Below are 57,671 nucleotides of genomic sequence, written 5' to 3' on the forward strand. Positions count from 1 at the left end.
GCCTGGAACGCGTGTAGGCGGGGAACCGTCTCCAGGGTTCGAATCCCTGTCTGTCCGCCATTTCCCGCTATAATAAACACCAACCCGTGAATTTCAGCGTGGATATCTGTAACCCTGCCGCCTTAATCATAGTGCAAGACGTGGCCTTTGAAGCTCAAGGTAAGTGGCTTTGACTATTTAATCTATAAACCTGCGAACTCAAATTCACCTATTGTGTTAAAGTTCACTTTAACTTTTATAGCTGTGTCTGTTGTTTTTCTACAGGATAAGAAAATGCCCGACAGACCATCTTTGACACCTTCTCCAAAGACTTTCGAACCGCGCGCATCACGGCGCGAATGGATTGGACTGGCAGTGCTTACACTTCCCACATTATTGCTTGCCATGGATATGACGGTTCTTCATCTGGCTGTGCCTTCGCTCAGCGCGGCTTTGGAGCCAACCAGCGCACAATTGCTTTGGATCGTGGATATCTATGGCTTCATGATTGCCGGTTTCCTGATCATAATGGGTAATATCGGCGACTGGATCGGAAGACGAAAACTGCTGCTACTGGGAGCGGCTGCGTTTGGAGCAGCCTCGGTCTTTGCCGCTTTCGCCCCCAATGCCGAACTTCTGATCCTTGCCCGTTCCCTCTTGGGTATCAGCGGTGCCTGTCTCATGCCTTCAACGCTGTCACTAATCCGCAATATGTTCAAAGTTGCAGCGGATCGAACCAAGGCGATCACAATATGGATGATGAGTTTCATGGTGGGGACAGTGATCGGACCGGTTGTCGGCGGCCTTCTATTGGAATGGTTTTGGTGGGGTGCTGTGTTTCTTCTGGCTGTACCGATTATGGTGCTCATTTTGATTCTCGGACCAAAATTGCTGCCGGAGCATCGCAACGAAAACAAGACAGGGATTGATCTTCTTTCCGCAGTTATGGCGCTTGCCGCAATTCTGCTGCTTGTCTTTGCACTCAAGGAGGCAGCGAGATACGGATTTGACGGGCGCGCCATCTTCGCCGGAATTGCAGGGCTCGGCATCGGCACGGTTTTTGTCATACGGCAAACCCGTCTTGAAAATCCGCTGCTTGATCTTGCGCTGTTCCAATATGCCGGATTTTCCGCAGCGCTGGTTTCTTTAACTGTTTCAATCTTCACGATTGGCGGGTCGATGTTCCTGATATACCAATATCTGCAGGGTGTAGTGGGCCTTTCACCGCTGCAAGCCGGCCTCTGGTTATTGCCTTCAACATTGGCAGGCCCTATCGTGTCTTTTGCCGTTCCCGCACTTGCAGCACGTATCGCGCCTAACCGGCTAATTGGCGCTGGACTTGCCCTTGGAACGGTCAGCCTGGCCTCACTTGCCCTGATAGGGCCGCTTAACGGGCTGGCAGTCGTGGTTGTGGGGATGACGCTACTCAGTATCGGCTTGGCTCCTGTCACCATTCTGGGAACCGACCTCATCGTCAGCGCGGCACCTGCCGAACAAGCCGGAGCAGCGTCAGCTGTTTCTGAAACCGGCACCGAGTTGGGTATGGCTTTGGGGGTCGCTGTTTTCGGTAGTTTAGCAACGGCTTTATACAGGTCAGGTTTTCAAGATAGAATTGGCGATGACTTTCCAACGGGGCTTGATACGCGCGCGTCTGAGACACTAGGTGCGGCTATCGCCATAGCGAAATCTGCAGACGCCCAACTGGCGCAACAGATGATTAAAGTAGCAACGCAATCATTTACCAACGCGCTCCAGATATCCGTTTTGACAGCAGCTACTCTTCTCGGATTAATCTGTATCGTTGCACTGCGATCCCTTCCCCGTCATACAGGTGGAAGCGAGACGTCCTAACCGTGATTTTTAAATGTTCTTATGGAAAAGAAGCCCACAAATTCTGAAATGACACAGAACCAGGTTTTACACGCGCTGCAACGCTATGCCCGCCTACACACGCGTGTTGACCATGAGGCGGATGATTTATTGCAGGACGTCCTGTTGATCGCGGTAAATAAGAAACGCGATATAACAGATCCGGGATTTGTAGCTTGGGCTAAAGGCGCGATCCGCAACCATGCACGTTTTCTGGCAAGAACAGCCGGACGGCGGCGGAAGCGTGAGGCAAGTTGGGAGCCTCCATGCTCAGACTCACAATCATTTCCACGTTTCTCAATCGCGTTCGTGTCAGCGTTGCCTCCGTCACAACGCATTGTTGCTCACCTTGTAAACCTTGGATTAAATCGTACAGAAATCGTCCATCTTCTCGGTTTGAATGACGCCGCCTTCCGCCAACGTATGGCTGGACTGTGCAAGGCCTCCAAGCATCGTAACCAAGATATTGAATTTCCGATAACCCCGATAAAGCAGCACGGCGGCCTCGCACGCCGTTCGTTAAAGCAATCGCTACAATTCGATGCGCCGCGCGGCTTCGCCATAAGAGATCCGGACGGAATACCTCTTTTCTTTTCCCGCCATGATCACAATTCGCGTAGCCGCGGCAACTAAGCCAGAGTCACCAAGGAGGGTATTATGACTTTAAAAATTGATAGCGTAACCATAATCTTCAACGTTGCCGACATAGAGCGCACACGCGCCTTCTATGGCCAGCATCTTGGCATACAGTTTGAGCACCACAGTGAGGAGGACGACAGCACTTATCTGAGCACCAAAATCAGCAAAGAAGTTGATTTAATGGTATTTCCCGGAACACCCAAGCCCGGCAATACACCTAACATCGTTTTCGGCTTGAGCGAGGGCGGTATCGACACACTAATTGAGCAATTGGCGGCCGATAATATCGAAATTGTAACGCCGGTATCGGAAGCTCCCGGCGGCTGGTTTGCTGATTTTCGCGATCCCGACGGTCAAACTATCTCGCTTTATCAATCCGGCAACATGCCAAGGACGCAAGCATAACAGTGTTTTCGCTGCACATCTTCGGGTGAATTAACATTCATCCAAGCGCTGACGGACGATCTGAGTGTCCGCAGCGCTTCAGTTCTGCATTTATTAAAGTTGGATTTAGAATTTAGTTTTGACTAATATCATTTTCGCATGGAAACGACACTTTCAATTCAACAGACCGCACGGCGCAGCGGATTAGCTGCATCTGCACTGCGCTACTATGAGCAACAGGGTCTGATAACGTCGGAGCGTAAAAATTCGGGCCATAGGCGGTTTCCCCGCCATGTGCTGCGTCGCCTGGCCTTCATCGTTTTCGCACAGCGGCTTGGCATGCGCCTTGAAGAGATCAAGCAAGAACTTGACAAGCTGCCGACAGATCATGTTCCGACCGGCGAAGACTGGGAGAAGCTTTCTGAAAAATGGGTCGAGCGGGTTGAAGCGCAGATCGCCCAGTTGGAACAGCTCAGAACAGGACTTACCGGGTGTATTGGCTGCGGATGTCTGTCCCTGAAAGATTGCAAGGTCATCAATGCCGGAGACCGGTTTGCCAAAGAAGGCGCAGGCCCGCGTGGATGGATATTAGATGCAGATGCTGACAGCTAAGCCTTTTAGAGGGCGATTCTTTCCGATTTCTCATAGCGCACAAAAGGGTCAATTTGCGTTGCTTTATCAGCCGCAGCGATGATGCCCGGCACTACCGAGACCGGTATGCCTTCGGCGCAAAGACGTGTTATTTTTTCTTCAAATTGACCAAAGCGCTGAGGATTGCCGCTCTGTAACCAGACAACATTTTTGCCGGCCAAGGCAAGAGCGGCCAATTTATCTTCGCTGTCAGTTTTCCAGTTAGCGCCATGAATTTTGCTGTTATCAATCAGTATTCGTTCTGCTTCCCGGCGGGCCAACTCTAAAACATCGCTGGAAACATCATCATCAAACATAATTATATCAGCGGCCTGCAACGCACGCACCGCTTTCAATGTGAGCAATTCCGCATCGTCAGCACGAACATTCACAAAAGTGATTTTTCCTTTTAGTGATGCATCGAAATTCGCAATTGTATCAGCTTCAGCAATAAGCCCTTCAATATCACCGTTTCGCGGGGAACGTTCAAAAGCGCGGTCCACAAAAGCTTCCCAGAATGTCCGCCGTTGCAGTCCCATCTCCAAACGGTCATTGACCACACTGCGAATTTCAAGAGCAAGTGTTGCCCATGCGGAAACTGATTGCGCTATAACTGCTTCAATCCTGCGCCGGATCGCCTGCCCCAAAATCGGTGCCGCGCCATCTGTCGAGATCGATATAACAACCGGTGACCGGTTAACGATGGAGCCGAACTGAAAATCGCAATAATCGGGTTTATCAATAATATTGACGGCAACGCCCGCCGCGTGAGCCGCACAATAAAACCGTTGCGCCTCCGCGTCTGTTTCTGCATCGCAAATTGCAATTTGCGAATGTGCAAAGCTAGCGTCTTCCCAATTTTTCTTATACCAAATAAAATGTCCGGAGACGCCAGGCTCTGCAATTAGTGCCGCAAAAGCCGGTTCAAGCTCTTGTGCGTAAATGTGAACATCTGCCCCCGCAGCAGCAAGAAGTTCCGCTTTCCATGCAGCAGCATCCGATCCGCCTGCCAGAACAACTTTCTTGCCGTGCAATTTATAAAATACCGGCAATGTGGCCAGTGCCTGCACTCTTGCACGGCGTTGTTTTTTGCCCGCATTATTCTGCGGCAACGATCTGATATTCATCAATAATCACCTTGAGTTCCGCTTTGCAAGACCCGCAATTCGTGCCCGCACAAGTCGCATTTCCAACTGCATTTACCGTATGACAACCGGCACTAACCGCATCTCTGATCTGGTTGATTCCAACCCCCATACAGGAGCATATGATGGTCCCTTTATCCGGCACACCGGAAGCAGGGCGTCCTGCGACCACACGCCAGCGTGAAACCAAATCGGAAAAATCATCACCAAGTTGACTGCTCGCCCAATTGCGCGAGACGGCAACCGGAGAGCGCGACAAATAAACAACCCCAAGCAAAGCAGCTTTGTTAAAGGCGGCGATACGGGTCAAACCCAGTGCGTTGTCAGTATAAGAAAGCGTCTGCACTTGCTGCGGCAATTGCAGCATTTTATATGCAAGTTGAGCCATATCAACGATTGGATCAGTACTGGCAAATTCTGCACACCACCCATTTTCAGCTTTTGCCAATGCCCAGTAGGATAATTCGCTCAATTTAGGTTTTGCAGCGGAGACGACAAAACCGAACTGTTTTGCCGGATATTTAGCTATATCAACATGCGTGTTTTTAAGAGCAGGTTGGCCGGAAATCGGGTCCGTTGCCGGAGCAACCAATTTATCGACACGCGCATTAGCTGCTATCTGATCCGTGAAATGCATCGGTACAAATATATGCCCCTGCTTCACGCGGTCGGTAATCAAAGCCCGGACAATTATTTCACTGCGGCCATTTTTGATGCAGACCAAGTCAGCGTCACGTATATTCTTTTTCAAAGCATCGCTTGGATGAATCTCCACAAACGGCTCTGCAATGTGGGCTGAAAGGCGAGGACTTTTCGCGGTTCGGGTCATCGTATGCCAATGATCACGTATCCGGCCGGTATTGAGCGTGAATGGGTAGTGTGCTTTTACGGCACTCTCGGATGGCTCGCTTGCAGCAACGAAGTTGGCTTTACCGTCAACCGTAAAAAAACCACCATTGGCAAAGAAACGTTGATCTTGAGTGGTCTGCATTTTCCTCATCGGCGCGGGCCACTGGAAAGGTTTGAGTGCCGAATAATCTTGATCTGAAATTTCGGCATATGCGCCAATATCAAGATCGCGTTTGCCATTGTTTTCGAACGCTGTCAGCGCCGTATATTCACGAAAGATCGCAGCAGTACTGTCATAATCAAATGCTTTACCAAACCCCATGCGCTTTGCGACTTCCGCCATTTGCCACCAGTCAGCTTTGGCATTTCCAGGAGAAGGCAGGAACTTTTTTTGATGAGAAATACGGCGCTCGGAGTTTGTCACTGTTCCGTCTTTTTCACCCCATCCCAATGAGGGTAATTTCACATGCGCATGACGTACCGTATCTGTTTTACCCATGATGTCGGAAACAACGACAAATGGGCAGGCTTTCAGAGCGTTTTCAATTGCACCGGCATCAGGCATGGAAACAACAGGATTTGTCGCCATGATCCAGATGGCTTTGATACGCCCGTCTGCAACCGCATCAAACATTTCAACTGCTTTAAGGCCGGGCTTATCCGCGATAACAGGCGCATTCCAGAACCGCTGCACCAGTTCCCGATGCGCAGGCTCCTCCAACGCCATATGCGATGCAAGCATATTGGCCAGCCCGCCAACCTCACGGCCTCCCATTGCGTTGGGTTGACCTGTGATTGAGAACGGCCCCATCCCTGGCCGACCAATACGGCCCGTCGCCAAATGGCAATTGATGATCGCGTTGACTTTGTCGGTACCGCTAAGAGACTGGTTTACTCCTTGACTGTAAACAGTCACGACTTTTTCATTACCGGTCCACAATGCATAAAATGCACTCAGCTCTGCAGCCGGTAGTCCGGTTCGCTCTACCAATTTCTCGAATGATAATGATTGTGCGGCTTCCAGCGCTTCCGGCAGTCCGTTCGTATGGCGTGCGACATAATCGGCATCTATCGCGCCTTGCTGTGAGATGTAGGAAAGAAGACCATTGAAAAGTGCCACATCGCTATCGGGTGCGACAGCAAGATGAATATCGGCAATGTCGGCTGTCATTGTCCGGCGGGGATCAACAAGCACGACTTTCATATTTGGGCGTATTGCTTTTGCCGCAACAATGCGTTGGTAAATCACGGGGTGGCACCATGCGAGGTTAGACCCCACCAATACGATAACATCTGCCAGTTCCAGATCTTCATAAATACCAGGAACGGTATCAGAACCGAATGCCCGGCGATGGCCGGCAACAGAGGATGCCATGCAAAGGCGTGAATTTGTGTCGATATTGGCAGAGCCGAAAAAGCCTTTCATCAATTTGTTGGCGACGTAATAATCTTCGGTCAGCATTTGACCGGAAACATAAAATGCCACGCTGTCGGGGCCGTAATCAGCGATTGTCTGTTTGAATTTTTGCGCAACCAAATCAAGCGCATCATCCCAAGATGCAGCTTTACCGTTGATTTCAGGTGAGAGTAGCCTTCCTTCCAGATCCAGCGTTTCGCCAAGCGCCGCACCTTTTGAACATAGTTTGCCGAAATTCGAAGGGTGATCTTCATCGCCTTTTATATCCACACGCCCGTTCGGCATCGGCGTTGCAACAACGCCGCAGCCAACACCGCAATAAGGACATGTGGTTTTCGTGGAGCATCCCATTTATCTGCTCACTTCGAGCAAGATTTTATCGCCCTCAAGCTTGACAGGGAACGATAGTGTCTGCCCTTCATCGGCCCCTTGTGCTATGCCTGTCTCAAGGCTGATCACCCAATTATGCAGCGGGCAGGTAACGCAGCCATCATGAACTATGCCCTGGCTCAGTGGGCCATTTTTATGCGGGCAATTATCCTCTAAAGCAAACACGCGACCATCGGCAGTTCGGAAAACAGCAATCGTCATGTCGCCATTTTTAATGCACCGTGCGCCGCGTATTGGAATATCCGACAATAGGCCGACAGTTACCCATGTTTGTGTTAACGCGTTCATTCGGCAGCCTCCAGTGACAAGGTCGCCATTGGCTTGAACTCATGCTTATCCTTGCCGGAAACTCTTTCGCTCCAAGGGTCGACTTGGGCAAACTTTTGACTGAAAACAAAGCGCTCGTAATACGCTTTTCGCTTTTCTTCATCGTCCATGATCTGACGCCGGATTTCATCAAAACCGACACGCTTTGCCCATTTGTAAATGCGTTCCAGATACCATCCCTGCTCACGGTACATCTGCGCCAACGCGACGACATGCTCTATGACCGCCTCTTCCGTTTTCACATTGCCAAGGATTTCAGTGCCTTTGATATCAAGACCGGCAGCACCGGCAAAATGAATTTCATAACCGCTGTCGACACAGATAACGCCGATATCCTTGCACGTTGCTTCAGCACAATTTCGCGGACAACCTGAAACCGCGAGCTTTAGCTTTGCAGGTGTCCAGGAGCCCCACATGAATTTTTCGAGCTTGATACCAAGGCCCGTTGAATCCTGCGTTCCAAAACGGCACCAATCCGATCCAACGCAGGTTTTAACCGTACGCAGCCCCTTGGCATATGCCTGACCCGATACGAAGCCGGCCTTTCCCAAATCTTCCCATACCGCGGGCAGATCTTCCTTCTTGATGCCAAGCATATCGATGCGCTGCCCGCCTGTGCATTTGACCGCCGGAATTTGAAATTTATCGACAACATCAGCGATCGCACGCAACTCGGTGGAGTTGGTCATTCCGCCCCACATGCGCGGCACAACTGAATATGTGCCATCTTTTTGGATGTTGGCATGGACGCGCTCGTTGATGAAGCGAGACTGGTAGTCATCGGCATATTCATCCGGCCAGTCACAAACCAGATAATAGTTGAGTGCCGGTCGACATTTGCTGCATCCGCAGGATGTTTTCCATTCAAGCTCTTGCATCACTTCGGGAATGGTTTTCAGTTCTTTTGCCTTTATCAGGCGGCGCACATCTGAATGACCCAAATCCGCGCAGCCACATATGGCGGATACAGCTGACGGATTATAAGCATCGCCCAATGTTAAACCGAGTAATTGCTCGACCAATCCTGTGCAGGTACCACACGAAGCCGATGCTTTTGTGTGCGCACGCACATCATCAAGATTTGTCAGCCCTTTTGAAGAAATCGCACTTGTAATCGTGCCTTTGCAAATGCCGTTACAACCGCAGATTTCCGCATCATCTGGTAAGGCTGCAACGGCCGCCGAGGGGTCCAGCGCTGCCCCTCCCTGATAGGCTTGGCCGAAGATCAAGGTTTCACGAAGTTCAGAAACATCGCTACCCTTTTTGAGCATGTCATAATACCACGCACCATCACCGGTATCGCCATAAAGCACGACGCCGATTATTTTGTCGTCTTTAAGTACAAGCCTTTTGTAGATGCCCGCATTTGCATCACGCAGTACGATTTCTTCGCGGTCATCTGCCTCTGCAAAATCACCGACAGAATAAAGATCGATACCGGTTACTTTAAGCTTTGTTGCGGTTGAGGTTTCGACAAAATTCTTGCCGCCACCATTTGCGAGGTGACCTGCCGCAACTTCAGCCATCTGATAAAGCGGCGCAACGAGCCCGTAGACATTGCCATTAATCTCAGCACATTCGCCGACGGCAAAGATATCGGGATCACTTGTCTGCATGCTGTCAGAGACGACAATACCCCGGTTAACGGATAGCCCTGCCTCTTTGGCCAGCGCGCCATTCGGCCTGATACCGACGGCCATAACCACCAGCGTCGCCGGGATGACCGTGCCGTCTTCAAGCTCGATGCTCTCAACCCGCGTGTCGCCCGTAATGCGCTTGGTACTTGCACTTGTTATTACTTTTATTCCGCGTTCTTCAAAGGCGCGCTCAAGCAAGTAACCGGCCGCAGGATCAAGTTGCCGCTCCATCAAATTGGGCATCAAATGGATGACTGTGACATCCATGCCTCTTTCCTTGAGACCGGCTGCCGCTTCAAGTCCAAGCAAACCACCGCCGATCACAACCGCTTTGCCACGCGATTGGGCTGCAAGCAACATTGCATCCACATCATCAAGATCGCGGTAAGTCAAAACACCGGGAAGATCATGACCGGGCACAGGAATTATGAAAGGCGCGGAGCCAGTCGCTATTACCAGCTTGTCATATTCGGCAATCTCGCCATGTTCGGAAGTGACGGTTTTTGCCTTGCGGTCAATCCCGACAACTTTATGCCCTTTATAGAGCATCACGCCATGCTCGATATACCAGCCATCGCCATGGATAATAATGTCTTCAAAACTCTTTTCACCCGATAGGACCGGCGAGAGCATGATGCGGTCATAATTTACGCGTGGCTCAGCGTTAAAAATGGTGACATCATAGGCATCCGGTGCCTTTTCGAACAAATGTTCGAGCATCCGGCCCGGTGCCATACCATTACCAATAACGACCAGTTTTTGTTTCTCTGTCATGATTTCACTCCGCTGCCGTCAATTGCGCTGATGATTTCTTTTGGCGTGCTATGCGCTCAGCGCTTTTTTCCGATATGGATTTCAACTGATCCTGGCTCGGGTTTGCACCGCCCTCATAAGCTTCCAAGAACTCGAGAAGCTCTTCGCGATAGGCGTAATAGTCCGGATGTTTGAGCAAGGCTTTGCGCGAACGCGGACGCTCTAAATCCACAGTCATGATATTGCCGATTTTTGCATTCGGACCGTTGGACATCATCACCACACGGTCTGCTAGCAAGATTGCTTCATCAACATCATGGGTCACGCAAATTGCTGTGACCTGTGTACGTTTCCAAACGTCCATCAACACATCTTGAAGCTCCCAGCGGGTAAGACTGTCGAGCATACCGAATGGCTCATCCAGCAGGAGTAATTTGGGTGAAAGGGCGAAGGCACGTGCAATACCGACCCGTTGCTTCATACCGTTTGATAAATCAGAAGCAGAGCGGTGCATCGAATCGATCAAGCCAACGCGCTGAAGATAATATTCAACGACATCATTACGCTCGGCTTTACTCGCGTTGGGATATACACGGTCAGCGCCAAGTGCGACATTCTCATAAGCCGTGAGCCACGGCATCAATGAAGGTGCCTGAAAAACCACCGCGCGATCCGGTCCTGCCTCGGTAATGTGATGGCCATCAAGAATGATGGCGCCTTCAGTGATCGGATTAAGCCCTGCCGCCATGGAAAGCACCGTGGACTTGCCACAACCCGAGTGGCCGATCAGTGTTGTGAACTCGCCCTTCTTCATCGACATTTCAAAGCCGTCGACCACGGTCAACGGCCCTTTGGGTGTCGGATAGACCTTTTTCAGCTGGCTGAATTCCAGAAACCGCTCTTCGCGAACGCTTTTAGAAGCATCAGCATAAGTTGAAGGCAATTGGTCCTTATCTTTAGAAATCGGCACAACGTTGGGTAGATTGATCTGGCGCTCTGAGTCGGCATTGCGCGCTGAGCCAACCTCCATGAGATAGCTGGTCACCTCTGCCCTTAACCCGATAAAGTCATCATTCGAGTTCATGTCTGCGCGGTCACGCGGGCGCGGAATATCAACTGTGAAGTCCGGGCCAAGCGTTGCCTTGGGAGCAGGTGTGAGCGGAATGATCCTGTCAGCAAGAAGGATAGCTTCATCCACATCATTGGTGATGAGAATGATTGTCTTTTTCTCTTTCTGGCAAATATCGGCAAACTCGTCCTGAAGCTTTGCACGCGTTAATGCGTCGAGCGCAGAAAGCGGTTCATCAAGTAAAAGTACCTCCGGTTGCATAGCCAATGCACGGGCAACAGCCACGCGCTGGCGCATGCCGCCGGAAAGTTCCGAAGGTTTGCGGTCTGCCGCATGGCTCAAGCCAACCATGTCGATATATTTATCAACAATGGCTTTGCGTTCGGTTCTGGATTTTTTGCCAAATACGCTGTCCACCGCGAGGCCGACATTTCCAGCCACTGTCATCCAAGGCATGAGCGAGTAGGATTGAAAGACAACACCACGTTCAGCGCCCGGTCCATCAATCTCGGCACCCTTGAAAATGACACCGCCCGAATCCGGCTTGATTAGTCCTGCCAAAGCAGAGATGAGCGTTGTTTTGCCTGAGCCGGAAAATCCGACAATAGCGATAAACTCGCCTTCATTGACTTTGAGATTTATATTGCTCAGCACCTCGGTGAGATTTTCACCCTCACCGTAAGATTTCGACATTGCCGATATTTCTAGAAAACTCATTTCAATTCCTACCGGTTTGACGAAAATGTAAAGGCGCGCTGGAGAGCAAACATCAGCCGGTCAAGCATGAAGCCAATGATGCCAATGGTTAGAACCGCGACCATGATTTTCGCCAGTGATTGGGACGAGCCGTTTTGAAATTCATCCCACACGAATTTGCCAAGGCCGGGGTTTTGCGCCAGCATTTCAGCGGCGATCAACACCATCCAGCCCACACCCAAAGACAAACGCAGTCCTGTGAAAATTAGCGGCAGGGAAGACGGCAATACGACTTGAGTGATCGTTTTGCTGGTCGGCAATTGCAGAACACGGCCCACATTCATTAAATCCTTATCCACCGAAGCCACGCCCAATGCCGTATTAATCAAGGTAGGCCACATCGAACAAAGCGTTACGGTTACGGCTGAAACCAAAAGCGATTTCGGCATCCAGTCGTATGGGTCGGCATAGACCGCGGAAATGATCATGGTGACAATCGGCAACCATGCGAGCGGTGATACCGGTTTGAATATCTGGACAAGCGGGTTGATTGCGCCGTTGAAACTACGCGACAGGCCAGACGCAATACCAAGCGGTACCGCAACCACTGTCGCGATTAAAAAACCCAGACCGACAGTGAAGAGAGATGTAACAATTTGATCGAAAAATGTGGGCTTACCGGTATAATCGCGATACTTCGGCTGCTTTCCATCTGCAACACGCTTTTCATTGCGCTGATCCTGACGCTCGTAAAATGCATCAGCTTTTTCCCTCTCGCGGATATGATCATCAATCAGATTACCGGCTTGCTCCCAGACTTGAACCGGGCCCGGCACGGCCCCAAGCGAGGTTTGTACTTTTGGCGCAAGCACACCCCACGCAAGCAGGAAGGCAAGTATACCCAAGAGCGGAATCAGCAGAACACGTTTCAACTCGCCAAGTTGTTCACGCGGATTATCGCCTGCAAGCATACGTAAGATTGGCGTCACCCAAGAAAAACCCAGAGCATCCAGCCAGCCGCTGGCTTTCGTAATAATTGAAAATATCTTCTCACGGCTCTTTGCGGCGGCCGGTATTGTGTTGGTGACATTTACCATGTCGTCAGATCCTTTGATCTTAAAATCATTTGTTATCAGGGCGCGATAAAGTGGTCTCAGCCGGCGACATCGTCGCCTTTCAGGCCAATGGTAAGAGAGTTGATGTACTCGTTTGGCTTTTTGCCGTCGTAGGGAATGCCATCGATGATATCTTCAACCGGGGTCGGGGCTCTGTAGCCATCGCTTTCCCATGGAAAATCAGCTTCTGCGACATGACCCTCATCGACCAACATGCGCGCTGCTTTCAGATATATATCCGGCAGGTAGACTGACTTGGCGGTTTCATCGAACCAGGCATCGTCTTTGGCTTCGGTGATTTGTCCCCAGCGGCGCATTTGCGTCAAATACCAGACCGCATCCGAGTAATATGGGTAGGTCGCGTAATAGCGATAAAAGACATTGAAGTCAGGTGCGGCGCGCTTATCGCCTTTCTCAAATTCAAATGTGCCGCTCATTGAATTGGCAATAACTTCTTCGTCAGCGCCCACATATTCAGACCGCGCTAATATTTCGACGGCTTCTGCCCGATTGGCATTGTCGTTTTCATCAAGCCATTTGGCCGCGCGAATAAGGGCTTTGGTCAGTGCCAGCGTGGTGTTGGGATTTTCTTCGGCAAATTCCTTGGTCAGACCGAAAACTTTTTCCGGATTGTTTTTCCACATGTCGTAGTCAGTGATGACCGGTACACCAATGCCTTTAAATACAGCGGCCTGATTCCAAGGCTCACCAACGCTGTAGCCAAGAATAGTACCGGCTTCCATTGTCGAAGGCATTTGCGGCGGTGGTGTTACAGATAATAGTACATCCGCATTGATCTGGCCGGAGACATCACTTTCAGAATAAAACCCCGGATGCAGACCGCCCGCAGCGAGCCAATAGCGAATTTCGTAATTATGTGTCGACACCGGGAAAACCATTCCCATATTGAACGGCTTACCTTCATTTTTAAACTGTTCAACAACTGGCTTGAGTGTTTCTGCGGAAATGGGATGGATTGGTTTTCCGTCAGCATCGGTTGGGATATTGGGCTTCATCATGGCCCATATGTCATTGGATACAGTGATGGCGTTTCCATTCAAATCCATCGAAAATGGCGTGACGATATGTGCTTTTGTACCGAATCCGATTGTGGCGGCTATAGGCTGTCCGGCAAGCATGTGGGCGCCGTCAAGTTCTCCTGTGATCACACGGTCCAGCAATACTTTCCAGTTGGCTTGCGGCTCGAGCGTTACGAAGAGACCTTCATCTTCGAAGTAATTTTTTTCATAAGCGATCGCCAATGGTGCCATATCGGTCAGCTTGATAAAGCCGAGCGTTAATTCATCTTTTTCTACATCCAGCATTTCAGCCATTGCAGGCGAGAGGAATGTCGATGCGGCTAGAGCCACGACACCCCATGTCAAAGCTGAGCGGTTGATGAAACGAGTTGTCATTTTCCTGTCTCCTGGTTGCGGAAATTCCGCATAAAAAAACCGCCAAGCCAAAGTGTTCGCGGGAGGATGCGAAACTTTGATTTGGCGGCGTTGCCTATAAATGGTCCCCTCATTGGAACCGAAAAATAGCCGTTTGAAGCTAGTTACTGTCATGCATAGGGCGTGCCAGTTTTTGGAGTTTTAAAAAGTGTATTACTTTTCAATAGGTTATAAAAATTCGCTTCTAAGCGCACATATAAACGCTGAACAGGAATTGTGCACTGCGACAGTATTTTATGCCTGTTAAATGTGCACTGCGGTACGATGCCTTATTTTTGTGCACTTATGTATACTTCAATTTCATCAGGATCAAAAACTTTACGATCAAAGAAACCGTCAGGCCCAAGAAACAGCGTGCGGGCCGACACACCAACGGCGGTCATTTCTGCCAGAGCACCCTCGACTTTCGAATTGGCGGTGGGCACTGCCGCGCCTGACGCCGACAAGCTTTCGCGGTAGATATCCGGCCTAAAGCTCTCAGCCGCAATCTTGATGTTTCCGGCTTCATGGACGACATGTCCCCAACGCACCATCTGCGTGTAAAGCCAAAGCGCATGGCTTTGCCATGGAAAGGTCGCTGCACGCGCGTAAGGTTCAAAAAATGGCAAATCATTTCCGAGCTTGGCACCTGAAAGGATACTGCCAGTCAAAGCCGGTTCAAGAAGCGTAACATCCTGGTTTAAATATTCGCGGCGCGCCAGGATTTCCGCGAGCACCGGACTGTTTTCAGCATCCGCACACCACTGAGCAGCGGCATAAAGAGAAGACAGAAGCCTGCCAACAACATCCCTATTTTCGCCAGCCCACGTCTCGCGCATCGCGAGCACTTTTTCGGGGCTGGATGACCATATAGCCGCTTTGACGGTCACAATCTTTGCCACATTTCTTGCAACAGCAACGCTGTTCCAAGGTTCGCCAACGCAATAGCCGTCGACTTGTCCAGCAGCCAAAGCGTCCGCCATCAGTTGCGGCGGCAACACCACAATATCAACATCAATATCCGGCCGAATACCGGACGCTGACAACCAATAGCGAAGTTCATAATTATGAACGGAGAAAGGATGAACCACACCAAACTGAAGCCGTTTCCCCTGCACCCCTGCGCGCTCGTTAACGACTGCGCCCAAAGCGCTCCCGGCTGCTGCAGCGTCGGTAATTGAAAAAGCACCTGCCACGCGCATGGCATCAAAAACAGTATTGCTGACAGTGATAGCATTGCCCCCCAAGCCCAGTGCCATTGGCGCAATCAGTTTTGCATCAAATGGCGTGAGCCCTAGGTTGGCGGCAAGCGGCATCGGCGCCAATGAATGGGCAATGTCGAACTGCCCGATTGAGAGCCGGTCGCGCATATTCGCCCATGAACTCTCACGCACAAGATCAAGAGATATTCCTTCGGCTTCGGCAAAGCCCTGTTCTTTGGCGATGATTAAAATAGCGCAGTCTGTTAACGGCATGAAGCCCGCAGTTAACTCAATCATCGAGCCCTCCTAACAGGCCTGCAGAAATGACGAGGTTTTCGGCAATCTCGACAATCTTGCGGTTCTGGTTCATCGCGGTCTTGCGCAGTAATTTATAGGCGGCATCTTCGTCCAGCCCTCGCGATTTCATAATAAGGCTTTTTGCCTGATCAATGGTCTTGCGCCCCTGCAAAGCACCGCGCGCCTCTTCGAGCTCCCGCTCAAGACGCGAATATGCGTTAAAACGGCTAATAGCCATATCGAGAATGTTCTTCACCCGCTCCTGACGCAGCCCGTCGACAACATAGGCAGAGACACCGGCATCAATTGCAGACTGCATTGTTTCCGCATCGGACTGGTCAACGAACATCGCTATGGGTCTTTTGACCGCGCGGGTAAGCTGGAAAATGTTTTCAAGCATATCCCTGTTTGGGTTTTCCAAATCTATGACAATGACATCCGGTTCCAATGCTGCAATTCTGGCGGCAATTCCTTTAACGCTGTCAAAGATGGTCACTTTGCTGTGCCCTGCAGCCAGCAATCCCGCTTCAATGATTGAAGCGCGTTCGGCATTTTCATCAATGATCAGAACAGATGGAAGGCGGTCAGACATGATCGCTATACTGCGCAATTTGAAAAAATTGTGCAATGCACAAATGCGATCTTTGTATCAGATAGTTATTTTGAAAATCACAGAATCTGTATTCTTACGCCTGCGCACAAGGCTTCACTTTTATTGAACTTCCGCCAATCCGACATTGGTGTTCAATAGATATTGGGCGAAAATCGGTCCGCTGGCAGCGCCCAGCGCGCGGGCATTGCCGCCAATGCTTCCGGCTTCGATTTTGGGCGGAATAAGGCCGCGCATATCCTGATTTGCAATATAGCGCGATGTCCTTTCAGCCAGCTCGAATCGGATATTTTCGGGAAAAGCACCATCGATAAGAACCGCTTCGAAATCGATGACCGAACAGGTTGATAACGCCGCCTTTGCCAGTTCCTGAGCCGTTTCGCCCATCCACGCATCGACATATCGCGTTAAACCACTCCAGTCTTGAGGCTGCTTCCACAGTATACTTTTATCGATACCGGCCTGTTCCAAGCGCGCTTCAAGCAAGTGAATTGATGCAATATCAATTAGCTGACGGCTCTCACCGTTCGGCCCTGTACTTCTGAGAGAGCCAAGCGCACCGGCATTACCTTGATGTCCTTCAAAGACCGAATGGTTCAACACGATGCCACCGCCAACAAAAGCCGCAATGAAGAAATAAGCGTAATCGCGAAATTCTTTTCCGCGGCCATAGACATGCTCGGCGCGGCAAGCGGCTGTCGCATCGTTCATGATATAGATCGGTAAGGCGCTGAACCGCGAAACCTGTTCGCGAAGATCAATATCGCGCCACCGCAAAAACTCCTCAGCCGGCGCGCCGGCCAGCTCATACCAGTTCCACAACTCGAATGGTGCCGCCAATCCAATCCCGCAAACCCGTTCGCGCTCCAAGGGTGACAAATTTGAATTTATGTCAGCCATACCCGCTTCCAGAAATCCGAAAATCTGGTCCGGCATCGGATAATCATAGGCAATGTTTTTTTGCGCGCGAATACCGCCCTTAAAGTCGATAAGGATTAGATCAGCATTGCGTCTGCCGATTTTCAATCCAAATGCATAGGCTCCGCTTGCGGCCAATCCCATCGGGATGGACGGTTTGCCGACCCTTCCGCGCTGAGGTGCGCCCCGCTCCAAAAATCCGTCATTTTCCAATTTGCGCAAAATGATCGAGACGGTCTGCGCCGACAAGCCTGCACGGCGCGCCAGATCACTGCCCGGCATCGGCCCATTGCGCAAAAGCATGGACAGAAGCAAGCGCTCATTATAGTCGCGCAAACCGCTTTGGTTAGCGCCGCCACTGAGAGATCTGACTTTTGGCACGTTCATCACGTCTCCTCTATTCTATTTATTGCAGCATATAAAGCACGGACAATCAATTAATAAATAAACTTGATTTATTAATTGACTCTGTTAAATTTTTGAGTCTGAATAGTGCGGGCTCACCGAATACTCGGTGCCTGCTATTTGTTTCGCGGCATGGTGCCGCTTTTGGGAGGAACATCATGAAAAATACTATTCTGGCGGCCGCCGCCAGCGCTCTTGTCGCATCTGCAGCCTTCATCACACCAGCATCTGCTGAAAGTCATTCAGCCAGCGCCTGCCTGATTACAAAAACCGATACGAATCCGTTTTTTGTGAAGATGAAAGAGGGCGCGGAAGCCAAAGCTGCAGAGCTTGGTGTTGAGCTGAAGACTTTTGCGGGAAAGATTGACGGTGACCATGAAACTCAGGTCGCGGCGATTGAAACATGCATCGCCGATGGTGCAAAAGGCATATTGATAACCGCATCTGACACATCATCCATTGTTTCATCAGTACAGCAGGCACGTGATGCCGGTTTGCTTGTTATTGCGCTCGATACACCGCTCAATCCGATTGATGCGGCCGATGCCACATTCGCAACAGATAACTTTCTGGCCGGTGAATTGATCGGCAAATGGGCAGCCGCAACGCTCGGCGATGAAGCGGCCAATGCAAAGATTGCCATGCTCGACCTTGGCGTGTCACAGCCGACCGTTGGCGTTTTGCGCGACCAGGGTTTCCTGCAGGGATTTGGCATTGAGCTTGGTGATCCAAACAAATGGGGTGATGAGACAGACCCGCGTATCGTCGGCAATGATGTAACAGCAGGCAATGAAGAGGGCGGCCGCAAGGCGATGGAAAACCTTCTGGCAAAAGATTCTGAAATCAATGTCGTTTATACCATCAACGAACCTGCGGCAGCCGGTGCCTATGAGGCACTGAAATCCATCGGCCGTGAGAATGACGTGCTTATCGTTTCTGTTGATGGCGGATGCCCGGGTGTTCAAAATGTTGCCGATGGCGTTATCGGTGCAACATCACAGCAATACCCGCTTCTCATGGCATCCAAAGGAATTGAAGCCATTGCAGCATGGGCCAAAGACGGCACCAAACCTGCACTCACTGAAGGCAAAAACTTCTTTGATACAGGCGTTGCACTTGTCACCGACAAGCCCGCCGAAGGTGTAGAATCAATCAGCGTCAAAGAAGGCATGGACAAGTGCTGGGGTTGATCTGCCAGTCTTTTAGATAAACTCTCGCTTGGGGCGGCTGCAATGCAGCCGCCACATTGCCAAAATATCAGGGTCGGGGAAAATTATGGCTGACGCACAAGAATATGAGAAATCTGCGACAAGCAGCGCCCAAACAATTGCGCAATTTGATGACGATAACCGCAGCTTTGTCAGTCAACTGCAGCATCGACTGCACCTAACGCCATCCCTTGTACCGCTAATTGTTCTCATTCTTGCGATCATTGTTTTCGGCATATTGCTTGGTAGCAAATTCTTTTCACCTTTTGCGCTCACACTCATTCTTCAGCAAGTTGCCATTGTCGGCATTGTGGGTGCCGCACAGTCGCTTGTTATTCTAACGGCGGGCATTGATTTGTCGGTCGGTGCCATCATGGTTCTGTCATCTGTCGTTATGGGACAGTTTACATTCCGTTATGGCCTTCCGGTTGAGGTGGCTGTTGCCTGCGGTCTCTTATGCGGAACGCTGTGCGGCTTTATCAACGGATGGCTGGTTGCGGTCATGCGCCTTCCGCCTTTCATTGTGACACTGGGCATGTGGCAGATCATACTGGCGACTAATTTCCTTTTTTCGGCCAATGAAACCATTCGCAGTCAGGAAATTGCAAGCGAAGCGCCTCTTTTACAATTTTTCGGCACGACACTGACAATTGGTGCAGATGAAGCAGGGCGGGGCGGCGCAAACTTTACATACGGTGTTGTCTTTCTCGTCTCGCTGGTTCTTGTTCTTGCCTATGTATTGCGCGAAACGGCTTGGGGCAGACATGTTTACGCTGTTGGTGATGACCCCGATGCTGCGGAACTTTCAGGCGTTCAGGTCAAGCGCACACTTATTTCCGTTTACATGTTGTCAGGACTAATCTGCGCCTTTGCGGGCTGGGCACTTATCGGCCGTATCGGCTCTGTCTCGCCAACGTCGGGCCAGCTTGCGAATATTGAATCGATCACAGCTGTTGTAATCGGCGGTATCTCGCTGTTTGGCGGGCGCGGGTCTGTTCTTGGCATGTTATTTGGAGCGCTTATCGTCGGTGTCTTTACACTTGGTTTGCGTCTACTTGGCGCAGATGCGCAATGGACTTATCTACTGATTGGTCTGCTCATCATTGCAGCTGTTGCCGTCGACCAATGGATCAGAAAGGTGTCAAACTAATGGAACCGATTTTGAAAGGCCGGAATCTGGTCAAGCGCTATGGCAGAGTAACCGCGCTGGATCATTGTGATTTTGATTTGATGCCAGGTGAAATACTTGCAGTTATCGGCGACAATGGCGCGGGAAAATCAACCCTGATCAAAGCCTTGTCGGGGGCCGTTATTCCCGATGCGGGCACCATATACATTGAAGGCAAAGAGGTGAAGTTCACCTCGCCTATTCAAGCCCGCACCCACGGCATTGAAACTGTTTATCAGACGCTTGCGATGTCTCCCGCACTGTCAATTGCGGATAATATGTTTATGGGCCGAGAAATTAGAAAAGAAGGTTTTATGGGCACTGTTTTCAGACAGCTCGACCGCAAGAAGATGGAGACCCTTGCCCGTGAAAAACTGACCGAACTCGGCTTGATGACAATCCAGAATATCAATCAGGCAGTCGAAACCCTCTCCGGTGGCCAGCGTCAGGGCGTTGCGGTTGCACGCGCTGCTGCCTTCGGCTCGAAAGTCATTATTCTTGACGAGCCGACGGCCGCACTCGGCGTAAAAGAATCTCGTAAAGTGCTGGAACTTATCCAGGATGTGAAAGCACGCGGCATTCCGATTATATTAATCTCACACAACATGCCGCACGTCTTTGAAGTTGCTGACCGCATTCATATTCACCGGCTTGGAAAGCGCCTATGTGTCATTGACCCCAAGGACTACACCATGTCTGACGCGGTCGCATTTATGACCGGAGCCAAGGAACCGCCATCAGAAGCTGTGGCAGCGTGAAGGCTTATGTTCGAAGATGAACGAGCTACCATTCTGGCACGGATTGATAAGCTGTCCACAAATGCCAGCCGATTAATGATCGCTATCGCCGGTCCGCCTGCGGCCGGTAAATCTACATTGGCAGAACTCGCGGTCAATGATTTGAACGCTCAGACTGACGGTAAAGCTGCCCTTGTGCCGATGGACGGATTTCATCTGGACAATTTAACCCTTGATGAAATGGGTCTGCGCCAACGAAAGGGCGCGGCCGAGACATTTGATGCGGCGGGTTTTGTAAGCCTCGTCCGTCAGATTTCACATCAGGGACACGAAGTTTTCTATCCGGTTTTTGATCGCTCGCTTGATAAAGCTATTCCCAATGCAGCATCGGTTTCCAAAAACACCCAGATTGTTGTCATTGAAGGAAATTATCTTCTTTTGAAAGAAAAGCCGTGGTCTGATCTGAATCAGTTCTTCGACCTTACTATCTTTGTTCGACCGGACATTGATGTGCTGCAAAGCCGTTTAATCGACAGATGGCATCAATATGGTTTTGATGCAGATAGCGCCTTTCAAAAGGCGATGGGGAACGACATACCAAACGCACTTTATGTTCTTGAAAACAGCAGTGCTGCTGATCTGGAATTTAGTGCGAAAACTTAACCGGCGACGTTTCGTTGGCCGTACCAATAATTACGGCAATGACAATGGCCTGTTTTCCAAAATTGCTTCCATTGCAAACAGGCCTGTAACAGTTTCCAGCTCAACTTTTGATGTAAGTCGCTGATACACAGCGTCGTAACCGGCCATTGATGTTGTCACCACTTTGATCAAATAATCCCAGTCGCCGCCGATCCGGTAGACATCAACAATTTCCGGTATATTGGCCACCTGCTTGCGAAAGGACTGTGACCATTCTTCACTATGCTGACGGGTACGGATCATCATGAAAACCGTTAAATCCAAACCGACCGCTTCCGGTGAGATACGGGCGTGGTTGCCTTCAATAATACCACTGTCAGCCAATCGACGCATCCGTCGCCAGCATGCATTTTGAGACAGGCCTACCTCGGCAGCAATGTCACGTTGCGACAACGTACAGTCCCTTTGCAGAACTGTGATAATTTTTCGATCAATATCATCATAATCAATCATTTGACCCAATATTCATATAAAATATGCAAAAACAAGTGAAATCTTTTGCCCTGCGATCAGTTAATTATAGAACATCATCTTAGGGAGCAGACCAATGAACAAGCAATCCGGTCAAGATTTGTTTGAGCGTTTTCAAATAAACATCCAATCTGAAACTATTGTGCAAGATCTGATCGACGGATTGATCGGGCATGATGCTGTCATCGAAGGGCCGTTCGGGAAAAAACCTTTGATCTATGCGGATTACGTCGCTTCAGGGCGCGCGCTGCGGCAAATCGAAGAATTTGTTATGTCGGAATTGCTGCCCTTCTATGCCAATAGCCATACAGAGGCATCCTTTGTTGGCGGCATGATGACACGGCTGCGCCGTCAGGCGCGTGATATTATCCGCGGCGAATACAACGCATCTCAAGATCATGCCGTCATCTTTACCGGTTCAGGAGCAACTAGCGGCATCAACCGGCTTGTGCACCTGTTAGGACTGCGCAACATGGTCCAGCAGGGCAAGGCGCCGGTGGTTCTGATTGGCCCTTATGAGCATCACTCCAATATTTTGCCTTGGCGGGAAAGCGGCGCGGAAGTGATCGAAGTGCCGGAAGCAGCTCATGGCGGACCGTGTATGTCAGTACTCCAGCAAACGCTGGGACAGGTTCAGGGGCGGCCAGTTATCGGTGCTTTTTCGGCAGCCTCTAACGTTACCGGTATTGTCACTGATGTTGTTGCTGTCAGCCGTATCTTAAAAGCGGCCGGTGCTACAGTGGTCTGGGATTATGCGGGCGGTGCGCCCTATCTTTCAATCGACCTTTGTCCTTCTTTCGATGCTTTGATTGATGCGGTAGTATTATCGCCTCATAAGTTTGTCGGCGGGCCGCAAGCCTCCGGCATTCTTATCCTTCGCCATGATGCGATACGCACTGACAAACCAACCTTACCTGGTGGCGGTACTGTCAAATTTGTCTCGCCAACCGCCCATGATTATTCCGGCAGTGTTGAGGCGCGTGAAGAAGCAGGCACTCCAAATGTCATTGGCGACCTGCGCTCTGCCCTGTGCTTGCTGGTTAAATCGGCAATTGGCCAAGATTACATTACTAAACGCAATAAAGAGAATTGCGCTAGGGCGTTGCAGGCATGGGGCAACCATCCCAATATCGTGCTGCTTGGCAATATCGGCTGCGACCGGCTTCCCATCTTCTCATTTAGAATAAAAAACAGCGCAGGCGGCTATGTTCACCAGCAATTGATCACACGCCTGCTTTCAGATTGCTATGGTATTCAGGCGCGCGGTGGCTGTGCTTGCGCCGGGCCTTATGTACACCGTGCTATGGGTATTGACGGAAATGCCTCCGATCAGATGCGCGCCGCAATTCTTGCAGGGCATGAGATCGAGAAACCCGGTTTTGCGCGTTTGAACTTCAGCTTTCTTGCAACAGATGCAGAGATCGATGCCATTTTGAAAGCCGTGTTGGAATTGGCAGACAGCGCAGGCGGATATGAAAGTTCTTATAAATGCGATCCGGCAACAGCGATTTTCACACCGGCATAGGCACTTGAATATACAAAAGTGCCGAAGCGTCTGAAATCACTCCGGCACTGTTAAATTATCTTAGCTATGCGATTCCGTCGATTAAGCCGGTTCGCTGTTTTTCATATATTCGCTCAATACTGCCTTGTTGGTTGTACCTGCTTCCTGACTTTCTGAAGCAAACAGGCTTATCAAAGCATTTGATTGGGTTTTCGAAGTGAAGACAGAGTTCATAATCATTTCAGCCTGGACACGCTCGGCCACGCGGCGTGTATAAGCGCTATCATCAAATGATGATGACGCTACTGCATTTTCATTTGAAGCAGCCTGCGAGGACGCAGAAGGCTGTGCGCTTTTAGACGAGGCATTAGCCGCTTTGCTAGAGCTTACTGCAGTCTGTGCCTGTGCAGCTCCGCCTGCATTTGAGCTTTGGCTGCTGCCAGAGTTAGACTGCGATGGTGCAGCTTCAGACTGCCCTTGCTCTTCAGTATTTGGCTGAGCTTGCTGATTTTGGTTTTCTGCAGGCTTTTGGCCTGAAGGTGTAAAAACATTCGAAACGCCGGTTAGCATATTGGTTGGTCCTAGTTAGTTGTTCTGACCAGGTTTCTAATTGTAATTTTTTAAAATAACTTCCTTGAACTTCCTGCAATTTCTCTCAAATTAAAATTGTATTTTAAGTAATTGAGTTCTTAGCAAACTAATTTGGAAGGTGATGGATTTCTCGATTTATTCGATAATAGCGCCGCGGAAACCGACAACCCGCGAAGCCATTGCATGGGCTTGATGACACGCCTCATGCACGGAGCATCCGTTGAGAAGTGCACCTAAAAAAGTACCGTTAAAGCTGTCTCCGGCACCTGTTGTATCGACAACATTTTCCGCAGGCGCAAAATTGGCATCACCCAATGCTTCCGCGCCGCTGATAACAACCGGTCCCTTGTCACCACGTTTTAATATACAAAGAGGCATTTTATATCCGGCGAGACGTTCGGTCGTAGCCTCGGCATCCTGATCAAACAAAGCCATCTCATCATCAACTGATGGGAAACCAATATCCGTCTGTTTCCAGAAATCAGAAACAACGCTGCGTGCCGTCTCGTTAGATTCCCAAAGCGTAGGACGATAGTTGGAATCAAAAGCAACAAGAACGCCATTCTTGCGCAGCTCTGATAGCTGTTTCAATAATGCGTCACGTATAGCCGGCGCTAGTACAGCAACTGTTATCGCTGAAAGGTAGATCAAATCCGCGCCATCCAATGAGGAAAAGTCCGGCGCATCATCAGTGCCAAACATGATGCGCGCTGCGGACTGGTTTCTCCAATACTGGAAGGTACGCTCGCCCTGTGCATCTGTACTGATCACATAAAGACCGACAGTACGCTGCTTATCGGTCGCAACCAATTGCGCGTTAATATTATTGGCTTCGACAACAGATCGAAGGCGCGCGGAAAATTTATCATTACCTGCGCGGGATACAAAAGAGACGGATGCACCACTCTTTAAAGTTCGCCTTAAATAAATTGCCGAATTCAGAACATCGCCAGCGATACCTATTCGGGCTGTACTGCCGTCTGCATCAACGCTCAATTCTACCATCGCCTCGCCAGCGCATCGTATATCTTTTACGTTTTCAAACGGAATCATCTCATATTGCCTTTCAACTATGCGCACCAAGCACGGAATAGGCGGAGTAATAATTATCGCTGGGTAAAGTGCAAGGCGTGAAAATCAATAATCACGCTCGAAGAAAACACCAAGGCTGGTATCACCTTCAGAGCTCACAGCGCCGCGTGCAGTCAAACTCTCCGTAATATCCAAATTGATCGTTGCTTCGGTTTCCTGACCGGCCTGTACGCCAAGATAAACATTATCGGAAATATATTTACCGGCTCTAACGGCTGCGTTTCCATCGCTGTCCTGAACAATATCAAGATCATCAAAGCCAAGACTGCTGCGGATACCATCAACCAAGCCCGGACTGTTACCGCCGGTCAACTCAACTGCAATCGATGCAAGGCGTGCGATCTGGGTCGGTGTCAGTTCACCGATATTGCGATCGAAGATAATTGCAGCAAGAACCTCATCTTCCGGCAATTCGGGTGATGAAGAAAATGAAACATCAAGATCAGAAACCCGTCCGCTCAAAATAATAGAGGCTGTCACATCACCTGACTGTGTTGTCGCAACAAACCGCAATGTTGGATCAAGGTCGCCCGTCAGCGTGACCGAACCCTCGTTAAGATCAAAGCGTTTGCCGATGATACTCAGCCGGCCCCTGCGCAAATCGAAACGTCCACTTGGCTGCACATTTGTCACCGGTCCTTTAATCGCTATTCTGCCGCCCAGTTCCGCGTCCAAGCCGCGGCCACGCACAAAAATCTGCGACGGAGCATTGATTGTCAGGTTCAACTGGATGATGCTTGGCCGACTTGATGGTTTTGGCAATGGGGATGCTTTTGCCAAACGGTCCAGTGTGCGCTGGACATCCGGAGCAGCATTAACGTTTTTCACGTCAAGCAGTTCGACATCACCGCCAAATGTTTCTGGCACAGTAATTTCAGTTTTGCCCAGATTGATCTGACCGGACAGGACCGGATCACGCAGCAGATTGCCTTTTAAAGCCAAATTACCGTCGGCGCGTGTAGAGAAAGTCTGACCATCGCTATAGGCAGCATTATTAATCTGGATTGACAAATCAGCAGGCATGTCACCGGTAATACCAACGGTACCCGACCCTGACACCGAGCCGCCGCGCGCCAATTGCGCATTAAGGCGCTGAACAACCACAGCATCACCGCGCAGTCCTGCGAGCAAGCCGATATTTTCAAGCCGGAGATTAGACAACGGGTCGGTGACGGTACCGCCTGAAACAGACAATATGCCTTCAGTATTCGGCCTACTCAAACTGCCCGTTGCTGTTACGTTGAAACGCGCCTGACCGCTCAGCCGGGTTCCGCGGTCTGCCAGGAAGCGTTCAGCGATGCCAAGCGGCGCTGTCCCTTCCGCAGAAACTCTTAGTCCATTTCCCTGTAGCGGGATTTCCCCCGACCCTCTGATCTGAACATTTTGAGCATTCGATACGCTCAAGCTGTTCAGCGATACGCGCTGGTTAGCTCCATTAAAGTCACCATTTATGGAAAGTGTAAGCGGCAAAATACCATTTTGCTGAAGCTGAGTTGCTGTAATGCCGCTTCCATCCACACCAAAACTCGCTTTTGGCGCAGCAGTTGCGCCGGTTGCAACAACGCGCCCGTTGATTGAACCGCCCAGTCCCAGTCCGGGGCTGAACGCATTGGCAATACGAAGCGGTAAACCGGAAATATTTGCCGTAACATTGATGGTGTCGCTTACGCTGCCAGCTATATCAATTGTGCCGCCGGCCACATTGAGCCGGGCATCTGAAATTGTCGTCTTGCCGTCGCGGATTGTAACTTTGGCCGGATTGACCAGTGCGGCGTCACCCTTATCGGAGCGCAATGTCAACGTATCGATATTAATTGTTTGCTGGTTATCACCCTGCTTAAACCGGCCGACTGTTGTCAGCCGGGCATTCTCCTGAACCATAGTTGCGGCCAGATCAAAATCGGTAATTTTGCCATCTGTATCCACATTTCCGGTGAGCGACCTAACCTCAATTCCGCCCGCAACGATTTCCCGTGCCGACACATCCGCATTCACAACAGGAGATTTTAGAAGGGTCTTGATTTGGGCATCGATATTGGCGCTTCCGACTTTATTCTCGGCATAAACAAGATTGTTTGCGGTAGCCGTTACTTCAGCGGACTGGCCATTATCTACCGTCGTTAACACAATATCCGCATTCAAACTTCCCGAAGCATCCTGCAGGGCAAGGGCGGCCAATGACGATATGTCTGTCGCCTTTACGGCTGCACGTCCTTTCATCAGGCCGGATGTGTTTTGCCGCGTTAAATCAAGCGCGATATCTGCGCCGCCGATTTTTGCAGCAATATTGTCCAAGACAAGTTCCGGTTCGGTGCGCTTGACCTTACCGGCAAGCGATAATGCCTGACCATCAATGAAACCGCTGCCGGAAAGCTCACCTTCAATAAGCTCGGCGCCCATGACACCGCGATAAGCCGCTTCCAAACCGCTCACTTGCTTTTCGGATAAAATACCATTTTCAATATTGATCACAATGTCCGTGTCATAGGGCTGTTCAACACCTTTGATTGTGCCGACCAGCGACACGGCACCTTCACCGGCATCGGAAATATCCGCAATATCGCGTAAATCCGCGGTGGCAGTAATACTTGTATTGTCAGATGCATAATTACCGATGAGGAGAATATCTGCCTGATTGTTCAATAGGCGCAAGCGGTCAAATGACAGCCCGTCCGCATTTCGCGTAACACCGCCTGACAGTTTTGTACCACCGGCCAGAAGCTTATCTGCGGTCTCGTCGCCTGTACGAATACCATTGGCTACGCCATTCAAATCAAGATCGAAAGCGCCGAGAATATATTGAATATTACCCGTCGCCACCAGTGCAATATTACCCGCCAACTCGCGTTCCAATAAATCACTGAAAGATGAGAGCCGTGTTGCTTCCAGACCAATTTGCCCGTCAAAATTGCCGGTCGTCAACGCACCATTGGTACGCAATGCATAATCGCGCCCTTCAATATCCAACTGTGCAAGCTGCAAAGGCTCTCCCGTGCGCCAGGAACCGGAACCGGCAATTTTTATATTTTTTCCGACAGCTGTCGTCAGTGCCTCGTCATCAAACGTAATCCCGTCCACCGTACCGCGTGTAATAAATTCAATCGAACGGTTTTCCGGCACGGTAAAATTGGCAATTGCGCCTTCTGTTGCCAATCGCACTTCTTCAATAACCACGTCTGTTGTCTGGAGGCCGGACAGCAATAGTGTTTGCTCAAAACGATCATCATTGGCCGCGTCATAAGTTATGTTGAAGTCAGCCTGTTGAAATCTTGCTGCTGCTGCATTTTCCGCAGTTGGCAATGCAACGCGTTTGCCATCTTCGTCAGCAATTTCAGCGTTTAAATTCAACTGGCTTAAGAACCCGTCAGCCAGAATTCGCGCATTGGCATCAAAACGAATGGCACCGCTATTGAGTGTCAAACGGTCAATTTGAGTAAATCCCGCATTTGACAACAATAGCTGGGCTTCAAGACGGCTCGCATCACCTAAAAGCGTTTGGTATTGCGGCGGCATAATGCTGGATAAAGGGCCACCAAGCTCGGCAAGAATTTGCCGCCCTTCATCAATATCGTTGACGTTTACCTGACCATTCACAATGCGCTTGTTGTCAACATCGAGACCGATATCAACACGCAACTCATGGATGGGGGCATCGCCTTTAACAGCAAGCGCAACAGGCGGTTTACCGTCCAGATCAAGCAGATTTGCGATAATACCTTCTTCAGGCTCCTGCAAAAGAAGGTCGAGTTTAACGGTCTCATCGTTATCATTATAAACCACATCAAGCTTTAAAGAGCCGCCCGGACCATCTAAACGAACAATGTCCAAATCAGTGGTTAGAGAGCTGTCAATCAGCGAAATCGCACCATTAACAGCCAACTCTGATTCAAGGCCGAAAACGCTGGGACCGAATTTAATGGATGGAACATCAAGTTCTTCCAAATTGATCGAGACCGGCAATTCAGGAAGTGAAAATTCACTTGCTTCTGCTGGCGGCGCACTATCATCGGCCTTGGGTCCGCGGGGCATATCGATGCTTGTGGCTGACAGTTTTTCAATCTCCAGCCGGCCACGTAGCAGCGCTACACGGCTCCATATCAGCTGGGGTTCCGTGATGGTCAGCCAAACACCGTCTTCATCGGAGATTGTAATGCTCTCAAAAGAAACATTTGAAGAAAGCGTGCCCTTAATGCCGTTTAAACGTATCTGACGGCTATCAGTTGAAAGCTTGTTTTCGACAAATGTTATAAATGCGGAATGCTCTTCAGATTCTTGCGCCAAAGCTTGATGGCCAAGCGAAAACGCCAAGACCCACATTATGAGAAATGTTTTCACAATACGCGCCATCAAAATGCCTGCCCAATTCCGGCATAGATGCCAAAGCGCGGGTCTGTGCTGCGCCGGTTAAGCGGCAGAGCCACATCCACACGAATAGGCCCGAGACCCGTGAAATAACGCACGCCGAACCCGGCGCCCAATCGCACATCCTGATCAAAGCTTGGCAGAGAATCAGCGGAAACCGTACCGGCATCAATGAATATTGCACCGCCAAAATTGCCACCGGTCTTGAAACGCAGTTCTGCGGAGGCTTCCAATTTCGATTTACCGCCTGTTATATCGCCGTTGGCTTCAACGACACCGATGTCATTGAAATTATAACCGCGTACCGAACCGCCACCACCTGCAAAATAGAGAAAATTATCAGGTGTTTCAGCGCGCTCGGGGCCGACAATGGAAGCAACCATAGCCCGTCCGGCCAGCACAATTCGGTCTTCATCATCAAATGAGAAATAGGTACGCGCCTCTGCCTCAACCGCAGCGCCAAAGTTCTGATAGTTAAATTCGTAAAATGGTTTTGCCGCAGCACTTAGGTAAAAGCCCTCACTGGCATCAAGCTTATTATCACGCGAGTCATAAATTGCTGAAAAATCGAGCCCCGCTGTCACAAAATCTCTTTCCCCAAGATCGCTCTCAAATTTCGCGGCCTCGACAAACACTCCGCCATTGAAAACCAGCTCATCGGAGTAATAATGCGTAAGGCCAAGATTGCCGCCCGCTGACGTTTCTGTGAAACTTTCGTTGACCTCACGGCGCGCATACAGCTTAAAATTGAGGTCGGTGTCCGGTGTAAAAACGCCCGGCTTTGTAAATGCCGCTCCGACTTCATAGTCAAACTTCTGATAATCAAAAGTCGAGCCCAAGCCGCCTACTTTCGCATCCAAACGCAACCGCTCCGCCTTGCCGAACAGGTTGCGGTGCAGCCAATAACTTTCCAGTCCGACACCTTCGAGACTGGAAACTGTCGCGCCCAAACCTATACGTCGTAACTTGCGCTCTTTGACAATCAGCGTCATCGGCAAAGTACCGTCTTCGGAGACAGTTTCACCTTCTACGATTTTCTGAGTCGAGAAAACGCCTAGACGGTCCAGCCGCTTTTTCGCCTTTTCAAGATCGTCCGGATCAAATTCATTACCTGCAACCAAGCCGGTCTGCCGTGCGACAAAAGCCGGGTCCATACGATCCGTGCCTTGTACGTCAACATTTCCATAGCTAGCCGGAGGCCCGCTTTCGACTTCCAGAACAACATTGAGTTCGCGTGCAGGGTGATTTGCTGTCACACGCCTATTGGTTACTTTCGCTGTTGCAAAACCCTGCTGGCGCCATTTGTCTTTTACAAGCTTTGACGCTTTGCCGACTGCTCCGGCCTTTGCTTCTGCTCCTGTATTAAAGCCGACATCTTCCAGTTCGGGCAACACATCGTCGCGCATGGTAGGCTCCGGTGGCGCACCCTCAACCTGGGCTGTGCCGAACAGATAAACTGGGCCGGGATCAACCACAACGCTGATGGTGTCACCGGAGTTGAATTCCGTTCCAACCGGAAGGTTTGCGGCTTCCGTACCGTTGATTTTGATAGAAATTGTACCGCCGTAACGGCCTTCATTATAAAGCGAAGCCAATATGCGTCGATAATCACCTTTGGCACGCGCGATTACGCCTGCAGACCCGCCCACAGCACGGTCCCTGCCTTGCCAAAGCTGGGAACCTGATTTTATCGCATCCCCGACAGCATCTTCATCGCTTACAATTAAAAAGTCTACATCATAGCGCTTCGGATCGATCAGCTCGGCATTGTCTTTCTCTTCATCCGAGGTGCATTCGCCAAAAATGCAGCGTCCAAAAAGCTCCAGCGCATAAGCACGTGACATCGGCGCTGTGCTGCACAAAAGCACCAGCCCGGCAGCACATAGAAACTGCAACCGACGATTTGTCACGATAACTCTGGACCCACATTCGAAAAACAAGATGACCTTATAACACGACATCATGAATAAAATAAGTCGTGATGACGCGAAAATTAATTCTCACTTTCAATAACTTGACGGCCTTGACGGGCGAAAAAACTTAACAATATTTCAAATGTTATATGCATATCCGGACAAATGTCATATGCATATCCGGATTTGTCGGACACGTTCTTTGCTGTCGCAGAAATCAACTAAGCAGCGCATATGGCACCTTGAAGCGTCTACTTCATAAATTTGAAGACATTATACACGAAAGGAGAGAGCACCGAGATGCTCTCTCCTTTAATCACGACCAGAAGATGGGGAAGGGGTTTAGGTCGCTGGGCGAAAACTGAGGGTGTGTTTTCAAAATCGTAACGCATGGATTCAATATTGGTTCCAGCCATTTCAAATTTTTTTGAAATTTCAATCAGCGGCCGGTTTTCCGAAGCTAGAGCTTGGCAACACCCCGCCTGCGTTCCGGTGCGGCAAACATATGCAAATAGATAACATTTATTATAAGCAAGGACGGAATAGCGATAAATCCGCCGATCGGCCCCCAAAGCCAAATCCAGAACACCAAGCTCAAGAAAACGAAAAACGGGTTCATTGTCATCCTTCTGCCGATAACTGTAGGGGTAACAAACTGTGCTTCGAGGAAATTACAGCATAGGAAAACAGCTGCCGGCGTTAAGATTGCCAATGTTTCCGTATGTGTTGCCAAGCCCACACCGATCAGGATTATGCTCATGATCGCAGGGCCGATATAGACAACATAGTTCAATACGCCCGCCAGCATTCCCCATAACAGGGGCGAAGGAACACCCAGAAGCCAGAAAAGCAGCGATACGCTCAATCCTAGCCCCAGATTTATGTATGTAATTGAGATTAGATATCCTGATACGCTGTCTTCGACATCCTTGAAAACACGGGCCAAATGCCAACGTGTTTTACGGCGGACACATAACCTTAGAATGAGTAGGCGCAGTTCATGTCTTGTGGCCACGAAAAAGTAGAAGCTTGCCAAAAATATAGCGACCTGCCCCAAAATTACCGGTGCCAAAAAAGCCGCATCTTCCAGCGGGCCACCTTCATCGACTTCCACTTTCATCGCCGTTGCTTCGCCGCCAGCAATCTTCTGTAATTCCTGCTGAAACGAGCCGACAGTATCAAACATGCCCTTCCAGTCAGCCAAACTTATTTGAAATTGATTCCAAATTCTTGGTACCCGATCTATCCAGCTCGACAATGGCACGGCGAAAGCCGCAAAACTTGCAGCGATCAATCCGGCAAATAAAGCAACGACAAGCATTGCAGATACTGAGGGAGGAATTTTATTCTTCTCAATCTTATCGGCAATCGGGCCAAACATGATCCCGATGACAATGGCAAGCGCGATTGGAGCAATGATTGTTTTGCCTAAATACAAAGCGACAAGGCAGCCGAGCAAGCCGCCAACCACAACCGAGAGGTTTGCTGCAGTTTGTAAGTTCTTTTCTATCGCGTTTGCGGCTCTTTTTTCAAAGAGATCGTCAGCGTTCAAACTCAATGGCTTCAACCTCCCATCCATGACAATGTCAGGCGTGCTAAATGGTTCCCAAATGGGCCATGTTATTACAGGTCAGCGGCTAAGCGGCACGTCAATTTTTACGACCATGCCCTTCTCGTCAAAACTACGGTCAAAAGAACCGCCTAATTCTCCAACGATATTCGCATTGATGAGCTTCGTTCCAAACCCGCCACCGGTACTGGCTGTTTCCTGCTTTTCCCCGTCGAAGTACTCCCGCCATACTATCGATAAACCACGCTTACGCTTGGGTAGTTTTTTTATTTTCCAAGTAATTTGCATGTCATTTTTGATATCTGCCATGCCACCATATTTCAGCGAGTTGGTTGCCAGCTCATGCAGCACCAAGCCAAAGGCCTGACTGTATTTTTCATCCAAAGAGATTTCAGGTCCGCTTAGTTTTACTTCCGTTGCATTTTTACCGAAAACCTGCTCAAGCTCACTTCTCAAAAGATCACCAAAGCTGGCACGTTGCCATTTAGAGCGCGCCAAAACATCTTGCGCGGTTGCCATTGCTTGAAGGCGTTCGGAAAAAGACTTGATAAACTCCGGCAGATCTTCCGAACTACGTGCTGTTTGCCGCGCGATAGAATTGATGCGCGCAATCGAATTTTTGATGCGATGCTTCATCTCCTGAAGCATCAGATCCTTATCTTGCGCGGCTTTTTCCGAATAGATGCGCAACTCTTCAGACGTACGCAGCGAATTTAGCTGAAGTTTGGAGGATGAGGCCAAGGCACCAGCAAACAAGAATGACATAAGGCCGGTTAAAAGCGCATATAGCAGGCTATTATCGAGAGAACCGCTGGCAGGCTTTAGTACCTCCACCTCCCAAACACGGCCCGCAATATTAATCGATTTGACCGACCGCAGTCCGTTTTTATCCGCATAATCCTCATAATTATTGGTTTGAAAAACAACCGTTTCTGTATTGTCAGTTTTATCTTTCGTTTGCACATACAGTCCCAAGGCTGACGATAAGGTGCGAGACAAAGCAGCACTGTGAAGATCGCCTATGCGAAATGCAGCATAGACAAATCCGGTAATCGGCTTTGAGCCGTCATCAAGCTGGACTGCCTCTATATTCTTCTGCGCTATGGGTGCATAAATCAAAAAGCCATGCTGGGTCTCAGTATCAAGCTCTTGGACCAGACGAACCGGTGCAGAAGCGCTCGGACGTCGGTCACGCGCGGCGGCTATCATAGCATCACGGCGAGAGATGTCTGAAAACATGTCATAGCCCAGCGCTTTTTCATTACGCTCATCGTTTGGCTCAAGCAAAAGAATAGGAGTGCGAAACTCCTGATCTGTTTCAGGGTAGATTGCCCGAGTTAACCCGTACTTTTTTTCAAGCTCGGCTTCCGCATCAACGTCACCGTTGATTTCCAGTAATGGAGCTAAGCCTATGCCTTGGATGCCTCTATAATTGTCAGCCAAACCTAAATCGGCAATAAACTCTTTAAACCCTGCCCCTCTTGCATCGAAATCAATCGTATTGACCAAAGCCCGGGTCGCAGTCAGAAGCGCAATATGCTGCTTTACACCTTCTTCCAGATTATCAATGATGTCGTCAGCAACAATATCAAAACTTGAACGTTCCGCCTGTCGTGTAGAGTTGAACACTGCATAGGCGGCAATCATGCCCAATAACATCGTCACTGAAAATAAAATTGTCGGAAGGCGGTTACGCATTATATCTCCATGAACGCGAAGATATTTAACGTCAAATCCAGCTTTTACAACTACTTATGTGGGGGCAAGCAAGCTCGTCCACGTGCCTTTGAAGTGTCGGCGCTTCAATAAATTAATTAAAGCGGTTTTCAGCAGACGGGAATACCAGCGAATAGCTGACGGTATCGCCATCCATATCAATTTCAGCCGAACCACTTACAGATGCAGGTATGATACGCTGCAACATGGGCTCGCTAAACACATTCGTAAATTCAGGTTGCAACGCACCTGAATTAGCACTTTCGCGCCAAGTAATATGCGTTTCATCAACGCCTTCTTCATTGGGCAAAACCCAACAATCGATGACCGCAGAAACAGCACCGCCGTTTTGCGCGTCACGGCTTGCCAGATTTACAATGAGCTCATGAAGTGCCAGCCCGACATGAGTTGCCGCATTGGGTGTCAAAACAGGGTCATCGCCCTTTACTTTTACTCTCGTAATATCGTCCGGGAAATATTTTTTCACTTGGTTTTCAACCAGATCGTGAAACCCTGCTCCGGACCAGCTCATATCTGTGACCAAATCCTGCGACGCAGATAAAGAAAAGATGCGGCCGCGAAAGATTTTTAGGAAACTCGCAAGATCGGACTGCCCGCGTGCTGTTTGGGAGGCCAAGCTCAAAACGATTGCAAGTAGGTTTTTTGACCGGTGGCTCAACTCACGCAAAAGGTTCTTGAGAACCTGCTCACGGTGGCGCTCTTCGGAAATGTCTTTGATCATTGTCAATATGAGCGGTTCGCCATAGGCGCCGCCGACAAGATCAATAACAATCTGAAAAAAACCGTCGTTGGCAATATGGATTTCAAACTCTTCGGTCTTTTTGCTTTCCAAGACCCGCCTTTTGGCAAGCTTCAACCTTTGTCCCAAATCTTCGCCGAATATCTCTGTATCAACAGGGTCGGTATCCTGATTGAATTGCCAAGATTTATGCATGTTGGCAACGAATAAATATTCTCCGCTTTCAGCCTGCGCACATACGCAAACACCTGAATGAACAAGTGCAAGGATAAGGCCATCACGAAAGCGATCTTCCCTGTAATCCTTACGATGCCACGTCAGGTTTCTTTTCACAGTCCAGCCCTTTTATTGCCCGAATTACTCAGTAAGTGGTGCCGCATAAGCGGCACCACTTTTTTTTAATACTCAAAACTATCTACGCACCAGCGACAAGACTGCTGACAGCAACAGAAAAACCAAAAATGCATAAAATAGAATTTGTGCGATTCCCACTGACGCTCCTGCAATTCCGCTAAAGCCTAAAAGGCCTGCGACAAGTGCAACAACGAGAAACAGAAGTGCGTAATGTAACATTGTTTTCTCCTAACTTATTCTTGAGAACTCAACGCTCAATGACGCAATGTGTTCCAACTTAGGCAGCTTCGCTTTCCGCTTCATTGAAGAAAAGTGCCTGACTGATCAGCGCTTTGACCATCTGTGGATCGAACGGTTTGGTGACGAGGAAAGCAGGCTCCGGCCGCTCGCCAGTCAATAGTTTTTCGGGGAAAGCAGTAATGAAGATGACAGGAATATCTGCCGTTTTCAAAATATCATTCACAGCATCAATGCCCGAACTACCGTCTGCCAGTTGAATATCCGCAAGCACCATTTTAGGGCTCGAGCGGTTGAAAAGCTCCACAGCTTCCGAATGGGTCCGTGCAATGCCTGATACGCTATGACCCAAATCTTCAACCATCGCTTCGATATCCATTGCGATCAACGGCTCGTCTTCGATGATCATAATTTCGGTCGCTACCTGATCTGCGATCTGAGAAGATGCTTCATCAAGCAGGTCTCCGACCTCATTCTTTTCGCGATCCAGAATTTCACCGATTTCGTCAACGGTGAAATTTTCCAATGATGCTAGAAGAAAAGCCTGGCGCGCCGCAGTACCGACATTTGATAAATTTCTGGCGGCATTCTTTTCCCATGCGAATGGTGAATTCATTTCCGGAATTTTCACATCCGATGATGCGAAAATACCTGCAAACATTTTAAAAAGAGCGACGCGATCGCTTGTAGCAGTCGGAAACGCGCCCACATCCGCAATAAGAGCTTCAAGCGTTGCGGCAACGTAAGCATCGCCCGATGTCTGTGAGCCAGTTACGGCACGTGCATACCGGCGCAGAAGTGGTAAATGCCCTGCAATACGCGTAGATAATGTCATTCCTAGTATTCCTTTGAAGATCTTCATCGTAAGATAAATGGGGCATAACAAAAAAAGTTCCAAGTGAATGGAACTTTATTTTTGTTAGCGCGTTTAAGATGGCTAGATTAATTACCGAGAGTTAAATGACGCATTCACAAAGTAAAAAACTAGGGCAAGAAAGAGCGAACAGCAACAATGCCGCCAGTGAGGTCACCAATCAAATTTCAAACAAGCTTCAGGCTCTTTACAAATCAGTAGAAGATCAAACGATTCCGGATAGGTTTCTTGACCTGCTGGAACAGCTTGATGCCGCTGAGAGTAAACATTCAAAGGACGGCCATCAATGAGCGCTGCGGAACAAGATTTGGACCCGGGATTCAAAAAAGAATTGCTGGGCAGCCTGCCCAGCCTGCGCGCTTTTGCCTATTCGCTGACCGGCGCATCCGACAAAGCAGATGACCTTGTGCAGGACACTGTTTTAAAAGCTTGGGCCAAAAACAAGAGTTTCCAAATGGGAACCAATATGAAGGCTTGGCTTTTCACAATTCTGCGCAATGAATTCTACAGCCAGATGCGCAAGAAAGGCCGTGAGGTACAAGATACCGAAGGCACATTTACAGACAGCCTTGCGGTGCATCCCGGACAGGATAGCGCTCTGGACATGCAAGATTTTAAAAAAGCTCTCGATCAACTGCCTGAAGACCAACGTGAAGCGATCGTTTTGATCGGCGCCTCAGGCTTTTCATATGAAGAAGCCGCAGAAATTTGTGATTGCGCGGTCGGGACCATAAAAAGCCGTGTCAGCCGAGCCCGCATACGACTGACGGAAATTCTGGATGTCAAAGGTGCGTCAGATTATGTGATGGACGCAAACGCAGCATCAATCGGTTCACGCGCCTATTCCAGGTAAGTCTTTCTTTCCTAACGATATTGATATTTCACGCGAATTCTGGATTCATGCCGCTTAAGCCAGTAAAGGCGTCAGTTTTTCGACTACTTGCTCGTCGGTAAACGGTTTGGCAAGTGCGGCATGAAAAGGGAGTTGAAAATAGGTTTTCGGGTCAGTATCGCTAACAGTCATCAATACAATTGAAGGGTTAGAAGCTGCGACGATTTCATCAAAGCTACTGATAATTTCGGCAGGCATGTCTGCATCGAGAATCAAGATATCGCAGCCGGTTTTCGGAAGTTTTTCAAGAGCCTCATCGGGCATAATTACATGGGTTTTACAGGTAAAATTCTCAGTAATAATGCGCTCTACATCAATTGCGATAAGGTATTCGCGCTCTATTATTGCTATAACCTGACCAGAAACAGTTGACATTTTCCGCTCCGAAAATAATGCCATTCGCAGGACTTGCAGAGACTGTCATTTAAAAAAGACATATACAGCAACATTATTTATGTTCCTGCCTTGCCATAATTAAAGGAAATTACATGAAAGACGGGCAGCCCAACACCGCAGGCGCAGGTCGCACAGATTGTGCTCATTGCCCGTTAGGTAAACTGGATCATTTCCGCCGTTTTGATGACGACGAACAGGATTATGTCGAAGGATTTAAGACCGGCGAACTTATCACGGAGACCGGCGCGACCATCATTGTTGATGGAGCTCATAACGCGCATCTTTATACTTTACTGTCCGGCTGGGCGTTCAGATATAAAATAATGGAAGACGGCCGAAGGCAGATATTAAACTATGCCGTGCCAGGCGATTTGTTGGGGTTACAAGGCAGTATAACCGGCGAAATGCAGCATTCAGTGGAAGCGCTCAGTCCGCTGACATTATGTGTGTTCGAACGCGACAGAGTTAATGAGCTTTTTTCGAACCACCCTGACCTTGCATTTGACATCACATGGATCGCCGCCCGGGAGGAGCGTATACTCGACGAACACCTGCTTTCGATTGGCCGCCGCTCTGCCTATGAACGCGCGGCATATTTATTGGCTTTCTTGAACCGGCGCGGACGTCTTTCGGGTATTTTGACATCCAAGCACAATGTCATCCCCATCACACAACAACATGTTGCCGATACGCTTGGTCTGTCGATTGTCCATACAAACAAAACGCTAAAAAAGCTGAAAGATCGGAAGCTGATCGCTTGGGGCGATGGCGGTTGTCGCGTGATTGACGAAAACCAATTGGCAGAAATCGCCGGATGGGAAGAAACAGAAGAGAAGCGCCGCCCCTTTATTTAAGCCAGCCCCAGTTACCTGCATAATCATATCATATAAAAACGCACCGCCTGAAAAGGCGGTGCGTTTTGTTATTCATGAAGAATAAAATCAGTCTGAAATGATAGACTTGAGCATCCAGAGTGCCTTCTCGTGGAAAGTCAGACGTTCTGTCAGCATATCTTCGGTTACCAGATCGCCGGCATCGCCTGCTTTTTCGCCTAGCTCACGAATTTGACGGGACGCGGCTTCATGGTCCTTGATCAGATCAGCGACCATGTCATGTGCACTTGAATTATCAACGCTATGACCAGTCGGCGCGAAATTTTTCATGTCACCAAAGTTTACTGGCGCAATATGACCTAATGCACGCACACGCTCGGCGATGACATCGGCAGCTTCAAACAGCGCGTTATACTGATCTTCAGTCAGCTCATGGATGGGGCCAAACAAAGGGCCAACAACGTTCCAATGATAAACCTGCGTTTTGATCATCAGCTTGTAAGTCGATGCAAGAACATCAGAAAGACCCTCAGAAGCTTTTTCTAAATAGCTTTCATCAAGGCCGATTTTCGGCTTAACTTCCTTGGTTTCTGGTTTTAAAGCTGTCACTTTAGCCATAATTGAAACTCCTTAATTTAATTAGATTGCGTTTCGCTTTGAACATTTTCATTCGGAACCATTCCCCCAGTTTGGGAATCGCTGAAGATCAACTCGACGCCAAACCAGACAGCAAGAGCCAGACCAATGGCGATAAGCAGTACTTTCAGTACCGGCATGCCCTTTCTGCCTTGCCGTGCTTCAACTTCTGTTTCTACGGTTCTAGGCATGATAAATCCTTTCCTGACTGTTTGTGCAGAATGCTTTGCAAACAAAATTTGGTGCGATTTTACTTACGCGATTGAGATAATTTGGTTGCCGCAAATGCTGCAGCGGCAACCATAAGTAGCTTTTTAAGATCCATTGGACCGGCCGCAGATGACACAGAACTCGCGCCCATCTGCGCAACCGCTGCTGTATTGTGGATCATTCCGCGTCGAAGCCTTTTATCCCGGTAACTCAGGACCGCAATAATGGCGAGAACGAGCAAGCTTGTCGCCGCTGCGATCAAGGCCGCTGCCACAACTGCTTCAAGCGCGCCATAATGATCGGCGGCGTAAATGATCGCAGATATAATCGCCAGCACATAAGTCGTTAGCGCGAACAAGCCAAGCAATGCGTACAGTAAAGCCTGACGTTTTGTTCGCTTCACCGTTGTCGCCACATCGGATTTAACGGCAGTAAACAATAGGGGCAAAAAGGCGTTCATGGTATTATCTGCGCAAAATCAGCGCTGCCAAAACACCGACACCCGCGGCAATGCCAAGGGCCTGATACGGCTTTTCGCGAACCTGATCAGAAACTTTGCGGTCAAGCGCTTCCATTTCTTTGCGCAAACGATCAATCGTCTGCTGGGCGGTTTCGGATGCGTATTCAGACTTTTGAAGCGCGTTTGCTTTAACTTCTTTCACCCGGTCACTGCCAGCTTCTGTAAGCGCTTGTGCCAATCTACCTACATCTTCTTTCAACGCTTCAAGTTGAGCTTCAACATTATTGGCGTTGTTTGCACCATTTATCACTTCTTTAGCGCGGCTTGCCGCGCTTGTTTTTGATGCCGCTGCCATTTGGGCCTCCAAAATTCGTTGTTGATCTTACTTGTCCGAACAACGAGGCAGCCCTGTTTTGGTTCCAACTTTAACGGCCAGATTTATAGAAAAACGCGCTCAATGAACCAGTAGGCGCCAATCAAGCCGATGATGACCGATGCTGGATTTGAAATATAAGTCCGGTAAAACGGCCGATAACTGAACCATAATCCGACAGCAAGGTAAGCCAGAGCGATCACTGTCAATTGTCCCAGTTCCACGCCGATATTAAATCCGATCAGGCTCGTGACAAAACGGCTTCCATCCAAGCCGAACTCGCCCAGTACAGAGGCAAAGCCCAGCCCGTGCAGCAAACCAAACAGCAGCACAATAATGAGGCGCCAAGGTTTCATTTCACTGGAAATAATATTTTCGACCGCAACATAGACGATTGAAGCAGCAATCAACGGCTCCACAATTTCTGGCGCAATATTAATAATGCCCAGAATACCCAGCGCCAGAGTCAAAGTGTGCGCCAAAGTGAATGTCGTTACCTGAAGCAGCAATGGCTTGAGCTTTGGAGATAGGAAGAACAGCCCCAATACGAAAAGAATATGGTCTAGACCCAACGGCAGGATGTGCTCAAAGCCGGCAACCACATAACGCTTGAATACCGACCAGGTACTCTCGTCAACGGTCCCTGAACGCGGGATTGCAGCGGAGACCTCACCGTTGCGTAGAAACGCGGTATAAGCATCCGGACCAGCATCTTGTTGGCGCAAAACCAACTGGCCAAACTTTTGATCCCAGCCTACAGTTACCGGTGTATTATCGTCAGGTAATTCGGCCCGTAATGTGAGCTTGGAATCTCGCAGCAGTTCGACATTTGCCTCATCCGTCACTTCCACTTCGGCAAGCTCAGGCACTATCTTTGTTTCACCCGCCATGATCTTGAAACCGGTCTGCATCTGCGGCCAGAATGTTCGGAATTGCTGTTCCAGTTCACCGGGCGGTAATGCGCGCAAATTGTCATATTCAGCGGCCTGATCGGACAAGTTTGTGTCTTCAACATCGCTCAAATCCACGCCGGCCACAAACGCTTCCAAATTAACGTCAAGATTCAACGTTATTTCGTTGTTATCAATGACCAGATCACCAATAGCGGGTCGTGTCTCATGGGCCTGCGCTGCCGTCAGCATTGCAACAAACAACAGCATGACCATTGTTAAGCTTGACTTGAGCCAAGACACATTCAAACTGATAGCCATGGAATTACAAAGGTTTCGGAGCATGTGGATTAACCGCCTTAGAATTTATATTTCTGTTGCCTGTTTGATCAGCACGCCGGCTTATTCGCATGAATTGTGGCTGGAAGGCGCTGATTATGAAATTGCTATTAATGAAAAAATCGTCAGTGACCTTAAGGTGGGGCAAAACTTTCAGGGCAGCACCTACTCCTTTTTTCCGGACAGTTTTCAACGCTTTGATGTTGCCCTTGCTGGTCAAGTTAAACCCGTAGAGGGGCGGCTTGGCAACCGCCCTGCTGTTGATATTAATGCATTAGGCGAAGGATTAAATATTCTTGTATATCAGTCAAACAATATGATTGTGACCTATACGGAATTTGAAAAATTCGCATCATTTGTTGAACATAAAGCGCTTGAGAATGCACTTTCAAGACATGAGGAATTAGAATTTCCCAAAGACAAATTTAGAGAAGTTTATTCACGCTATGCCAAAAGCCTTGTTGGCGTTGGCAACGCGAAAGGCGCTGATAAAGCTTATGGACTGGAAACAGAGATCGTTGCCCTTAAAAACCCCTACACCGATGATCTTGATGACGGGTTTGATGTCAAAGTGCTTTATCAGGGAAAACCGCGCAAAAATGCGCAGGTGGAAATTTACGAAAAAAAGGCCAACAGCGAAGAGGCCGCAGAGGTTTTCACGACAACCACCAATGATAAAGGCATTGCCTCCATTGATGTAAAACCGGGTTATGTTTACCAGCTTGATGCTGTTGTAATCCGCCAACCCGCCAAAGAACTGGCAGAAGAAAAAGATGCCGTATGGGAGACGTTGTGGGCCAACATGACCTTTGCGACACCGCCATCCTGATTACCAGTGCGGCGGCTTTTGTGTTGGTGCTGAAACATTGGCATCTGCTTCAAACTCAACGATACGGGCTGTCAGTGCTTCAACGCGCCGCCGCAAATCAGCGATGATTTTGCCCTGATCAACAACAACACTGTTTAAGTCCTCAAGCATCTGGGCTTGATGCGCCGCTAGAATTTCCAGATCATCAAGTCGCGTCGTTTCGGGCCGCTCCATCATAAATCCTTTTGTGTAAATGTTTCTGAAAGCAGCATAACACTTTCCAAATGGGGCTGTCTCTTGCGATTTTAAGTTGATATCATCGAAATTGTTCAGCTACAGCTAATAGACGGGACTGGATTATCACGCTAGACCTGTTAAACTTTGACCAATTGATCAAATTTTGAGTGTGTTGTATGGCAGAATATGCAATCGAACTGGCCGGGATTAATAAAAGTTTCGGGCCGGTGAAAGCGAACCGCGATATCAACCTGCAGATTAAGCAGGGAACTATTCACGGCATTATCGGCGAAAACGGTGCGGGCAAATCCACGCTCATGTCGATCCTTTATGGTTTCTACCAAGCAGATTCCGGCGAGATCAGCATTAATGGCAAAAACACAAAGATCAATTCATCCAATGACGCCATAGCACTTGGTATCGGTATGGTTCACCAGCACTTCATGTTGGTCGAAAATTTTACAGTTCTTGAAAACATCATTCTCGGCGCTGAAGATTCTCAGCTTCTGTCAGGCAGCATATCCAAAGCGCGTTCAGAGCTTATCCGCTTGGAAAAAGAATATGAGCTTAATGTTGACCCCGATGCCATTATTGAAGAACTGCCCGTTGGCATCCAGCAGCGTGTTGAGATTCTAAAAGCACTTTATCGCGGTGCCGAAATTCTTATTCTCGATGAGCCAACCGGTGTGTTAACGCCTTCAGAGGCAGACCATCTGTTCCGTATTCTTGAACAATTAAAAGCACAGGGAAAAACGATTGTTCTGATCACGCATAAGCTGCGTGAAATCATGGCTGTGACCGACGAAGTGTCTGTCATGCGTCAGGGCACGATCGTTGCGACCCGCGAAACAGCGCAAACTTCGGTTGAAGAACTGGCCGAACTTATGGTCGGGCGCCGTGTGCTGCTTCGCGTAGAAAAAGGTGAACCGAACCCAGGCGAAATCAAGCTGTCTGTTCAAAATCTCACCGTTCGGGATTCGCGCGGCATTGATATGGTCAAAAATGTATCCCTTGACGTGCGCGCCGGTGAAATTGTCGGCATTGCCGGCGTGGCAGGCAACGGGCAAAGCCAGCTTATTGAAGCTATTGCAGGTATTAGGGCCGCAAAAGAAGGACGCGTTTTGCTGGACGGCGAACCCATTGACGTTACCGGACAGGCCGATCCAGCAATGTTGCGCAAGCGCGGCTTGGCTCATGTTCCTGAAGACCGTCACCATATGGGCCTTGTTCTGGCATTTGAAGAATCCGAGAACTCAATTCTGGGCTATCATGACAATGAGCAATATTTGTCCGGCCCCATGCTAAACATCGAAGCAATTCGCGATGACGCGCGTGAGAAAATTGAAAAATATGATATCCGTCCTGCAAATTGCCGCCTGAAAACGGCAAACTTTTCCGGCGGCAACCAACAAAAGATTGTCCTTGCGCGCGAAATGGAAACCGACCCTGCGGTTTTGATCGTCGGTCAGCCGACACGCGGCGTTGACGTAGGTGCCATCGAGTTCATTCACAAACGCATCATTGAAATGCGTGATGCAGGCAAAGCTGTTTTGCTGGTATCGGTTGAGCTGGATGAAATTCGTTCGCTGGCTGACCGCATCATCGTCATGTTCGATGGCAATGTCGTGGGAGAGTGCGGACCGGAAGCAACCGAAGGCGAACTTGGTCTCTTAATGGCCGGTGTTACAAACGACAAAATGGCAGCGGCGGAGTAAACCCATGGCACAGCCTTATTCACAATTACCACGTTGGGTGAACTATGGACTTATTCCGCTTGTTAACCTGAGTGTTGCATTTCTGGTCGCAGGACTGGTTGTTCTAGCTGTTGGAGAAAACCCGCTACGTGCGGCAGTTTTAATGATCGACGGTGCTTTCGGTTCGGGCGATGGCATAGGCTATACGCTTTACTATGCAACCAACTTTATATTCACGGGGCTTGCGGTCGCCGTCGCGTTTCACTGCGGTCTCTTTAATATTGGCGGCGAGGGCCAAGCCTATATTGGCGGCTTGGGTGTTGCTGTTGGCTGCCTTGCCTTTGACAGTATCTTTCCGTGGTGGATAAACCTGCCAATCGCCACGCTTTGCGCGGCAGCTTTTGGCGGTCTGTGGGCGCTTATTCCGGCTTTGCTTCAGGCCAAACGCGGCAGCCACGTTGTTATTACCACAATCATGTTCAACTTTATTGCCGCGTCCTTGATGGTCTTTCTTCTTGTCGATGTTTTAAAGCCTGCGGGTCAAATGGCTGTTGAAACGCGTCCATTTGCAGAAGGCGCATCGCTTCCACGACTGGATTGGATGATCGAAGCCTTTGGCTATACAATCCGCCGTGCACCTCTCAATATCATTTTCCTTCTCGCTCTGGTGACATCGTTCCTTGTCTGGGTTCTGATCTGGCGCACACGTCTGGGCTATGAAATCCGCACGATGGGCCACAGCCCGAAAGCGGCACAATATGCAGGCATCAACACGACCAAAATCATTGTGATCACAATGATGATTTCAGGCGGACTTGCCGGCATGATGGCTCTGAACCCTGTTATGGGCGCGCAAGAGCGATTGCAGCTTGATTTTGTAACCGGTGCCGGATTTGTCGGCATTGCCGTTGCGCTTATGGGCCGCTCACACCCGGCCGGGATCATTCCCGCCGCCATTTTATTTGGAATGCTTTATCAAGGCGGCGCTGAAATGTCGTTTGAAATGCCGGCGATCACCCGCGACATGATTGTCATTATTCAGGGCCTCGTCATTCTTTTTGCAGGTGCCCTCGAACATATGTTCCGCCCTTATATTTCAATGTTTTTCGGACGTGTCGCTGACAGCTCCCTTAAAGCAGCACCAGCCACAACGGGGGAGAGCCACTGATGGACACGTTTAACACAATCATCCTGGTATTTGATTCAACCGTGCGGTTATCAGTGCCGTTGCTGCTGGCCTGCCTTGCCGGTCTTTATTCTGAACGCTCCGGTGTTTTCGATATTGGCCTTGAAGGCAAAATGCTGGCTGGTGCGTTTGCCGGTGCTGCCGCCGCCTCCGTTTACGGTTCCGCGTGGATTGGTCTTGGTGCGGCTGTTTTGATATCTATTGCGCTATCACTGGTTCATGGTTTTGCCTCTATCACACACCGCGGCAACCAGATCGTGTCAGGTGTTGCGATCAACTTTATTGCCGCCGGTTCAACGATTATTCTTGGTCAGGCATGGTTTAAGCAAGGTGGCAGAACACCGGCGCTTGCCTCGGACGGGAGCCGCTTTGAATCAATCACCTTGCCATTTGCTGATGCACTAAGCGATGTGCCGATCATCGGACAGATCTATTCAGAGCTTTTATCAGGCCATTCAATTCTTGTATATGTCGCCTTTTTAGCGGTGCCATTAACGTGGTGGATTTTGTTTAGAACACGGTTTGGCCTGCGTCTGCGCGCTGTTGGTGAAAATCCAGGTGCCGTGGACACTGCAGGAATTTCAGTCGTCTGGCTGCGTTACCGCGCTGTCATTTTTTGCGGTTTTCTTTGCGGTTTGGCCGGTGCGTATTTATCGGTCGCCCAGAATGCCGGCTTTGTAAAAGACATGACCGCTGGCAAGGGCTTTATCGCACTTGCGGCACTGATCTTTGCAAAATGGCGTCCCATCAATGCCATGTATGCGTGTCTTCTTTTCGGTTTCCTTGATGCTCTGGCAATCCGTTTCTCAGGCATCAAAATTCCGGGGCTGTTTGAAATTCCGCCGCAGTTTATGCAGGCACTTCCGTATATTTTGACGGTTATTCTGCTGGCCGGTTTCATCGGCAAGGCGATACCGCCAAAAGCCGGCGGACAGCCTTATGTGAAGGAACGCTAAAATGGCAGAACTGGATAGGCTTTTTCAGGCAGCTAAAACCGCTATGGAAAAGGCGCATGCAAAATATTCGGACTTTCCGGTTGGTGCGGCCATTTTGACAAAAGACGGCAAAATTTATTCAGGTGCGAATATTGAAGTTATCTCTTTTCCCGAAGGCTGGTGCGCCGAAACAACTGCGATCTCTCATTATGTGATGGCGGGCGGCGGCGAAATAACCGATATTTGCGTTATTGCCGAGAAAAAAGACATCTGCACACCTTGCGGCGGATGCCGCCAGCGCTTGGCTGAATTTGCCCCATCGGATGCGAAAGTACATTTGTGCACGATGGACGGCATAGTTGAAACCATAACGATGGCCGATCTTTTGCCGCACGGATTTGAATCCGACGCTTTAATAAAAGCAAACTAGAACAGGTGGCGCTTGAAAACCACAATTGACACAATCATTGAGAAACTGGACGGTCTGGCACCGCGAATCGCGCTTGTGCTTGGGTCGGGGCTAGGCGGACTTGTCGACGCTATCGAAGATCCTATTCGATTTCCGTATGAGGAACTCGAAGGGTTTCCTGTTAGCGGCGTTTCCGGCCATGCCGGTGAACTCGTCGCAGGCACGATAAACGGCAAGCCTGTATTTATTCTATCAGGGCGCGCTCATTATTATGAACACGGCAATGCCAACGCCATGCGCCCCGCGCTTGAGCTTCTTAAAGGCTTGGGTGTCGAACATCTCATACTGACGAACTCCGCCGGTTCGTTGCGCGATGATATGCCGCCCGGTTCTGTGATGATGCTTACCGATCATATCAATTTTTCCGGTACCAACCCGCTTATTGGCGAAGAAACGGATGATCGATTTACTGGCATGACCTCAGCCTATGACACGCAAATGTGCGGCGCACTTGAATCCGCGGCGACCGAAAAAGATATCGCGCTACATAAGGGCGTATATATGTGGTTTTCCGGCCCGAGCTTTGAAACGCCTGCCGAAATCCGCATGGCTCGGACATTGGGTGCCGACGCAGTCGGTATGTCTACGGTGCCTGAAGTAATCCTAGGCCGGTTTCTCGGCCTAAAATGTGCGGCCTGTTCTGTCATTACCAATTATGGTGCCGGTATGACCGGTTCTGAACTGAGCCATGAAGAAACCAAAGAGATGGCCCCTATTGGCGGAAAGCGCCTTCAGACCATCTTGGTAAAAGCCATCGGAGACATTGCGTAAATGAGTAGCCGAAAAGAAATAGCAGAACGTGCCCTCGGTCTGATCGACCTGACCAATCTGAATGACGATTGCACATCGGATGCAATTATTGAGCTGTGTGAACGCGCCCGCACCAAGTTCGGCAATACCGCCGCAGTATGTGTCTTTCCCGACTTTGTGTCGCAATCCAAAGAATTATTATCAGGCAGCGGCGTTAAAGTTGCGACTGTCGTCAATTTTCCGTCGGGCGGCGATGAGGTGCGTGCGACAATGCATGAAACGAAAAAAGCCGTCGCCGATGGCGCTGACGAAATTGATCTCGTCCTGCCCTATACGGCGTTTAAAAACGGTGACAGTGACACTGCTCGCAGTATGGTTTCCACTATTCAGGCGGTCACACATAATCAGGCAAAACTGAAAGTGATTATTGAATCGGGAAAGCTGGTTGATCCAACCCTTATAAAGCAGGCATCGCTGCTTTCCTTGGAAGAAGGGGCCGATTTCATCAAAACCTCAACCGGAAAAGTCGAAATCAATGCAACGCTGGAAACAGCGGAAATCATGCTTTCGGCTCTGGCTGAATTTGGCGACAAAACACGCGGTTTCAAACCGGCCGGCGGTATAAAAACCGTTGAGGATTGCGGCGCATATCTTGATCTCGCCGACCGTATCATGGGCGCAGGCTGGGCCAGCGCTGCGACGTTCCGGTTTGGAGCTTCCGGTGTGCTGGGTGATGTTCTGGCTGCGCTTGAAGGCGGCAGTGCTGACACGGTTGAAGGCTACTAGAATTGGCAATTTTGCTACAGGAGATTATCCGCAAAAAGCGCGACGGGATAAAACTTAACGAAGATGAAATTCGAAGCTTTGTTGACGCTATCCAAGACAAAACGGCAAGCGACGCCCATATAGCCGCTTTCGCTATGGCAATATATTTTCAAGGCATGGACGATGAAGAGACCGTTGCGCTGACACTTGCCATGCGTGACAGTGGTGATGTTTTAAGCTGGCCAAGTCTCAAACGTCCGATTGCCGACAAACATTCGACCGGTGGTGTAGGCGATAATGTCTCGCTTATTCTTGCGCCGCTGGCTTCGGCATGCGGCCTAGATGTGCCGATGATTTCAGGACGCGGTCTTGGGCACACCGGCGGCACGCTTGATAAAATGGACGCAATACCCGGCTATCAATCCGAGCCTGAAACCGCACAATTTTTAGAGACAACCCGCCAGACCGGCTGCGCGATCATTGGCGCGTCGACTGCATTGGCTCCGGCAGATAAACGGTTCTACGCCGTGCGCGACGTAACCGCGACGGTGGAAAATATATCTTTAATCACAGCGTCAATTTTATCGAAAAAACTTGCTGCCGGTCTTGGCTGGCTGGTGCTTGATGTCAAATTTGGTGATGGTGCCTTCATGCGTGAACAGGATGATGCGCGAAAGCTCGCGCAAAGTCTGGTCCGCGTCGGCAATGGCGCTGGAACGAAAACAATCGCGCTTTTGAGCGATATGAATGAGCCTCTTGCCAGCGCCGTTGGCAATGCGGTTGAAGTCAGGAACGCCATCGAATTTCTAAACGGCACACACCGCGATGCCCGCCTTGAAGCCGTCACGATAGCGCTCGTTACGCAAATGGTACTCATTGCGGGCCTGGCCAAAAATGAGCAGGAAGCTGAAAGCCATGTCCGTTCTGCGCTGGAAAGCGGCCGTCCGGCTGAAATATTTGGACAGATGGTTCACGGATTGGGCGGCCCTGCCGACATAATGGAAAATTATGACAAGCACCTGCCGTCTGCGCCGGTCATCAGAGATATTCCTGCGCCGAAAAGCGGGTTTGTGACTGATATAAAAACACGCGCTATCGGCGTTGCCGTTGTAGAAATGGGCGGCGGGCGGCGCGCTGCAGGCGATGAAATTGACTATTCTGTCGGCTTTAGCAAACTGAAAAAGATTGGCGACCAGATTGCAAAAGGTGAAGCTCTTTGTACTGTTCACGCAAAAAGCGAGGCGGATGCAGAGCGCGCTCAGGAAGCTATTTTATCCGCTTATAATCTGGCTTCCAAAGCGCCGACTTCCAGAGCCATTATCGCTGGTCTGATCGACTAAAAAACTTTTCTGCGGAGTGCTCTAACGCCGCAAGACAAGATTACCGGATTTATACTCAAAACCACGCAGCTTGTTCATAAAACTCATACCGATCAGAACCGTGCTGAGCGAGCTGTCTTCCATCACGAGCGCTTCGACATTCATGATGCGGATAGAGCCAACGGTAACTTGCCCTATGATTGCGCGGGCAGCTTTTGCTCGACCGTTGGCTGTTATGACTTCGTGAATATAGTCGGATGGTTGAAGACGGATACCTGCGCGTCTGGCGATTGTTTCATTGAGCGCAATTGTCGTTGCACCCGTATCGATGAGGCCTTGCACGTTATAATTGTTAAGCCGGATATTGGTTCGGTAATGGCCTGACTGGTCACGCCCAATTTTTTCAACACCGGAAAGGCGAAGCGCTGTGTTTTTGTCCGCTTGGGGTTTGGTTTCTGGAATTGCGTCTTGACGCTTCGCGGTCAGCGCACTCGCGGTGTCCTGATCTCGCGTCAGATATTCTACCGTGCCCAGAGCAGCAGCAGAAATTAAACTTGCAGCAAGTAAAAGTCTCAACATCCAGAAGTCTCCTTACCCCGACAATAGGCAAGAAAACTGGCTGTCTTGTTAACGCTGCCAGCAATCAGCCAGCAACGTAAAAGAAACGTAAAATGTTTTGTTAAAATGCGATCTATTTTGTGCCGTACATGCGGTCACCGGCATCGCCCAGACCCGGCACAATATAGCCGCTTTCATTTAAATGACTGTCGATTGATGCGGTAATAATCGGTACATCAGGATGCGCTTTGGTGAAGTTCTCAACGCCCTCCGGCGCGGCAAGCAGGCACACAAAGCGCAAATTGTTTGCGCCGCGTTCTTTCAGTTTATCAACGGCCATAATGGCCGAATTAGCTGTGGCCAGCATCGGGTCGACGACAATTGTCAATCGTTCGTCCAGGCTTTCAGGCGCTTTGAAATAATATTCGACCGCTTCCAACGTGTCATGATCGCGGTAAAGCCCGACATGCGCCACGCGCGCTGAAGGCACAAGATCAAGCATACCGTCAAGAAGGCCGTTACCGGCGCGAAGAACCGATGCAAAAACAAGCTTTTTTCCGTCAAGTATCGGCGCTTCCATTTCAACCATCGGTGTATTGATCGTTTCCGATGTCATGGGCAACTCGCGTGTCACTTCATAGCAAAGGAGCAAAGATATTTCCCTTAGCAGCCTTCGAAAACCAGCCGTCGAGGTTTCAAGCTTGCGCATTTGTGTCAGCTTATGCTGAACCAAAGGGTGGGAAACGACGGTTACACCATTCATAAAAAACTCTCCTGATATTTCAGCGACCTTAATACGTGTAAAACGAGCGTGAAAGCTTTAATCGAGTTTTGCCAGCAATTGCTTGCGCGTTTCCTCATCGACAAATGCGGCTTTAACGGCTGTGCGGGTGATTTCTGTCAACTCAGCGGCGCTCAAGCCAAACTCTTTGGCACCAATCTCATATTCGCGTTTTAGCGATGTATGAAAATGCGGTGGATCGTCAGAGTTAAGCGTTACCGGCACCCCCGCAGCACGCAATGCCATAAAGGGATGCTCATCAAACCCGCCATATACTTTTAATGAAATATTGGAGCCCGGGCAGCACTCAAGAACAATTTGCTCGTCAGCCAAACGCTTTACCAGTTCAGCATCTTCAATGGCGCGAACACCGTGACCAATCCGCGACGGCTTAATATAATCAAGCGAATCACGTACCGATTCCGGTCCAACCAGTTCACCGGCATGTGTCGTTATGCCCAACCCGGCAGCGCGCGCAACCTCAAAGCCCGGCGCTAAATCTTTGGGGTGATGCATACGTTCATCGCCGCCCATACCAAAGCCCGTGATCAGCGGATGCGGGTTGTCGGCAACATATTGCGCCGCGCGCAAAACAGATTCAGGACCGCCGTGGCGCAAGCCCGTCGCGATCATTCTGGCTTCAATGCCGGTTTCTTCCTTGGCGCGCCGCATGCCTTCGGCAATGCCGTCGATATAATCTTTTTCGGATATGCCAATCGCACGGGCGTGGTCAGTAGAAATGAACAATTCCGAATAAATGCAATCATCGGCCGCCAGTTCGGATAAATAGCTTTCAGTCAACAGGGCGTAATCTTCACTGGAGCGGAAAAGATCTGCTGCGCCATCATAACATTTTAGAAATTGCGTAAAATCTTCCCAGACAAATTTGCCATCTGAAATTATACCGGACACATCTACATTGTATTTTCTCGCCTGACCCTCGACAAGCGCAGGACTGGCCGCACCCTCCAAGTGGCAATGAATTTCAGCTTTAAGAACCATATCGGATGCACCTACTTTTTTCTTTTTGCCAACCTATTTACTATTGTTGCATGCGGCAACTTGGCAAAGCGGCTATTTTTGCGGCATAGGGTATGCTGCCGCTAAACGAAACCAAGGATTTTCAGATGTCCACAGCGCGTACAAGTGTCGGCGAAGACATGAAACAATCATTCGGCTTTGACAATGTCGAAGACGGTCACAAGCAGCAAAAGGTTGACGCGGTATTCCATCACGTTGCCAAGCGCTACGACATTATGAACGATTTCATGTCGGCAGGCATTCACCGTACGTGGAAGCAGGCGATGGTGGCACAGCTTAACCCGCCAAAACGCGGCCACTGGCAGTCGCTGGATGTGGCAGGCGGCACCGGCGATATTGCCTTCAAGATCGTTGAGGCTTCCGGCCGCAATGTCCACACAACCGTTCTTGATATCAATGGCTCCATGCTGGAAGTCGGACGCGAACGCGCCAACAAAAACGGCCTGATCGACAATCTGGATTTTGTTGAAGCCAATGCGGAAGAACTGCCTTTCGAAGACAATACATTTGATGCCTACACCATTGCTTTCGGTATTCGCAATGTGCCGGACATCAACAAAGCTCTGAGGGAAGCACGGCGTGTCCTAAAGCGCGGTGGCCGCTTTATGTGTCTGGAATTTTCTGAAGTTGATGTGCCCTTGCTTGAACAGTTTTACGAGACCTGGTCGTTCAAGGTTATTCCGCCTGTCGGCAAATTAGTGACTGGTGACGCGCAGCCTTATCAATATCTGGTTGAATCCATCCGCAAGTTTCCCAACCAAAAAGACTTTGCCGCCATGATTGAAATGGCAGGTTTTGAACGGGTAACGTACCGCAACTATACCGGCGGTATTGCTGCCCTTCACTCCGGATGGAAGCTCTGACGTGTCATCAATCTTAGCAGGACTTCGCCTTATCAAAGCTGGCTGGGTTTTTGCGCGCGAAGGCGTTATTGCCTCAATGCCGCGCGAGGGTTTGAGCGGACCTGCGCTGACGGCACATAAGATTGCTACAAAAATGTCGCGAAGACGCGCCGGACGCCTGAACAATGTCGAGCGCATGAATAATGCGATCGCGCGGCTTGGCCCGTCCTATGCAAAGCTCGGCCAGTTTTTGGCAACGAGGCCCGATATTATCGGTTTGGAAATGGCCGTCGATCTTGCGACCTTGCAGGATCAGATGAAGCAATTTCCAAAGTCACAATCCATCGCGCGGCTGGAAGACTCACTTGGCGCAAAATGGGATACATTTTTTACTCGCATAGAAGAACCCGTCGCAGCGGCATCTATCGCGCAGGTGCATCCTGCTTATGTACGCATGCCGGACGGATCTGAGAAAAAAGTCGCGGTCAAGATTATTCGTCCCGGTGTTCGCCAGCGCTTCCAAAAGGATCTTGAAACATTCTTCATGTTTGCGAATTTGCAGGAGAAATATTTTCCGGCGACCCGCAGATTACGGCCCACTGCGATTGCACAAACGCTTGCACAGTCCACACGCATCGAGATGGACCTGCGTCTTGAAGCTGCCGCGCTTTCCGAAATTGCCGAAAACACCAAAGACGACACTGATTTTCGCGTGCCGAAAGTCGATTGGGTGCGCACAGGCCGCAATGTGCTGACAATGGAGTGGGTGGACGGCATCAAAATGAGCGATACATTAGCGCTCAAACAAGCCGGACACGACCTTAACAAGCTCGCCGTCAATGTCATACAAAGCTTTTTGCGCCATGCGATGCGCGACGGTTTTTTTCACGCTGACATGCATCCCGGCAACTTATTCGTGGACGCCAAAGGCGATATCGTTGCCGTAGATATGGGCATTGCAGGACGCATAGGCATGAAGGAGAGGCGGTTTCTTGCCGAAATCCTCTATGGCTTTATCCAACGCGATTACAGGCGTGTCGCAGAGGTTCACTTTGAAGCGGGCTATGTACCACCTCACCACGATATAGAAGCGTTTGCACAGGCCATTCGCGCTGTCGGCGAACCTATTCACGACCAGCCCGCTGAAACAATTTCAATGGGCAACCTTCTCACCCTACTGTTCGATGTGACAGATATTTTTGACATGCAAACCCGCCCTGAACTGCTGCTATTGCAAAAGACAATGGTTGTTGTTGAGGGTAATGCCCGTATGCTCGATCCTCAATTCAATATGTGGAAAGCGGCTGAACCGGTTGTCGGTGATTGGGTACGGCAAAACCTTGGACCTGCCGCTGTCGTCAATGATGCGCGCAATGGCATCAAGGCCGGATTGCGCCTTATGAAAGCGGTGCCGGAACTTGCCAACCGTACCGAACAACTTGCCCGTGAAGTTGGCGATATGGCTGAGAACGGGATGAAGCTTGATCCTTCTACGGTCAAGGCGATCGGAAAGGCCGAAGCCAAGGAAAGCCGATGGGGACGACGGGCCTTATGGGTTATTGCGCTGTCGTCGCTTTATATCGCATGGTCGCTTAGCTAATGACTTTAGAATAAAACGCAATCATTGATTGCGTATTTTCAAATTTCATGATTTCATTGCAATCATGGCATCCATTACAATTCGCAATCTCGACCCTGAAATAAAAGAAGCGCTTCGCAAGCGTGCGGCCCATAACGGGCGCTCTATGGAAGAGGAGGCAAGGCACTATTTTGCACAGATGGCCGCCCCTTTAGCGCCCCTACCCGAAACACCTGTTGCCGCATCTGTGACAGTTTCCGACCCTTCGTCTCAAACTTTGGCAGGCAAACGCATATGCCTGATTATAGGCGGCGGTATTGCTGCTTATAAATGCCTTGATCTTATACGCCGCCTGCGCGAACGCGGCGCGTCGGTTCGCCCCGTAATGACAAACGCAGCAACCGAATTTGTTACAGAACTATCTGTTGGCGCGATTGCCAACGATATTGTCTTTTCTGAATTGTTTGACCGCGAGGCGGAGCATGATGTTGGTCATATACGTCTTTCACGTGAAGCAGACCTGATTGTCGTTGCACCTGCTACGGCTGATCTTATGGGGAAAATGTCCCACGGACTGGCCAATGATCTTGCCTCCACGGTATTGATGGCAACCGACAAGCCGGTTCTCATCGCGCCGGCCATGAACCCGAAAATGTGGGATCATCCGGCTACCCGGCGCAACCGCAAAACCCTTCAGGATGACGGAATACATTTTATCGGACCACGTGCCGGAGAAATGGCCGAAAGCGGTGAAGCCGGCTATGGACGCATGGCTGAACCATTGGAAATTGTTAGCGCCATTGAGCAATTATTGGATGATCGCCCAAAGCCTTTGGCCGGCAAAAAAATTATTATGACATCCGGTCCGACACATGAACCGATCGATCCGGTGCGCTACATCGCAAACCGATCATCGGGCAAACAGGGATATGCCATCGCCTCGGCCTTGGCCGATCTTGGCGCGGATGTTTATCTGGTTTCCGGACCAACCAATTTATCCAGACCACATGGCGTTAATGTCGTTGACGTAGAAACCGCGCGCGAAATGCATGATGCGGTTCATCAATTACTGCCCGCCGATGCCGCGATATTCGTGGCGGCTGTTGCCGACTATCGCGCAGCCAGCGAAGCTGATGAGAAAATCAAAAAGGAAAAAGGCGGCATCAATGCCATCGCATTGACTGAAAATCCTGACATCCTCGCTTCAATCGGCAATCATAAAACGAAAAGGCCGCACCTCGTGATCGGTTTTGCAGCTGAAACACAGGACCTTATCAAACACGGTGCCTCGAAGCTTAAACGAAAAGGTGCGGACTATATCGTTGCCAACGATGTTTCGCCTGATACAGGCATTGGCGGCAATACCGGTGTGATGGGCGGTGACAGAAACCGTGTGACGCTGATTACAAAGAAAAAGAATGATGCCTGGCCCGAAATGAGCAAAAAGCAAGTCGCGCAGGAACTGGCAGCGCTTGTTGCCCGTCAGCTTGTCACCACCAAGGTTTAGGCTACAGCTTCGGCTTTTGTTGATAAGAAAGGCGCAACACGCAGCTTGCCATCGGCAATCCTCACGTGAGAATTTGCCGGCACCGCAGTCCAATTTCTGTCAGGATGGTCGAACGGCTCCGATACCAGACATATGCTCTGATCGGATGCGCAGCTTGCATAATAAAGACTTGGCGGATGGTTATCCGTTGAAAACCTAATGGCATGCAGCGCATTTCCATCGCTGTAACACGCGGTAAAACGAATGATTGTGTCCAAATCCCGCGCTGCGGCTTGTGCAATCACAAATTCCAGCATTCGCTCGAACGCCTGAACCGGATCATCAGACAGCCCGAACTCGACGGCCAATAGGAACATTAATTCAGAATCAGTGCTGCCTTGCCGCAGAGCGTAAACTTCATCACTTAACCGGAATTCCAAACTGCGCCGCAGAGCATCAAAATTACCGATCTGGCCATTGTGCATGAAGCTCCAGTTTTTATACGTAAACGGATGGCAGTTATCGCGGTTTGTGCCGCCTCCGGTTGAGGCGCGTACATGGGCCAGAAACAGGCCTGAACGTATTTGGCGGGCAAGGGAATGCAAATTCGTGTCCGACCAAGCTGGCAAAATATCGCGGTAAAGGCCGGGCGTTTTGCGCTCGCCATACCAGGCCAGACCAAATCCATCGCCGTTAATCGCCGTTTTTGCTTCAGAAGCACGTTGGGATTGCTCAATCAATGAGTGAGCGGGAGAGAGGATCATATCCTCCATAAAAATCGGCGGTCCGGCATAAGCAGCCCAGCGGCACATATTTGCTTCCTGTTTTGCAGCCCCGCACCTGTTTTATCTGCAAAGCCGATTCACTTTGACACAACAATTACATCAAATAGTTGCGCCAGAACAGTCTTCTAAATCCAGTCTTTGTAAAACTGGAAGTTTTATTGTTCTCAAAATGTAGACAGTATGTCCGTTATTGTTCACTTTAATGACACGATAGGACGCTCTATTTTAACGGTCAAAGGAGACGCAAAATGTCTATTAGACCGATAAAACAAATCTCGGACGCCCAGCCGACAATGGAAGGTGCAGGCGTTCATTTAAGCCGCGCTTTCGGGTTTGGTGACCCTGCGCTTGCTGACCCGTTTTTACTTTTCGATGATTTTCGCA

Annotated in this window: 55 protein-coding genes (1 of these 55 running past the window's edge); 24 read left to right on the forward strand and 31 right to left on the reverse strand. The window is 49.7% G+C overall.

Translation table 11 applies throughout. The features are described 5' to 3' along the window. The first annotated feature begins 273 nt into the window (after positions 1 to 273). From SU32_RS04315 to soxR, 4 genes are all read left to right on the forward strand, one after another. On the forward strand, positions 274 to 1,830 hold the full coding sequence (locus SU32_RS04315) for an MFS transporter (RefSeq protein ID WP_053998307.1): 1,557 nt from the start codon (positions 274 to 276) through the stop codon (positions 1,828 to 1,830). A 48-nt stretch (positions 1,831 to 1,878) separates the two neighbouring features. Continuing rightward, positions 1,879 to 2,481 (forward strand): RNA polymerase sigma factor, encoded by a 603-nt coding sequence (locus tag SU32_RS04320; RefSeq protein WP_160316291.1) that lies wholly within the window; start codon positions 1,879 to 1,881, stop codon positions 2,479 to 2,481. Between the two features lie 24 nt (positions 2,482 to 2,505). Further along, entirely contained in the window at positions 2,506 to 2,892 is a 387-nt protein-coding gene (locus SU32_RS04325; RefSeq protein WP_053998124.1) for a VOC family protein, read from the forward strand. Between the two features lie 138 nt (positions 2,893 to 3,030). Further along, positions 3,031 to 3,483, forward strand: coding sequence for a redox-sensitive transcriptional activator SoxR (gene soxR / locus SU32_RS04330; RefSeq protein WP_053998125.1), 453 nt, complete (start codon positions 3,031 to 3,033; stop codon positions 3,481 to 3,483). A 5-nt stretch (positions 3,484 to 3,488) separates the two neighbouring features. Here soxR and SU32_RS04335 read toward each other — a convergent pair whose 3' ends face one another. The 10 genes from SU32_RS04335 to SU32_RS04380 all read right to left on the reverse strand — a co-directional run bounded on the left by SU32_RS04335 (position 3,489) and on the right by SU32_RS04380 (position 17,746). Continuing rightward, positions 3,489 to 4,628 carry an SAM-dependent methyltransferase gene (locus SU32_RS04335; protein WP_053998126.1) on the reverse strand — a complete coding sequence of 380 codons (1,140 nt, stop codon included), beginning with the start codon at positions 4,626 to 4,628 and terminating at the stop codon, positions 3,489 to 3,491. Then, positions 4,600 to 7,263 carry a nitrate reductase gene (locus SU32_RS04340; protein WP_053998127.1) on the reverse strand — a complete coding sequence of 888 codons (2,664 nt, stop codon included), beginning with the start codon at positions 7,261 to 7,263 and terminating at the stop codon, positions 4,600 to 4,602. The genes SU32_RS04335 and SU32_RS04340 overlap by 29 nt, the downstream gene beginning before the upstream one ends. Beyond that, a complete protein-coding gene (gene nirD, locus SU32_RS04345) occupies positions 7,264 to 7,590 on the reverse strand; it encodes a nitrite reductase small subunit NirD (protein ID WP_053998128.1) in 327 nt (108 codons plus the stop codon). Then, positions 7,587 to 10,040: a nitrite reductase large subunit NirB gene (nirB, locus tag SU32_RS04350; RefSeq protein WP_053998129.1), complete on the reverse strand. Its 2,454-nt coding sequence runs from the start codon at positions 10,038 to 10,040 to the stop codon at positions 7,587 to 7,589. The genes nirD and nirB overlap by 4 nt, the downstream gene beginning before the upstream one ends. Positions 10,041 to 10,044: 4 nt before the next feature. Further along, complete coding sequence (locus SU32_RS04355) at positions 10,045 to 11,805, reverse strand: ABC transporter ATP-binding protein (protein WP_053998130.1); 1,761 nt, start codon at positions 11,803 to 11,805, stop codon at positions 10,045 to 10,047. A gap of 8 nt (positions 11,806 to 11,813) precedes the next feature. Beyond that, on the reverse strand, positions 11,814 to 12,881 hold the full coding sequence (locus tag SU32_RS04360; protein ID WP_053998131.1) for an ABC transporter permease: 1,068 nt from the start codon (positions 12,879 to 12,881) through the stop codon (positions 11,814 to 11,816). A gap of 56 nt (positions 12,882 to 12,937) precedes the next feature. Further along, positions 12,938 to 14,314, reverse strand: a complete 1,377-nt coding sequence (locus tag SU32_RS04365; RefSeq protein ID WP_053998132.1) for a CmpA/NrtA family ABC transporter substrate-binding protein — start codon at positions 14,312 to 14,314, stop codon at positions 12,938 to 12,940. A gap of 308 nt (positions 14,315 to 14,622) precedes the next feature. Beyond that, positions 14,623 to 15,831, reverse strand: a complete 1,209-nt coding sequence (locus SU32_RS04370; protein WP_053998133.1) for a CmpA/NrtA family ABC transporter substrate-binding protein — start codon at positions 15,829 to 15,831, stop codon at positions 14,623 to 14,625. After that, positions 15,824 to 16,423 carry an ANTAR domain-containing response regulator gene (locus SU32_RS04375; protein ID WP_053998134.1) on the reverse strand — a complete coding sequence of 200 codons (600 nt, stop codon included), beginning with the start codon at positions 16,421 to 16,423 and terminating at the stop codon, positions 15,824 to 15,826. The genes SU32_RS04370 and SU32_RS04375 overlap by 8 nt, the downstream gene beginning before the upstream one ends. A gap of 120 nt (positions 16,424 to 16,543) precedes the next feature. Next, entirely contained in the window at positions 16,544 to 17,746 is a 1,203-nt protein-coding gene (locus SU32_RS04380; RefSeq protein WP_053998135.1) for an ROK family transcriptional regulator, read from the reverse strand. A gap of 176 nt (positions 17,747 to 17,922) precedes the next feature. On the opposite strand from SU32_RS04380, the gene SU32_RS04385 reads away from it, so the two are divergent. From SU32_RS04385 to SU32_RS04400, 4 genes are all read left to right on the forward strand, one after another. After that, complete coding sequence (locus tag SU32_RS04385; RefSeq protein WP_053998136.1) at positions 17,923 to 18,954, forward strand: sugar ABC transporter substrate-binding protein; 1,032 nt, start codon at positions 17,923 to 17,925, stop codon at positions 18,952 to 18,954. An 85-nt stretch (positions 18,955 to 19,039) separates the two neighbouring features. After that, entirely contained in the window at positions 19,040 to 20,122 is a 1,083-nt protein-coding gene (locus SU32_RS04390) for an ABC transporter permease (RefSeq protein ID WP_053998137.1), read from the forward strand. Next, a complete protein-coding gene (locus SU32_RS04395) occupies positions 20,122 to 20,898 on the forward strand; it encodes an ATP-binding cassette domain-containing protein (protein WP_053998138.1) in 777 nt (258 codons plus the stop codon). The genes SU32_RS04390 and SU32_RS04395 overlap by 1 nt, the downstream gene beginning before the upstream one ends. A 6-nt stretch (positions 20,899 to 20,904) precedes the next feature. Beyond that, positions 20,905 to 21,540, forward strand: coding sequence for a nucleoside triphosphate hydrolase (locus SU32_RS04400; RefSeq protein WP_053998139.1), 636 nt, complete (start codon positions 20,905 to 20,907; stop codon positions 21,538 to 21,540). A 30-nt stretch (positions 21,541 to 21,570) separates the two neighbouring features. On the opposite strand, the gene SU32_RS04405 is transcribed toward SU32_RS04400, so the two are convergent. Then, positions 21,571 to 22,044, reverse strand: a complete 474-nt coding sequence (locus SU32_RS04405; protein WP_425394260.1) for an Lrp/AsnC family transcriptional regulator — start codon at positions 22,042 to 22,044, stop codon at positions 21,571 to 21,573. 82 nt (positions 22,045 to 22,126) lie between these two features. Here SU32_RS04405 and SU32_RS04410 point away from each other — a divergent pair, with 82 nt between their 5' ends. Further along, positions 22,127 to 23,575 (forward strand): aminotransferase class V-fold PLP-dependent enzyme, encoded by a 1,449-nt coding sequence (locus SU32_RS04410; protein WP_053998141.1) that lies wholly within the window; start codon positions 22,127 to 22,129, stop codon positions 23,573 to 23,575. 81 nt (positions 23,576 to 23,656) lie between these two features. Here the strand turns inward: SU32_RS04410 and SU32_RS04415 are convergent, their stop codons facing one another. The 9 genes from SU32_RS04415 to SU32_RS04450 form a co-directional block, all read right to left on the reverse strand. After that, on the reverse strand, positions 23,657 to 24,124 hold the full coding sequence (locus SU32_RS04415; RefSeq protein WP_053998142.1) for a hypothetical protein: 468 nt from the start codon (positions 24,122 to 24,124) through the stop codon (positions 23,657 to 23,659). 156 nt (positions 24,125 to 24,280) lie between these two features. Further along, positions 24,281 to 25,198 (reverse strand): sugar kinase, encoded by a 918-nt coding sequence (locus SU32_RS04420; protein ID WP_053998143.1) that lies wholly within the window; start codon positions 25,196 to 25,198, stop codon positions 24,281 to 24,283. Between the two features lie 84 nt (positions 25,199 to 25,282). Then, the gene (locus tag SU32_RS04425) at positions 25,283 to 29,584 is read right to left on the reverse strand and encodes a translocation/assembly module TamB domain-containing protein (protein ID WP_053998144.1); all 4,302 of its coding nucleotides are present in this window, start codon (positions 29,582 to 29,584) and stop codon (positions 25,283 to 25,285) included. After that, positions 29,584 to 31,509 (reverse strand): autotransporter assembly complex protein TamA, encoded by a 1,926-nt coding sequence (locus tag SU32_RS04430; protein WP_211097679.1) that lies wholly within the window; start codon positions 31,507 to 31,509, stop codon positions 29,584 to 29,586. The genes SU32_RS04425 and SU32_RS04430 overlap by 1 nt, the downstream gene beginning before the upstream one ends. A gap of 463 nt (positions 31,510 to 31,972) precedes the next feature. After that, positions 31,973 to 33,070 carry an AI-2E family transporter gene (locus SU32_RS04435; RefSeq protein ID WP_245625490.1) on the reverse strand — a complete coding sequence of 366 codons (1,098 nt, stop codon included), beginning with the start codon at positions 33,068 to 33,070 and terminating at the stop codon, positions 31,973 to 31,975. Positions 33,071 to 33,142: 72 nt separating this feature from the next. Next, on the reverse strand, positions 33,143 to 34,780 hold the full coding sequence (locus SU32_RS04440; protein WP_053998147.1) for a CHASE domain-containing protein: 1,638 nt from the start codon (positions 34,778 to 34,780) through the stop codon (positions 33,143 to 33,145). Positions 34,781 to 34,892: 112 nt separating this feature from the next. Further along, positions 34,893 to 35,891, reverse strand: a complete 999-nt coding sequence (locus SU32_RS04445; RefSeq protein ID WP_053998148.1) for a sensor histidine kinase — start codon at positions 35,889 to 35,891, stop codon at positions 34,893 to 34,895. 78 nt (positions 35,892 to 35,969) lie between these two features. Further along, positions 35,970 to 36,131 (reverse strand): DUF1328 domain-containing protein, encoded by a 162-nt coding sequence (locus SU32_RS17065; protein WP_082376437.1) that lies wholly within the window; start codon positions 36,129 to 36,131, stop codon positions 35,970 to 35,972. Positions 36,132 to 36,189: 58 nt separating this feature from the next. Then, positions 36,190 to 36,984, reverse strand: coding sequence for a response regulator (locus SU32_RS04450; protein ID WP_053998149.1), 795 nt, complete (start codon positions 36,982 to 36,984; stop codon positions 36,190 to 36,192). Positions 36,985 to 37,109: 125 nt separating this feature from the next. Here SU32_RS04450 and SU32_RS04455 point away from each other — a divergent pair, with 125 nt between their 5' ends. Together SU32_RS04455 and SU32_RS04460 are read left to right on the forward strand one after the other, a co-directional pair. Continuing rightward, positions 37,110 to 37,313, forward strand: a complete 204-nt coding sequence (locus SU32_RS04455; protein ID WP_053998150.1) for a NepR family anti-sigma factor — start codon at positions 37,110 to 37,112, stop codon at positions 37,311 to 37,313. Then, positions 37,310 to 37,876, forward strand: coding sequence for an RNA polymerase sigma factor (locus tag SU32_RS04460; RefSeq protein WP_053998151.1), 567 nt, complete (start codon positions 37,310 to 37,312; stop codon positions 37,874 to 37,876). The genes SU32_RS04455 and SU32_RS04460 overlap by 4 nt, the downstream gene beginning before the upstream one ends. A 54-nt stretch (positions 37,877 to 37,930) precedes the next feature. Here SU32_RS04460 and SU32_RS04465 read toward each other — a convergent pair whose 3' ends face one another. Then, positions 37,931 to 38,290 carry an ANTAR domain-containing protein gene (locus tag SU32_RS04465; protein WP_053998152.1) on the reverse strand — a complete coding sequence of 120 codons (360 nt, stop codon included), beginning with the start codon at positions 38,288 to 38,290 and terminating at the stop codon, positions 37,931 to 37,933. A gap of 113 nt (positions 38,291 to 38,403) precedes the next feature. Between SU32_RS04465 and SU32_RS04470 the strand changes: the two genes are divergently transcribed. Then, entirely contained in the window at positions 38,404 to 39,165 is a 762-nt protein-coding gene (locus tag SU32_RS04470) for a Crp/Fnr family transcriptional regulator (protein ID WP_053998153.1), read from the forward strand. Positions 39,166 to 39,252: 87 nt separating this feature from the next. On the opposite strand, the gene SU32_RS04475 is transcribed toward SU32_RS04470, so the two are convergent. The 5 genes from SU32_RS04475 to SU32_RS04495 all read right to left on the reverse strand — a co-directional run bounded on the left by SU32_RS04475 (position 39,253) and on the right by SU32_RS04495 (position 42,034). Continuing rightward, a complete protein-coding gene (locus tag SU32_RS04475; RefSeq protein WP_053998154.1) occupies positions 39,253 to 39,762 on the reverse strand; it encodes a Dps family protein in 510 nt (169 codons plus the stop codon). Between the two features lie 17 nt (positions 39,763 to 39,779). Next, the gene (locus SU32_RS04480) at positions 39,780 to 39,971 is read right to left on the reverse strand and encodes a hypothetical protein (protein ID WP_053998155.1); all 192 of its coding nucleotides are present in this window, start codon (positions 39,969 to 39,971) and stop codon (positions 39,780 to 39,782) included. Positions 39,972 to 40,030: 59 nt separating this feature from the next. After that, a complete protein-coding gene (locus SU32_RS04485) occupies positions 40,031 to 40,450 on the reverse strand; it encodes a hypothetical protein (protein WP_053998156.1) in 420 nt (139 codons plus the stop codon). A 4-nt stretch (positions 40,451 to 40,454) separates the two neighbouring features. Beyond that, on the reverse strand, positions 40,455 to 40,805 hold the full coding sequence (locus SU32_RS04490) for an ElaB/YgaM/YqjD family protein (RefSeq protein WP_053998157.1): 351 nt from the start codon (positions 40,803 to 40,805) through the stop codon (positions 40,455 to 40,457). Positions 40,806 to 40,888: 83 nt separating this feature from the next. Then, positions 40,889 to 42,034: a HupE/UreJ family protein gene (locus SU32_RS04495; RefSeq protein ID WP_053998158.1), complete on the reverse strand. Its 1,146-nt coding sequence runs from the start codon at positions 42,032 to 42,034 to the stop codon at positions 40,889 to 40,891. Positions 42,035 to 42,056: 22 nt separating this feature from the next. On the opposite strand from SU32_RS04495, the gene SU32_RS04500 reads away from it, so the two are divergent. Continuing rightward, complete coding sequence (locus SU32_RS04500) at positions 42,057 to 42,881, forward strand: DUF4198 domain-containing protein (protein WP_053998159.1); 825 nt, start codon at positions 42,057 to 42,059, stop codon at positions 42,879 to 42,881. Here the strand turns inward: SU32_RS04500 and SU32_RS04505 are convergent, their stop codons facing one another. Beyond that, positions 42,882 to 43,097, reverse strand: a complete 216-nt coding sequence (locus SU32_RS04505) for a SlyX family protein (RefSeq protein ID WP_053998160.1) — start codon at positions 43,095 to 43,097, stop codon at positions 42,882 to 42,884. Positions 43,098 to 43,273: 176 nt separating this feature from the next. Between SU32_RS04505 and SU32_RS04510 the strand changes: the two genes are divergently transcribed. Genes SU32_RS04510 through deoA form a run of 7 tightly spaced genes read left to right on the forward strand, consistent with a single transcriptional unit; the run spans position 43,274 to position 50,236 of the window. Next, complete coding sequence (locus SU32_RS04510) at positions 43,274 to 44,812, forward strand: ABC transporter ATP-binding protein (RefSeq protein ID WP_053998161.1); 1,539 nt, start codon at positions 43,274 to 43,276, stop codon at positions 44,810 to 44,812. A gap of 4 nt (positions 44,813 to 44,816) precedes the next feature. Continuing rightward, complete coding sequence (locus SU32_RS04515) at positions 44,817 to 45,959, forward strand: ABC transporter permease (RefSeq protein ID WP_053998162.1); 1,143 nt, start codon at positions 44,817 to 44,819, stop codon at positions 45,957 to 45,959. Then, positions 45,959 to 46,933, forward strand: a complete 975-nt coding sequence (locus SU32_RS04520; protein WP_053998163.1) for an ABC transporter permease — start codon at positions 45,959 to 45,961, stop codon at positions 46,931 to 46,933. Before SU32_RS04515 ends, SU32_RS04520 begins: the two co-directional genes overlap by 1 nt. Before the next feature lies 1 nt (position 46,934). After that, the gene (cdd, locus tag SU32_RS04525) at positions 46,935 to 47,342 is read left to right on the forward strand and encodes a cytidine deaminase (RefSeq protein WP_053998164.1); all 408 of its coding nucleotides are present in this window, start codon (positions 46,935 to 46,937) and stop codon (positions 47,340 to 47,342) included. 12 nt (positions 47,343 to 47,354) lie between these two features. Next, on the forward strand, positions 47,355 to 48,152 hold the full coding sequence (locus SU32_RS04530) for a purine-nucleoside phosphorylase (protein WP_053998165.1): 798 nt from the start codon (positions 47,355 to 47,357) through the stop codon (positions 48,150 to 48,152). After that, positions 48,153 to 48,917: a deoxyribose-phosphate aldolase gene (gene deoC / locus SU32_RS04535; RefSeq protein WP_053998166.1), complete on the forward strand. Its 765-nt coding sequence runs from the start codon at positions 48,153 to 48,155 to the stop codon at positions 48,915 to 48,917. Between the two features lie 8 nt (positions 48,918 to 48,925). Then, positions 48,926 to 50,236: a thymidine phosphorylase gene (gene deoA / locus SU32_RS04540; protein ID WP_053998308.1), complete on the forward strand. Its 1,311-nt coding sequence runs from the start codon at positions 48,926 to 48,928 to the stop codon at positions 50,234 to 50,236. 21 nt (positions 50,237 to 50,257) lie between these two features. Here the strand turns inward: deoA and SU32_RS04545 are convergent, their stop codons facing one another. From SU32_RS04545 to SU32_RS04555, 3 genes are all read right to left on the reverse strand, one after another. Next, positions 50,258 to 50,794, reverse strand: a complete 537-nt coding sequence (locus tag SU32_RS04545) for a TIGR02281 family clan AA aspartic protease (RefSeq protein WP_053998167.1) — start codon at positions 50,792 to 50,794, stop codon at positions 50,258 to 50,260. A 112-nt stretch (positions 50,795 to 50,906) separates the two neighbouring features. Further along, on the reverse strand, positions 50,907 to 51,536 hold the full coding sequence (gene upp, locus SU32_RS04550; RefSeq protein ID WP_053998168.1) for a uracil phosphoribosyltransferase: 630 nt from the start codon (positions 51,534 to 51,536) through the stop codon (positions 50,907 to 50,909). A 57-nt stretch (positions 51,537 to 51,593) separates the two neighbouring features. Further along, positions 51,594 to 52,556 (reverse strand): adenosine deaminase, encoded by a 963-nt coding sequence (locus tag SU32_RS04555; RefSeq protein WP_053998169.1) that lies wholly within the window; start codon positions 52,554 to 52,556, stop codon positions 51,594 to 51,596. A 125-nt stretch (positions 52,557 to 52,681) separates the two neighbouring features. Here SU32_RS04555 and ubiE point away from each other — a divergent pair, with 125 nt between their 5' ends. The 3 genes from ubiE (at position 52,682) to coaBC (ending at position 56,523) form a co-directional block, all read left to right on the forward strand. Continuing rightward, positions 52,682 to 53,458, forward strand: a complete 777-nt coding sequence (gene ubiE / locus SU32_RS04560; RefSeq protein WP_053998309.1) for a bifunctional demethylmenaquinone methyltransferase/2-methoxy-6-polyprenyl-1,4-benzoquinol methylase UbiE — start codon at positions 52,682 to 52,684, stop codon at positions 53,456 to 53,458. Between the two features lies 1 nt (position 53,459). Further along, a complete protein-coding gene (ubiB, locus tag SU32_RS04565) occupies positions 53,460 to 55,037 on the forward strand; it encodes a 2-polyprenylphenol 6-hydroxylase (RefSeq protein ID WP_053998170.1) in 1,578 nt (525 codons plus the stop codon). A gap of 64 nt (positions 55,038 to 55,101) precedes the next feature. Next, a complete protein-coding gene (coaBC, locus tag SU32_RS04570; RefSeq protein ID WP_053998310.1) occupies positions 55,102 to 56,523 on the forward strand; it encodes a bifunctional phosphopantothenoylcysteine decarboxylase/phosphopantothenate--cysteine ligase CoaBC in 1,422 nt (473 codons plus the stop codon). Here coaBC and SU32_RS04575 read toward each other — a convergent pair. After that, the gene (locus SU32_RS04575; protein WP_053998171.1) at positions 56,520 to 57,314 is read right to left on the reverse strand and encodes a class II glutamine amidotransferase; all 795 of its coding nucleotides are present in this window, start codon (positions 57,312 to 57,314) and stop codon (positions 56,520 to 56,522) included. The genes coaBC and SU32_RS04575 overlap by 4 nt on opposite strands. Before the next feature lie 221 nt (positions 57,315 to 57,535). Between SU32_RS04575 and SU32_RS04580 the strand changes: the two genes are divergently transcribed. Next, positions 57,536 to 57,671: the beginning of a pirin family protein gene (locus tag SU32_RS04580; RefSeq protein WP_053998172.1), read on the forward strand. The gene runs 782 nt beyond the window's last position; only the first 136 of its 918 coding nucleotides appear in the window; the start codon lies at positions 57,536 to 57,538; the stop codon falls past the right edge of the window.

This window comes from Ahrensia marina, from assembly GCF_001293565.1.
GTDB lineage: Bacteria > Pseudomonadota > Alphaproteobacteria > Rhizobiales > Rhizobiaceae > Ahrensia > Ahrensia marina.

Coding starts and splice junctions, on each gene's coding strand:
- deoC (WP_053998166.1), top strand. CDS start 48,153: ATGAGTAGCCGAAAAGAAATAGCAGAACGTGCCCTCGGTCTGATCGAC.
- upp (WP_053998168.1), bottom strand. CDS start 51,536: ATGAATGGTGTAACCGTCGTTTCCCACCCTTTGGTTCAGCATAAGCTG.
- SU32_RS04370 (WP_053998133.1), bottom strand. CDS start 15,831: ATGATTGAGTTAACTGCGGGCTTCATGCCGTTAACAGACTGCGCTATT.
- SU32_RS04475 (WP_053998154.1), bottom strand. CDS start 39,762: ATGGCTAAAGTGACAGCTTTAAAACCAGAAACCAAGGAAGTTAAGCCG.
- SU32_RS04315 (WP_053998307.1), top strand. CDS start 274: ATGCCCGACAGACCATCTTTGACACCTTCTCCAAAGACTTTCGAACCG.
- SU32_RS04355 (WP_053998130.1), bottom strand. CDS start 11,805: ATGAGTTTTCTAGAAATATCGGCAATGTCGAAATCTTACGGTGAGGGT.
- SU32_RS04470 (WP_053998153.1), top strand. CDS start 38,404: ATGAAAGACGGGCAGCCCAACACCGCAGGCGCAGGTCGCACAGATTGT.
- SU32_RS04320 (WP_160316291.1), top strand. CDS start 1,879: ATGACACAGAACCAGGTTTTACACGCGCTGCAACGCTATGCCCGCCTA.
- SU32_RS04500 (WP_053998159.1), top strand. CDS start 42,057: ATGTGGATTAACCGCCTTAGAATTTATATTTCTGTTGCCTGTTTGATC.
- SU32_RS04395 (WP_053998138.1), top strand. CDS start 20,122: ATGGAACCGATTTTGAAAGGCCGGAATCTGGTCAAGCGCTATGGCAGA.
- SU32_RS04555 (WP_053998169.1), bottom strand. CDS start 52,556: ATGGTTCTTAAAGCTGAAATTCATTGCCACTTGGAGGGTGCGGCCAGT.
- SU32_RS04490 (WP_053998157.1), bottom strand. CDS start 40,805: ATGGCAGCGGCATCAAAAACAAGCGCGGCAAGCCGCGCTAAAGAAGTG.
- SU32_RS04440 (WP_053998147.1), bottom strand. CDS start 34,780: ATGCGTAACCGCCTTCCGACAATTTTATTTTCAGTGACGATGTTATTG.
- SU32_RS04400 (WP_053998139.1), top strand. CDS start 20,905: ATGTTCGAAGATGAACGAGCTACCATTCTGGCACGGATTGATAAGCTG.
- SU32_RS04505 (WP_053998160.1), bottom strand. CDS start 43,097: ATGATGGAGCGGCCCGAAACGACGCGACTTGATGATCTGGAAATTCTA.
- SU32_RS04365 (WP_053998132.1), bottom strand. CDS start 14,314: ATGACAACTCGTTTCATCAACCGCTCAGCTTTGACATGGGGTGTCGTG.
- ubiE (WP_053998309.1), top strand. CDS start 52,682: ATGTCCACAGCGCGTACAAGTGTCGGCGAAGACATGAAACAATCATTC.
- SU32_RS17065 (WP_082376437.1), bottom strand. CDS start 36,131: ATGTTACATTACGCACTTCTGTTTCTCGTTGTTGCACTTGTCGCAGGC.
- SU32_RS04465 (WP_053998152.1), bottom strand. CDS start 38,290: ATGTCAACTGTTTCTGGTCAGGTTATAGCAATAATAGAGCGCGAATAC.
- SU32_RS04390 (WP_053998137.1), top strand. CDS start 19,040: ATGGCTGACGCACAAGAATATGAGAAATCTGCGACAAGCAGCGCCCAA.
- SU32_RS04510 (WP_053998161.1), top strand. CDS start 43,274: ATGGCAGAATATGCAATCGAACTGGCCGGGATTAATAAAAGTTTCGGG.
- SU32_RS04460 (WP_053998151.1), top strand. CDS start 37,310: ATGAGCGCTGCGGAACAAGATTTGGACCCGGGATTCAAAAAAGAATTG.
- SU32_RS04480 (WP_053998155.1), bottom strand. CDS start 39,971: ATGCCTAGAACCGTAGAAACAGAAGTTGAAGCACGGCAAGGCAGAAAG.
- SU32_RS04520 (WP_053998163.1), top strand. CDS start 45,959: ATGGACACGTTTAACACAATCATCCTGGTATTTGATTCAACCGTGCGG.
- SU32_RS04375 (WP_053998134.1), bottom strand. CDS start 16,423: ATGTCTGACCGCCTTCCATCTGTTCTGATCATTGATGAAAATGCCGAA.
- SU32_RS04575 (WP_053998171.1), bottom strand. CDS start 57,314: ATGTGCCGCTGGGCTGCTTATGCCGGACCGCCGATTTTTATGGAGGAT.
- SU32_RS04485 (WP_053998156.1), bottom strand. CDS start 40,450: ATGAACGCCTTTTTGCCCCTATTGTTTACTGCCGTTAAATCCGATGTG.
- SU32_RS04410 (WP_053998141.1), top strand. CDS start 22,127: ATGAACAAGCAATCCGGTCAAGATTTGTTTGAGCGTTTTCAAATAAAC.
- soxR (WP_053998125.1), top strand. CDS start 3,031: ATGGAAACGACACTTTCAATTCAACAGACCGCACGGCGCAGCGGATTA.
- SU32_RS04495 (WP_053998158.1), bottom strand. CDS start 42,034: ATGGCTATCAGTTTGAATGTGTCTTGGCTCAAGTCAAGCTTAACAATG.
- SU32_RS04450 (WP_053998149.1), bottom strand. CDS start 36,984: ATGACATTATCTACGCGTATTGCAGGGCATTTACCACTTCTGCGCCGG.
- SU32_RS04340 (WP_053998127.1), bottom strand. CDS start 7,263: ATGGGATGCTCCACGAAAACCACATGTCCTTATTGCGGTGTTGGCTGC.
- SU32_RS04455 (WP_053998150.1), top strand. CDS start 37,110: ATGACGCATTCACAAAGTAAAAAACTAGGGCAAGAAAGAGCGAACAGC.
- SU32_RS04385 (WP_053998136.1), top strand. CDS start 17,923: ATGAAAAATACTATTCTGGCGGCCGCCGCCAGCGCTCTTGTCGCATCT.
- SU32_RS04325 (WP_053998124.1), top strand. CDS start 2,506: ATGACTTTAAAAATTGATAGCGTAACCATAATCTTCAACGTTGCCGAC.
- SU32_RS04425 (WP_053998144.1), bottom strand. CDS start 29,584: ATGGCGCGTATTGTGAAAACATTTCTCATAATGTGGGTCTTGGCGTTT.
- SU32_RS04420 (WP_053998143.1), bottom strand. CDS start 25,198: ATGATTCCGTTTGAAAACGTAAAAGATATACGATGCGCTGGCGAGGCG.
- SU32_RS04360 (WP_053998131.1), bottom strand. CDS start 12,881: ATGGTAAATGTCACCAACACAATACCGGCCGCCGCAAAGAGCCGTGAG.
- nirD (WP_053998128.1), bottom strand. CDS start 7,590: ATGAACGCGTTAACACAAACATGGGTAACTGTCGGCCTATTGTCGGAT.
- SU32_RS04545 (WP_053998167.1), bottom strand. CDS start 50,794: ATGTTGAGACTTTTACTTGCTGCAAGTTTAATTTCTGCTGCTGCTCTG.
- cdd (WP_053998164.1), top strand. CDS start 46,935: ATGGCAGAACTGGATAGGCTTTTTCAGGCAGCTAAAACCGCTATGGAA.
- nirB (WP_053998129.1), bottom strand. CDS start 10,040: ATGACAGAGAAACAAAAACTGGTCGTTATTGGTAATGGTATGGCACCG.
- SU32_RS04335 (WP_053998126.1), bottom strand. CDS start 4,628: ATGAATATCAGATCGTTGCCGCAGAATAATGCGGGCAAAAAACAACGC.
- SU32_RS04380 (WP_053998135.1), bottom strand. CDS start 17,746: ATGAACGTGCCAAAAGTCAGATCTCTCAGTGGCGGCGCTAACCAAAGC.
- SU32_RS04415 (WP_053998142.1), bottom strand. CDS start 24,124: ATGCTAACCGGCGTTTCGAATGTTTTTACACCTTCAGGCCAAAAGCCT.
- SU32_RS04515 (WP_053998162.1), top strand. CDS start 44,817: ATGGCACAGCCTTATTCACAATTACCACGTTGGGTGAACTATGGACTT.
- coaBC (WP_053998310.1), top strand. CDS start 55,102: ATGGCATCCATTACAATTCGCAATCTCGACCCTGAAATAAAAGAAGCG.